Origin of the sequence: Streptomyces sp. NPDC051172 (assembly GCF_040682555.1) — a bacterium.
Classification (GTDB): domain Bacteria; phylum Actinomycetota; class Actinomycetes; order Streptomycetales; family Streptomycetaceae; genus Streptomyces.
This window is the reverse complement of record NZ_JBFBBE010000011.1, coordinates 1-57,671: the sequence shown is the minus strand read 5'-3', so window position 1 is coordinate 57,671 and position 57,671 is coordinate 1. Positions and strand designations below refer to the sequence as shown.

The 57,671-nt window shown below is 70.9% G+C and carries 44 protein-coding genes and 3 pseudogenes (1 of these 47 running past the window's edge); 28 read left to right on the top strand and 19 right to left on the bottom strand.

The features are described from left to right. On the bottom strand, positions 1 to 319 hold the 5' end (the start) of the coding sequence (locus tag AB0N07_RS09070; protein ID WP_365833573.1) for a glycosyl hydrolase. It extends 3,629 nt beyond the left edge of the window; 319 of the gene's 3,948 nt are visible here — the first part of the coding sequence; it begins with the start codon at positions 317 to 319; its stop codon lies beyond the left edge, outside the window. 248 nt (positions 320 to 567) lie between these two features. Between AB0N07_RS09070 and AB0N07_RS09065 the strand changes: the two genes are divergently transcribed. The 3 genes from AB0N07_RS09065 to AB0N07_RS09055 all read left to right on the top strand — a co-directional run bounded on the left by AB0N07_RS09065 (position 568) and on the right by AB0N07_RS09055 (position 5,706). Next, complete coding sequence (locus AB0N07_RS09065; RefSeq protein WP_365833572.1) at positions 568 to 1,866, top strand: MFS transporter; 1,299 nt, start codon at positions 568 to 570, stop codon at positions 1,864 to 1,866. Between the two features lie 58 nt (positions 1,867 to 1,924). After that, positions 1,925 to 3,373 carry an L-fucose/L-arabinose isomerase family protein gene (locus AB0N07_RS09060; RefSeq protein ID WP_365833571.1) on the top strand — a complete coding sequence of 483 codons (1,449 nt, stop codon included), beginning with the start codon at positions 1,925 to 1,927 and terminating at the stop codon, positions 3,371 to 3,373. Positions 3,374 to 3,534: 161 nt separating this feature from the next. Further along, entirely contained in the window at positions 3,535 to 5,706 is a 2,172-nt protein-coding gene (locus AB0N07_RS09055; protein WP_365833570.1) for a GH92 family glycosyl hydrolase, read from the top strand. Positions 5,707 to 5,710: 4 nt separating this feature from the next. Here AB0N07_RS09055 and AB0N07_RS09050 read toward each other — a convergent pair. Beyond that, positions 5,711 to 6,996, bottom strand: a pseudogene (locus AB0N07_RS09050) (cytochrome P450). A 16-nt stretch (positions 6,997 to 7,012) separates the two neighbouring features. Further along, positions 7,013 to 7,735 (bottom strand): annotated as a pseudogene (locus AB0N07_RS09045) (glutamine synthetase); the annotation flags it as partial. On the opposite strand from AB0N07_RS09045, the pseudogene AB0N07_RS09040 reads away from it, so the two are divergent. After that, positions 7,727 to 8,044 (top strand): annotated as a pseudogene (locus AB0N07_RS09040) (aldehyde dehydrogenase family protein); the annotation flags it as partial. The pseudogenes AB0N07_RS09045 and AB0N07_RS09040 overlap by 9 nt on opposite strands. Next, positions 8,041 to 8,742 carry a type 1 glutamine amidotransferase gene (locus tag AB0N07_RS09035; RefSeq protein WP_365833569.1) on the top strand — a complete coding sequence of 234 codons (702 nt, stop codon included), beginning with the start codon at positions 8,041 to 8,043 and terminating at the stop codon, positions 8,740 to 8,742. The pseudogene AB0N07_RS09040 and the gene AB0N07_RS09035, both read left to right, overlap by 4 nt. An 18-nt stretch (positions 8,743 to 8,760) precedes the next feature. Here AB0N07_RS09035 and AB0N07_RS09030 read toward each other — a convergent pair whose 3' ends face one another. Continuing rightward, a complete protein-coding gene (locus AB0N07_RS09030; RefSeq protein ID WP_365833568.1) occupies positions 8,761 to 10,176 on the bottom strand; it encodes an NAD(P)/FAD-dependent oxidoreductase in 1,416 nt (471 codons plus the stop codon). Between the two features lie 198 nt (positions 10,177 to 10,374). On the opposite strand from AB0N07_RS09030, the gene AB0N07_RS09025 reads away from it, so the two are divergent. From AB0N07_RS09025 to AB0N07_RS08995, 7 genes are all read left to right on the top strand, one after another. Beyond that, on the top strand, positions 10,375 to 15,588 hold the full coding sequence (locus AB0N07_RS09025; RefSeq protein WP_365833567.1) for a family 43 glycosylhydrolase: 5,214 nt from the start codon (positions 10,375 to 10,377) through the stop codon (positions 15,586 to 15,588). Between the two features lie 150 nt (positions 15,589 to 15,738). Next, a complete protein-coding gene (locus AB0N07_RS09020) occupies positions 15,739 to 17,058 on the top strand; it encodes a serine protease (RefSeq protein ID WP_365833566.1) in 1,320 nt (439 codons plus the stop codon). Positions 17,059 to 17,093: 35 nt separating this feature from the next. After that, complete coding sequence (locus tag AB0N07_RS09015) at positions 17,094 to 19,442, top strand: tetratricopeptide repeat protein (RefSeq protein ID WP_365833644.1); 2,349 nt, start codon at positions 17,094 to 17,096, stop codon at positions 19,440 to 19,442. A gap of 72 nt (positions 19,443 to 19,514) precedes the next feature. Then, positions 19,515 to 20,909, top strand: coding sequence for a VWA domain-containing protein (locus tag AB0N07_RS09010; protein WP_365833565.1), 1,395 nt, complete (start codon positions 19,515 to 19,517; stop codon positions 20,907 to 20,909). Continuing rightward, entirely contained in the window at positions 20,906 to 21,934 is a 1,029-nt protein-coding gene (locus AB0N07_RS09005) for a hypothetical protein (protein ID WP_365833564.1), read from the top strand. The genes AB0N07_RS09010 and AB0N07_RS09005 overlap by 4 nt, the downstream gene beginning before the upstream one ends. Beyond that, positions 21,931 to 23,199, top strand: coding sequence for an ABC transporter substrate-binding protein (locus AB0N07_RS09000; RefSeq protein WP_365833563.1), 1,269 nt, complete (start codon positions 21,931 to 21,933; stop codon positions 23,197 to 23,199). Before AB0N07_RS09005 ends, AB0N07_RS09000 begins: the two co-directional genes overlap by 4 nt. Before the next feature lie 167 nt (positions 23,200 to 23,366). Then, the gene (locus tag AB0N07_RS08995; RefSeq protein ID WP_365833562.1) at positions 23,367 to 24,491 is read left to right on the top strand and encodes a glycosyl hydrolase 53 family protein; all 1,125 of its coding nucleotides are present in this window, start codon (positions 23,367 to 23,369) and stop codon (positions 24,489 to 24,491) included. Positions 24,492 to 24,514: 23 nt separating this feature from the next. Here the strand turns inward: AB0N07_RS08995 and AB0N07_RS08990 are convergent, their stop codons facing one another. Together AB0N07_RS08990 and AB0N07_RS08985 are read right to left on the bottom strand one after the other, a co-directional pair. Continuing rightward, positions 24,515 to 25,597: a substrate-binding domain-containing protein gene (locus tag AB0N07_RS08990; RefSeq protein ID WP_365833561.1), complete on the bottom strand. Its 1,083-nt coding sequence runs from the start codon at positions 25,595 to 25,597 to the stop codon at positions 24,515 to 24,517. Next, positions 25,594 to 28,128: a SpoIIE family protein phosphatase gene (locus tag AB0N07_RS08985; protein WP_365833560.1), complete on the bottom strand. Its 2,535-nt coding sequence runs from the start codon at positions 28,126 to 28,128 to the stop codon at positions 25,594 to 25,596. The genes AB0N07_RS08990 and AB0N07_RS08985 overlap by 4 nt, the downstream gene beginning before the upstream one ends. A 251-nt stretch (positions 28,129 to 28,379) precedes the next feature. On the opposite strand from AB0N07_RS08985, the gene AB0N07_RS08980 reads away from it, so the two are divergent. Genes AB0N07_RS08980 through AB0N07_RS08970 form a run of 3 tightly spaced genes read left to right on the top strand, consistent with a single transcriptional unit; the run spans position 28,380 to position 31,560 of the window. Further along, positions 28,380 to 29,468, top strand: coding sequence for a substrate-binding domain-containing protein (locus AB0N07_RS08980; RefSeq protein WP_365833559.1), 1,089 nt, complete (start codon positions 28,380 to 28,382; stop codon positions 29,466 to 29,468). A gap of 38 nt (positions 29,469 to 29,506) precedes the next feature. Continuing rightward, positions 29,507 to 30,286, top strand: a complete 780-nt coding sequence (locus AB0N07_RS08975) for an ATP-binding cassette domain-containing protein (protein WP_365833558.1) — start codon at positions 29,507 to 29,509, stop codon at positions 30,284 to 30,286. A 5-nt stretch (positions 30,287 to 30,291) separates the two neighbouring features. After that, positions 30,292 to 31,560: a sugar ABC transporter permease gene (locus AB0N07_RS08970; protein WP_365833557.1), complete on the top strand. Its 1,269-nt coding sequence runs from the start codon at positions 30,292 to 30,294 to the stop codon at positions 31,558 to 31,560. A gap of 563 nt (positions 31,561 to 32,123) precedes the next feature. Here the strand turns inward: AB0N07_RS08970 and AB0N07_RS08965 are convergent. Next, a complete protein-coding gene (locus tag AB0N07_RS08965) occupies positions 32,124 to 32,906 on the bottom strand; it encodes a VOC family protein (protein WP_365833556.1) in 783 nt (260 codons plus the stop codon). A 146-nt stretch (positions 32,907 to 33,052) separates the two neighbouring features. Continuing rightward, positions 33,053 to 34,591, bottom strand: coding sequence for a CYTH and CHAD domain-containing protein (locus tag AB0N07_RS08960; RefSeq protein WP_365833554.1), 1,539 nt, complete (start codon positions 34,589 to 34,591; stop codon positions 33,053 to 33,055). Between the two features lie 166 nt (positions 34,592 to 34,757). Here AB0N07_RS08960 and AB0N07_RS08955 point away from each other — a divergent pair, with 166 nt between their 5' ends. From AB0N07_RS08955 to AB0N07_RS08935, 5 genes are all read left to right on the top strand, one after another. After that, positions 34,758 to 35,933, top strand: coding sequence for an MFS transporter (locus AB0N07_RS08955; RefSeq protein ID WP_365833553.1), 1,176 nt, complete (start codon positions 34,758 to 34,760; stop codon positions 35,931 to 35,933). 166 nt (positions 35,934 to 36,099) lie between these two features. Continuing rightward, positions 36,100 to 37,290, top strand: coding sequence for an Ig-like domain-containing protein (locus AB0N07_RS08950; RefSeq protein WP_365833552.1), 1,191 nt, complete (start codon positions 36,100 to 36,102; stop codon positions 37,288 to 37,290). 112 nt (positions 37,291 to 37,402) lie between these two features. Continuing rightward, on the top strand, positions 37,403 to 37,636 hold the full coding sequence (locus AB0N07_RS08945; RefSeq protein ID WP_365833551.1) for a hypothetical protein: 234 nt from the start codon (positions 37,403 to 37,405) through the stop codon (positions 37,634 to 37,636). 40 nt (positions 37,637 to 37,676) lie between these two features. Then, the gene (locus AB0N07_RS08940; RefSeq protein ID WP_365833550.1) at positions 37,677 to 37,931 is read left to right on the top strand and encodes an acetyl-CoA synthetase; all 255 of its coding nucleotides are present in this window, start codon (positions 37,677 to 37,679) and stop codon (positions 37,929 to 37,931) included. Between the two features lie 119 nt (positions 37,932 to 38,050). Continuing rightward, on the top strand, positions 38,051 to 39,391 hold the full coding sequence (locus tag AB0N07_RS08935) for a jacalin-like lectin (protein ID WP_365833549.1): 1,341 nt from the start codon (positions 38,051 to 38,053) through the stop codon (positions 39,389 to 39,391). 104 nt (positions 39,392 to 39,495) lie between these two features. On the opposite strand, the gene AB0N07_RS08930 is transcribed toward AB0N07_RS08935, so the two are convergent. Beyond that, positions 39,496 to 40,923: a gluconate:H+ symporter gene (locus AB0N07_RS08930; protein ID WP_365833548.1), complete on the bottom strand. Its 1,428-nt coding sequence runs from the start codon at positions 40,921 to 40,923 to the stop codon at positions 39,496 to 39,498. Positions 40,924 to 41,028: 105 nt separating this feature from the next. Then, the gene (locus tag AB0N07_RS08925; RefSeq protein ID WP_365833547.1) at positions 41,029 to 42,027 is read right to left on the bottom strand and encodes a tripartite tricarboxylate transporter substrate binding protein; all 999 of its coding nucleotides are present in this window, start codon (positions 42,025 to 42,027) and stop codon (positions 41,029 to 41,031) included. 99 nt (positions 42,028 to 42,126) lie between these two features. Here AB0N07_RS08925 and AB0N07_RS08920 point away from each other — a divergent pair, with 99 nt between their 5' ends. Genes AB0N07_RS08920 through AB0N07_RS08910 form a run of 3 tightly spaced genes read left to right on the top strand, consistent with a single transcriptional unit; the run spans position 42,127 to position 45,259 of the window. Continuing rightward, complete coding sequence (locus AB0N07_RS08920; protein WP_365833546.1) at positions 42,127 to 43,776, top strand: ATP-binding protein; 1,650 nt, start codon at positions 42,127 to 42,129, stop codon at positions 43,774 to 43,776. Next, a complete protein-coding gene (locus AB0N07_RS08915) occupies positions 43,773 to 44,471 on the top strand; it encodes a response regulator (RefSeq protein WP_365833545.1) in 699 nt (232 codons plus the stop codon). Before AB0N07_RS08920 ends, AB0N07_RS08915 begins: the two co-directional genes overlap by 4 nt. 47 nt (positions 44,472 to 44,518) lie before the next feature. Continuing rightward, positions 44,519 to 45,259, top strand: coding sequence for a maleylpyruvate isomerase family mycothiol-dependent enzyme (locus AB0N07_RS08910; RefSeq protein ID WP_365833544.1), 741 nt, complete (start codon positions 44,519 to 44,521; stop codon positions 45,257 to 45,259). Here the strand turns inward: AB0N07_RS08910 and AB0N07_RS08905 are convergent. Then, positions 45,246 to 45,638: a MarR family transcriptional regulator gene (locus AB0N07_RS08905; protein WP_365833543.1), complete on the bottom strand. Its 393-nt coding sequence runs from the start codon at positions 45,636 to 45,638 to the stop codon at positions 45,246 to 45,248. The two genes, AB0N07_RS08910 and AB0N07_RS08905, sit on opposite strands and share 14 nt — an antisense overlap. An 86-nt stretch (positions 45,639 to 45,724) precedes the next feature. On the opposite strand from AB0N07_RS08905, the gene AB0N07_RS08900 reads away from it, so the two are divergent. Then, positions 45,725 to 47,209, top strand: a complete 1,485-nt coding sequence (locus AB0N07_RS08900; RefSeq protein WP_365833542.1) for an MFS transporter — start codon at positions 45,725 to 45,727, stop codon at positions 47,207 to 47,209. Between the two features lie 73 nt (positions 47,210 to 47,282). Next, positions 47,283 to 47,567: a DUF6332 family protein gene (locus tag AB0N07_RS08895; protein WP_365833541.1), complete on the top strand. Its 285-nt coding sequence runs from the start codon at positions 47,283 to 47,285 to the stop codon at positions 47,565 to 47,567. On the opposite strand, the gene AB0N07_RS08890 is transcribed toward AB0N07_RS08895, so the two are convergent. From AB0N07_RS08890 to AB0N07_RS08880, 3 genes are all read right to left on the bottom strand, one after another. After that, entirely contained in the window at positions 47,528 to 48,193 is a 666-nt protein-coding gene (locus tag AB0N07_RS08890; RefSeq protein WP_365833540.1) for a response regulator transcription factor, read from the bottom strand. The two genes, AB0N07_RS08895 and AB0N07_RS08890, sit on opposite strands and share 40 nt — an antisense overlap. After that, the gene (locus AB0N07_RS08885) at positions 48,190 to 49,431 is read right to left on the bottom strand and encodes a sensor histidine kinase (protein ID WP_365833539.1); all 1,242 of its coding nucleotides are present in this window, start codon (positions 49,429 to 49,431) and stop codon (positions 48,190 to 48,192) included. Before AB0N07_RS08885 ends, AB0N07_RS08890 begins: the two co-directional genes overlap by 4 nt. 93 nt (positions 49,432 to 49,524) lie before the next feature. Beyond that, positions 49,525 to 50,211, bottom strand: coding sequence for a TetR/AcrR family transcriptional regulator (locus AB0N07_RS08880; protein ID WP_365833538.1), 687 nt, complete (start codon positions 50,209 to 50,211; stop codon positions 49,525 to 49,527). A 170-nt stretch (positions 50,212 to 50,381) separates the two neighbouring features. Between AB0N07_RS08880 and AB0N07_RS08875 the strand changes: the two genes are divergently transcribed. Next, a complete protein-coding gene (locus AB0N07_RS08875; protein WP_365833537.1) occupies positions 50,382 to 50,831 on the top strand; it encodes a nitroreductase family deazaflavin-dependent oxidoreductase in 450 nt (149 codons plus the stop codon). Here AB0N07_RS08875 and AB0N07_RS08870 read toward each other — a convergent pair. Continuing rightward, positions 50,821 to 52,056: a geranylgeranyl reductase family protein gene (locus AB0N07_RS08870; RefSeq protein ID WP_365833536.1), complete on the bottom strand. Its 1,236-nt coding sequence runs from the start codon at positions 52,054 to 52,056 to the stop codon at positions 50,821 to 50,823. The genes AB0N07_RS08875 and AB0N07_RS08870 overlap by 11 nt on opposite strands. A 132-nt stretch (positions 52,057 to 52,188) precedes the next feature. Between AB0N07_RS08870 and AB0N07_RS08865 the strand changes: the two genes are divergently transcribed. Next, positions 52,189 to 53,544, top strand: a complete 1,356-nt coding sequence (locus AB0N07_RS08865; RefSeq protein ID WP_365833535.1) for a dipeptidase — start codon at positions 52,189 to 52,191, stop codon at positions 53,542 to 53,544. A gap of 191 nt (positions 53,545 to 53,735) precedes the next feature. On the opposite strand, the gene AB0N07_RS08860 is transcribed toward AB0N07_RS08865, so the two are convergent. Then, positions 53,736 to 54,311: a HutD family protein gene (locus AB0N07_RS08860; RefSeq protein WP_365833534.1), complete on the bottom strand. Its 576-nt coding sequence runs from the start codon at positions 54,309 to 54,311 to the stop codon at positions 53,736 to 53,738. Further along, the gene (locus AB0N07_RS08855; RefSeq protein ID WP_365833533.1) at positions 54,308 to 54,769 is read right to left on the bottom strand and encodes a hypothetical protein; all 462 of its coding nucleotides are present in this window, start codon (positions 54,767 to 54,769) and stop codon (positions 54,308 to 54,310) included. The genes AB0N07_RS08860 and AB0N07_RS08855 overlap by 4 nt, the downstream gene beginning before the upstream one ends. A 331-nt stretch (positions 54,770 to 55,100) precedes the next feature. Here AB0N07_RS08855 and AB0N07_RS08850 point away from each other — a divergent pair, with 331 nt between their 5' ends. Beyond that, entirely contained in the window at positions 55,101 to 56,156 is a 1,056-nt protein-coding gene (locus tag AB0N07_RS08850) for a protein kinase family protein (RefSeq protein WP_365833531.1), read from the top strand. Positions 56,157 to 56,190: 34 nt separating this feature from the next. Here the strand turns inward: AB0N07_RS08850 and AB0N07_RS08845 are convergent, their stop codons facing one another. Continuing rightward, positions 56,191 to 56,421 carry a hypothetical protein gene (locus tag AB0N07_RS08845; protein ID WP_365833530.1) on the bottom strand — a complete coding sequence of 77 codons (231 nt, stop codon included), beginning with the start codon at positions 56,419 to 56,421 and terminating at the stop codon, positions 56,191 to 56,193. 114 nt (positions 56,422 to 56,535) lie between these two features. After that, positions 56,536 to 57,579 (bottom strand): NUDIX domain-containing protein, encoded by a 1,044-nt coding sequence (locus tag AB0N07_RS08840; protein WP_365833529.1) that lies wholly within the window; start codon positions 57,577 to 57,579, stop codon positions 56,536 to 56,538. Positions 57,580 to 57,671 lie beyond the last annotated feature (92 nt).

The window sequence follows — 57,671 nt, the reverse complement described above, 5'->3', positions numbered from 1 at the left end:
CATTGGCGCCCGAGAACCCGATCTGGTCGTAGAACCACAGGCGCATGCCCAGGTCCCGGGCGATCTCGCAGGCGTCGGCGAAGCGTGCCCACCACTCATCGCCGAACCACGGAGGTTCGTCGGCGCGGGCGCCGAAGCTCGGGCCGGCCGGCGCCAGGTTGATCACCACGAGGTTGTGGACGCCGCCCTCCGCGAACCTGCGCAGCTGCCAGGCGAGGCGCTCGCGGGTGACTTTCGCACCCGACCACCACCACAGCGGAGTGGGGCCGAAGTCCCTGGGCGGGTCGTCGAACAGCTGCTGCAGCGCGGAGGAGATCACGGACACGGTCCTTCCGAGAACGGCTGGGCACCCTCGCGGTTCAAAACGTTTTACATGGGTCTGGTCGCCGACAACCTGGAATGTTCGCACCGGATCCCGGACGCGGGAAGCATGCCGACGCGTCTTCCTGCAAATGGGCGCATGAGGGGTTGTTGGAACGTTTTTCCGACCCTATATTCACTGCACTCGGCCTCAGAGCCGCGCCGTCCCTCTCCGCTCGGCCCATCCCCAGACGACGGAGTCGCATCATGGTCCGAACCCCGACCGCTCCCGAACGCTCGGAACAACCCATCCCCCGGCGGTTGTGGAAGGTGGCGGCCCTGTCGGGCATGGCCTCCTACCTCGACGCCGCACTCATCGTCAGCATCGCCGTCAACCTGGCCATCTACCGCGACAGTTACGACATGGGCGTGTGGATGGCGGGCGCGATCAGCGCGATCGTCACCGGCTGCATCGCGGTCGGCTCCCTGGTCGGCGGGCGGCTGGCCGACATGTTCGGGCGCCGCCGCGTCTACAACTGGGACATCTTCTGCTTCGCGCTGGGCGCGGTCGTCATCACGCTCGCGCCGAACGACATCGTGCTCTTCGTCGGCGTGCTCGTGGCGGGGCTTGCGGCCGGTGCCGATCTGCCGACCTCGCTGGCCGTGGTCTCGGACGCCGCCCCCGCCCACGGCCGGGCACGCCTGGTGTCCTTCACGCAGGTCATGTGGGTGGCGGGCATCGTCGTCGTCATCTTCCTCGGCTATCTGCTGTCGGACACGGGCATGACCGGGGCGCGGATCATCACCGGTCATCTGGCCGTCGCCGCGCTGGTCACCTGGCAGTTGCGCTCCCGGCTCGACCTGGCCGACGAGCCGTCGGACACGGAGCTGGCCCAGGAGGCGGCCGCACTGGCCGCCCCGCGCGGCATCGAGCTGAAGAACGTGTGGAACCGTGCCGCGCTGCTGCCGATGGCCGCGACCTTCGCCTACTACGTCACCTGGGGCATCGGCGCCAACACCTTCGGCCAGTTCGGCACGTATCTGCTGGTCACGGTCAGCGGCGCCTCGCAGAGCCTGGCCACCGGGATCAACCTGGCCTTCCTCCCGATCGCGCTGGTGCTGACCTTCGTCTTCGTCCGGCTCGCCGACACTCCCTGGCGCGACAAGCTGTTCTACGTATTCACGGTCGTGCAGATCGTGGCCTTCTGCATCGCCTCCCTCACCGCGGGCGCGCTGGTCGGCATGCTCGTCTTCTTCGTGCTCTACCAGATCTCCAACCCCTTCGCGGGGGAAGCCAGCTACAAGGTGTGGTCGCAGCTCACGCTGCCGCCGGACACCCGCGGTACCACCCAGGGCCTCACCTACGCCGTGTCGCGGGGAGTGTTCGCGGGCGTCGCCTTCGTGACGCCCGCCCTGATGGAGTACAGCGCCTCCGTGCTGCTCTGGTCGATCACCGCCTGCATGGCGGCCTCAGCGGTCGCGGGCGTGTACATCGTCCGTGTCCTCATCCAACGCTCCCCCGGCGCCGCTGCCGCTCCGGCGGATCTGGGCGTGGCGCGGGCGTAGCAGTGGCCCGGGCACCCCTGAACCCGACCGTGGACCTGCGAAGGAGCTGTCCCAAGCCATGACAACCGCCGAACACTCCATGTCCCTGCAGGAGTTGCTGCCGCCGGTGCACCGACGCCGCACCCGGATCGGCCTGGTATCGGGCGGGCTCGGCACCTACTGGCCCCAGTTTCCCGGTCTGCTGCCGCAGTTGAAGGAGTCGGCCGCGTACGTGGCCGAGCGGCTCGGGCAGCTGGACGCGGAGGTCACGGACGTCGGTTTCATCTCCGACGCGCAGGAGGGAGCGGTCGCCGCCGAGGAGCTGCGCCGGGCCGACTGCGACCTCATCGTGCTGTTCCTGACGACGTATCTGACCTCGTCGATGGTGCTGCCGATCGCCCGGCGCTCGCACACCCCCGTACTGGTCGTCGACCTCCAGCCGTCCGAGCAGATGGACCACGCCACCTTCGACACGGGTGCCTGGCTGGCGTACTGCGCGCAGTGCTCGGTGCCCGAGGTCGGCAATGTCCTGCGCCGGGCCGGCATCCCCTTCCGGTCGGTGTCGGGCTGGCTGCGCCAGGAGTCCGCCTGGCGGCGCATCGAGCAGTGGATCCGCGCGGCCCGTGTCCGCGCGGCGCTGCGGCACGCCCGGCACGGTCTGATGGGGCATCTGTATCCCGGCATGCTGGACGTGTCGACCGATCTGACGCTGCTTCCTGCGACCTTCGGCTCGCACGTGGAGGTACTGGAGTTCGACGACCTGCGGCACCGGGTGGAGCGGGTGAGCGAGGCGGAGACCCGCGACCGCATGGCGCTGGCCCGCCAGGTCTTCACCCTCGACGACAGCGTGGCGGACGAGGACTTCGTGTGGGGTGCGAAGGTGTCCGTGGCCCTGGACCGGCTGGTCGAGGACTTCGGCCTGGACACGCTCGCCTACTACCACCGCGGTCTCGACGGTGAACTGCACGAGCGGCTCGGCGCGGGCATGATCCTGGGCGCCTCCCTGCTCACCGCCCGTGGCGTGCCGGCGGCCGGCGAGTACGAACTGCGCACCAGTGTCGCCCAGTTGGTGTCGCAGAGCGTCGGCGCCGGGGGCTCCTTCACCGAGATCCAGGCCCTCGACTTCGAGGACGGTGTGGTGGAGATGGGCCACGACGGGCCCGCACACCTGGCAGTCAGCGCCCGTGACCCGTTGCTGCGCGGTCTTGGCGTCTACCACGGCAAGCGCGGCTGGGGAGTCAGCGTGGAGTTCGACGTCCGGCACGGCCCGGTCACCCTCCTGGGCCTCGGCCAGGACGCCGACGGCAGTCTGTCGTTCGTCACCTCCGAGGGCACCGTCGTGCCCGGTCCCCTGCTGGAGATCGGCAACACCACCAGCCGTGTCGACTTCGGCCGGGACCCCGGCGAATGGGTCGACGCCTGGAGCGCCACCGGCGTCGGCCACCACTGGTCCCTCGCCGTCGGCAGGCACAGCGCCGATTTCCGGGCCGCGGCGAGCCTGCTGGGCATCGACCACCGGGAGGTGTGAGCTCCCCTCCCGCGCGCCCCCGTTCACTCCGGTGCATTGCGCCGTGAGCCTGATCCGCGGGCGTTCCCCGGCAAGGCGTCGCGCAACCACGCCATTAGGCCGGGAAGGTGGGTCCGTCGTCGTTCGCCACCGCGACGTTCCACCGTCTCGAGGAGAGCTTCTTGCGCCTGCACCCTGTCGCGGCTGCCCTGACCTCGGCCGTGCTGCTGGCCTCGCCGCTCCCGGCGGCGTCCGCCGCCCCCGCCACGGCCGAGCCCGCACGCGCCACGGACGATCCCGCCGGCTACGTCAACCCGTTCGTCGGCACCGCTCCGGGAGGCACCGACTTCGGACACGGCGGCGGGGCCGGGAACACCTTCCCCGGCGCCACGGCGGCGTTGGGCGGGATCCAGTGGAGCCCCGACACGGTCACCCGCCAGCACGGCGGGTACGCGTACAAGGACAACCGGATCCGGGGTTTCAGCCTCACGCATATCTCCGGCGCGGGCTGCAGCGACTACGGCAATGTGCCGTTCATGCCGCTCACCGGCCGCCCGGACCCGGATCCCGCCGCGCGCCACGCCACCTTCTCCCACACCAACGAGGAGGCGTCGCCGGGCAGTTACGGGGTCCGGTTCGACAACGGCATCCGTACGCAGATCTCCGTCACCCAGCGCTCCGGCATCGCGCGCTTCACCTATCCGGCCGGCGACGCGCGGCCCGCCGGGCTGACGGTGGACGCGGGACGGGCCTTCAACCAGGCCACCGGGAAGATCAGCATCGGGTCGCGCACCCTGTCCGGCTACACCGACAGCGGCGGCTTCTGCCACTCCTCGAACCGCTACCGGCTCTACTTCCATGTCGTCTTCGACCGTCCCTTCGCACACACCGAGCCCCTGGACGGGAAAACCTCCGGGGCGTACGTCTCCTTCGCCCCCGGCACCCGCACGGTGACTGCGCGGGTCGGTGTGTCCTTCGTGGACGTCGCCGCCGCCCGCCGCAATGTCGCGGCTGAGCAGGGCAACCGCTCCTACGACCAACTGCACCGCGCCGCCCGTGACCGATGGAACGAGTGGCTGGGCAGGATCGCCGTGCGCGGCGGCACCGAGACCCAGCGCCGGGTGTTCTACACCGCGCTGTATCACGCGCTGCTGCACCCCAGCGCCTTCAGCGACACCGACGGCCGCTACCGGGGCATGGACGGCAAAGTCCACCGCACCCGGCGCGGGCATGTGCAGTACGCGGACTTCTCCGGCTGGGACGTCTACCGTTCCCAGGGCCAGCTGCTGGCTCTGATCGCGCCGCACGAGGCGTCCGACGTCGCCCAGTCGATCCTCAACCAAGGCCACCAGGCGGGGTATTTCGACCGCTGGACGGTGGCCAACGGCGGCACCCGCGTCATGGTCGGCGACCCGCTGCCGGCCATGGCCGCCTCGATCCACGCCTTCGGCGGCACCGACTTCGACGCCCGAGGGCTGCTGCGCGCGGCCGTGGCGGGCCGGCAGGACGACCGGCAGCGGCCGGGGCACCAGCAGTACGACACCCTGGGCTACATCCCGGCCGGCACCAAGGGCGTCTGGGGCAGTGCGGCCACCACACTGGAGTACGCGATCTCCGACGCCGCGCTGGCCCACCTGGCCGGACGCCTGGGCGACACGAAGACCCAGGCGGTCCTCGCCCGGGCCGCCGGCAACTGGCGCAATCTGTTCAACCCGGTCAGCGGCTACATCCAGCCCCGCAACGCCGACGGGAGCTGGCCGTCCTTCTCCCCCACCCAGCACGGGGAGTACGTCGAGGGCAACGCCGCGCAGTACACCTGGCTGGTGCCGCACGACCTGCCCGGTCTGTTCACCGCCATGGGCGGCACCGCCGCGGCCACCGCCCGTCTCGACACCTTCTTCACCCAGCTCAACGCGGGTGCGGACAAGCCGTTCGCCTATCTCGGCAACGAGCCGTCCTTCAACATCCCCTGGGCGTACGACTACGCGGGCCGCCCCGACCGCACGGAGGACATCGTGCGGCGGGCCCTCACCACTCTCTTCACCGACCGGCCCGACGGTCTCGTCGGCAACGACGACCTGGGCGAGATGTCGTCGTGGGCGGTCTGGGCCTGTCTGGGCATGTACCCCCAGGTCCCGGGGAGCGCCCAACTCGCCCTGGCGGGGCCGCTGTTCCCGGCCGCGACGGTGCACCGCGGCAACGGGGTCGCCCTCTCCCTCCTCGCCCCGGACGCCTCGGCAACGAACACCCACGTACGGTCACTGAGGCTGAACGGGCTCCCCGTCAACGGCCCCTTCCTTCCGGAAGGGGTGCTGACCTCGGGCGGTGTGCTCCACTACGGGATGACGTCCTGATCTCTCAGGCCAGGGTCACCTCGACGGGCAGCTTCTTGATGCCGTTGACGAAGTTGGACCGTACGCGCGGCACGGCGCCGGTCAGCCGGATGTCCGCAAGTCGGGGGATCAGTTCCTCGAACATGATGCGGATCTCGGTGCGGGCGAGCAGGTTGCCCAGGCACAGATGGGGGCTGCCCTTGCCGAAGGTGACGTGGTCGTTGTGCTGCCGGGTGACGTCGAAGTCGTACGGGTTGCCGAAGACCTCCTCGTCACGGTTGCCGGAGGCGAACCACATGACGACCTTGTCGCCCTCCTTGACCTGCTTGCCGCCCAGTTCCACGTCCCTGGTCGCGGTGCGGCGGAAGTGGTAGACGGGGGACGCCCAGCGCAGGAACTCCTCGACGGCCACCGGGATCAGGGACGGGTCCTGCTGCAGGCGGGCGAGCTGCTCCGGGTGCTGCAGCAGGGCCAGCATCGAGTGGGTGATGGTGTGCCGGGTGGGTGGTCTCGTTGCCGGCCACCACCAGCAGCAGGAAGTAGTTGTCGAAGTCCTGGGCGGAGAGCGGATTCCGTCACGGGGTGTGGTGTTGACGAGTCGTGAGACCAGGTCGGTGCCGTGGCCGCCGCGCCGCCGCCGGGCCAGCTCTCGGCCGTAGTCGAAGACTTCGAGCGAGGCGGGTGAGCGGAAGGGCAGGTCGCGGTACTTCTCGCTCTCGGCGCTGTGCAGCAGCACGTCCGCGTAGTCGGGGTCGGTGTTGCCGATGATCCGGTTGCCCCAGTCGATGAGCTTCTGGTTGTCCTGCGGCGGCACGTCGAGGAGCCGGGCGAGGACGTTGATGGGAAGTCGGCGGAGACGTCGGCGACGAAGTCGAAGCTGCCCTGCGCCAGGGCCGCGTCCGGCGTGGTGGCGGTCAGGCCGCGCAGGAAGTCGGTATAACCGTTGATCACGCTCGCGCCGAACTGGCGCTGGATCACACTGCGCAGCGCGCGGTGCCGCACACCGTCCATCTCCAGGATGGAGGCCCGCTTCTTGATCTGGTCGTCGTCGACCTCCTCCAGGTTGACGAACCTGGTCGAGGTGAAGGTCTGAGCGTCGCGGTCGACGCGGGCGATGTCCGCGTGCCGGGTGACCGCCCAGAAACCGGAGTTGGGCGCCTCCTCCGGCTGCCAGTGCACCGGGTCCTGGTGGCGCAGGGTGTGGAACATCCGCCAGGGCGTCACCCCGTCGGTGAAGTTGTCGAGGTCGGCGAGGTCGACGTCCGCGAGCGGCATCGGTTCGTCGACTGCGGTGGTCAGGGTCTCGGTCATCGGTGGCTCCCGGACGTCACAGGTGGTAGGCGTATTCGGTGAACTCCCAGTCGGTGACGTGCCGCCCGAAGCGTTCGACCTCGTTGCGCTTGTAGCTGAGGTATGAGGTGGTGAAGTCCTTGCCGAGCACCTCGGCCAGGGCGGTGTCCGCCTCCAGCGCGTCGAGGGCGGCGGACAGGCTCGTCGGCAGCACGGACGCGCGTGCGGTGTCGTAGCCGTAGCCCTCCAGCGGGGCGGGCGGCTCCTCCGCCGCCCGGACGCCGAGCAGTGCGGCGGCGATCGTGCCGGCCAGCAGCAGGTACGGGTTGGCGCTCGCGTCGCCGAGCCGCAGTTCCAGGCGGGCGCCCGGGCCGCGCTCGGGCGGGATGCGGACCATGGCGCTGCGGTTGTCGAGGCCCCAGTCGATCAACCAGGGCGCAAGGGTGTCCGGGCCGAAGCGTTTGTAGGAGTTGATGGTCGGGTCGGCCAGGGCGGCGAGGGCCGGGGCGTGGGCGAGGATGCCGGCGAGGGCATGGCGGGCGGTGACCGAGAGGCCGTGGGCGCCCGCCGGGTCATCGAAGGCGTTGTGGCCCCGCTCGTCCTCGCAGGACAGGTGGAGGTGGAAGCCGGAGCCGCCGGCGTCGTTGAAGGGCTTGGCCATGAAGGTGGCGAGCCGGCCCTCCTTGCGGACGAGTTCCTTGACGGCGGCCTTGAAGCGGAAGGCGCGGTCGGCGGCCGACAGGGCCTGACCCCCGGCATGCGGCTTGCCCGCGAGGAGATCTTCGGCCCGGTCCTGTCCGTCCTCACCTTCGACGACCTGGACGAGGCGGTACGACTCGCCAACGCCACCGAGTACGGCCTCGCCGCCGGCCTGTGGACCTCCGACCTGTCCACCGCCCACAAGGTCTCCCGGGCGCCGAAGGCCGGCACGGTCTGGGTGAACTGCTACGAGGAGGGCGACCTGACCGTGCCCTTCGGCGGTATGAAGCAGTCGGGCAATGGGCGTGACAAGTCCGTGCACGCCATCGAGAAGTACACCGAGCTCAAGACGATCTGGATCCAGCTGTGACGCGCCCCTTGATAGCGAACCCGGCGCGCTTCTCCGCCACCACCTCCGCCCTGCGGTACGCCGCCGAGGTCAACGCCCGCGCGCTGGTCGAGGCGGTGTGGCGGGCGGGCGGCGAACCGGTGAGCATCCACCCCGCGGACTGTGAGGTCGCGTCCCGGCTCGCACCCTTCGACGGCGTCCTGCTGCCCGGGGGCGGCGACCTGGCCCCGCACCGCTACGGCGCCACCGACACCCGCTCCACCGTGTACGACGTCGACGACCTCCAGGACACCTTCGACCTCGAACTCGCCCGTACGACCCTGCACTTGGGCCTCCCCCTGCTGGCGATCTGCCGCGGCCTCCAGGTCGTCAACGTCGCCCTCGGCGGCACCCTGCACCAGGACATGGGCGGCCCGGAAGGCGAGCACCGGCACGTCGTGCACCCGGTGGCGGTCGTGGCCGGCACCCTCCTGGAGCAGGCCACGAGCGCGCAGAAGGTGGAGGCGTCCTGCTACCACCACCAGCGGGTGGACCGCCCCGGCAGGGGGCTCACGGTCACCGCGCGCGCCGCGGACGGCACCGTTGAGGGACTCGAACTCCCCGACACCCGCGGGTGGTTCACGGCCGCTCAGTGGCACCCGGAGGACACCGCCCACGAGGACGCCGCGCAGCAGGGCCTCTTCGACGCCCTGGTACGAGCGGCCCGGTACGGACACTGATCTCTCACAGCCCCGGCGTCACGCGCGCAGCCGCCGCAGGGCTCGGGCCGCGGCGTGGGCTCCGCACATTCCGTGGGCGCCCGCGCCGGGCGGGGTGGCCGCGGAGCACAGATAGTGGCCGGGGACTCCGGTGTCGTAGGGCTGCAGGGTGAGGTGCGTTCCGAGGAGGAGCTGGGGGATGTCCGTGGCGCCGGTCATGATGTTGCCGCCGACGTGGTTGGGGTTGTACTCGGCGAAGCCGGGCGTGGTGCGCACCGCGGTGCCGATGATGCGGTCCCTGAAGCCGGGCGCGAACCGTTCGATCTGGGCGGTGATCGCCGCGGTGGCGTCGCCGGTGTAGCCGTTCGGGACGTGGGCGTACGACCAGACGGGGTGGATGTCCCCGGCCGACCGTGACGGATCGGCCAGGTACTGCTGGCCGACCAGGACGAACGGCCGCCGCGGCATCCGCCCGGCATGGACGTCCCGCTCCGCGGCCGCGATCTCGGCGTAGGTGCCGCCGAGGTGCACCGTGCCTGCCCGCCGTGCGGCCTCGGCGCGCCAGGGGACTCCGCCCTCGACCGCGAAGTCGACCTTGAACGCGCCCGGTCCGTAGCGGTAGCGCCGGTAGGCGCGGGCGGTCCGGGGCGGCAGCAGATCGCCGAGGATGTCGGCCAGCGCGGTGGGGGCCACGTCCCACAAGGTCACGTCCGCGTCCGGGAGTTGGGCAGCCGACCGCACACGTACCCCGGTCTCGATCGTCCCGCCGAGTTCGCGCAGCAGCGCCGCCATGGCGTCGGTGATGCGGCGCGAGCCCCCTTCGGCCACGGCCCAGCCGTAGCAGTGGCCCGCGGTGACGATGCCCAGGCCGATGCTCGCGGTCAGCGGCCGCTCCAGGGGGTGGAAGGCGTGCGCGGCGACCCCGCCCCACAGGCCCCTGGCCTCCTCGGTCCTGAACGCCTTCGCCAGCAGCGAGGCGGAGGCGAGCGCGGGAACACCGAAGCGGGCGAGGCGGAGCGGGTGCCGGGGCAGGCGCAGCAGCGGGCCCATGATGTCGTCGCCGAAGGTGTCGTACGCGGCCGACGGGCCCTCGAACAGCCGCCGCCAGGTCCGGCCGTCGGCGCCGAGACCGGCGGCGGTCGCGGTCACCGAGCGGTGCAGCACCCCGGCCGTGCCGCCGTCGAGCGGATGCACGCAGTCGATCTCCGGCCACGCCCACCGCAGCCCGTAGCGGTCCAGGCCGAGCGAGTTCAGGAACGACGAGCCGACGGCCATGGGGTGGATGGCGGAGCAGAAATCGTGCAGCAGTCCCGGCACGATCGCCTCGCCCGAGCGGGTGCCACCGCCGATCGTGTCGGCCGCCTCCAGCACCGTGACCCGCAGGCCGGCCCGGGCCAGGGCGACGGCGGCGGCCAGACCGTTGGGCCCGGCACCGACGACGGTCGCCGTACTCATCCCGACTCCTCCCGTTCGACCTGTCGCACATCGTTCGATACCTCTTGACGCCCCGTAGGGCGCCGATTGAAACTCTCGCAACACGACGTCACCTCCACGTAACACCAGGCCCGCGGCGAACGCGCTGCCGGCCCGCTCCCGCTTGCCCGCATTCCGCGTTTCCCCCTCATCAGCCGTGTCTCAGCAGGGAATCCCGACATGACGCACAGCGCACGACTTCGCGACCGCGCGAGACGCCTGGCGGGCCATCTCGCCGGGCTGACCGCCGCCGCGATGCTCCTGACCCTCGCCGGTCCCGCCCTCCCCGCACAGGCGGCACAGACGGCCGAGGCCTCCGGCCTCACCGACGGTCTCGCCCTCTGGTACAAACTCGACAGCGGATCCGGGACCACCGTGAGCGACGCCTCCGGCAACGGCCGCGACGGCACGGTGAGCGGCACCGCCGACTGGTCGGCGTCCGGTCAGGGCCTCGCCTTCAACGGCTCCGACACCTACATCAAGGTGCCGGACGACGTCATGAAGGGCATGGACTCGATCACCGTCTCCCTGGACGTGCTCCTCGACTCCGCGCCGACCACGCCGTACTTCCTCTACGGCTTCGGCAACTCCAGCGGCGGCAACGGAAACGGCTACCTGTTCACGACCGGCAACTCCCTGCGCACCTCGGTGGCGACCGGAAACTGGTCGACGGAGCAGACCACGAAGCCGTCCGACTCCCACAACCTCACCCGCGCGGTCTGGAAGCACCTCGCCTACACGCAGACCGGCACCACCGGCGTTCTCTACGAGGACGGCGTCGAGGTGGGCCGCAACACGGCGGTGACCATCAGCCCCGGCACGATCGGCTCCGGCACCACCACCGCCAACTACATAGGCAAGTCCCTGTACTCCGGCGACAAGCTCTTCAAGGGCCGCATCCGCGACTTCCGCGTCTACGACCGCGCGCTGGCCGGCTCCGAGGTCGAGCAACTCGCCCTTCCCGTCGACACGCAGGGCGTCGCCGACGACAAGGCGGCCCTCGGTCTCGGTGACACCGGCGCCGTCACCGCCGACCTTGACCTGCCGAAGACCGGTACGGCGGGCGGCTCCACGATCAGCTGGGCCAGCGACAACACCGCCGTCGTCTCGGACTCCGGCAAGGTGACCCGCCCGGCCGCCGGTTCGCCTGACGGCCACGCCACGCTGACGGCGACCCTCAAGAAGGGGACGGTCACCGACACCCGGACCTTCGAGGTGACGGTCCTGCCCGACTTCGACGACGCCACAGCCACCCGGCAGGCCGCCGACGCACTGGCCGTCCACAACCTCGACGACGTACGCGGCAACCTCACCCTCCCGACGAGCGGTTCGTACGCCACGCAGGTCGCCTGGTCCTCCGCGAACCCGGACGTCGTCTCCGCCGACGGCGTGGTCCACCGCCCCGCCCACGGCGACGGCGCCACCACTGTCGAGCTGACCGCCACCGTCACCAAGGGCGCGGCGACCGCCACCCGCACCTTCACCGCGCACGTGCCCGAACTGCCCGCCGAGGCGGCCCTCAAGGGCTACATGTTCAGCTACTTCACCGGCGAGGACACGGCTGACGGCGAGCAGATCCACAACGCCCTCAGCAAGGGCAACGACCCGCTGCACTGGCGGGAGCTGAACGACGGCAAGCCGGTCCTCACCTCCACGCTCGGTGAGAAGGGCCTGCGCGACCCGTTCATCATCCGCTCCCCCGAGGGCGACAAGTTCTACCAGATCGCCACCGACCTCAGGATCTACGGCAACGGGGACTGGGACGCAGCCCAGCGCACCGGCAGCAAGTCGATCATGATCTGGGAGTCCACCGACCTGGTGCACTGGACGAACCAGCGCCTGGTGAAGATCTCCCCCGACAGCGCGGGCAACACCTGGGCGCCGGAGGCGTTCTACGACGCGAAGCGCGGCGAGTACGTGGTCTTCTGGGCGTCGAAGCTGTACGACAACGCCGAGCACAGCGGCGACACGTACAACCGCATGATGTACGCCACCACCCGCGACTTCTACACGTTCAGCGAGCCCAAGGTGTGGATCGACCGCGGCTACTCGGTCATCGACTCCACGATGATCCAGCACGACGGGACGTACTACCGCCTGTCCAAGGACGAGCGCAACAACACCTCCTCCACCCCCAACAGCAAGTTCATCTTCGAGGAGAAGAGCGACTCGATCCTGGGCTCCTGGGACCCGGTCGCCGAGGGCATCGGCAAGGGCACGATGAGCGCGGCCGAGGGTCCTCTGGTGTTCAAGTCCAACACCGAGGACAAGTGGTACGCCTTCCTCGACGAGTTCGGCGGCCGCGGCTACATCCCGTTCGAGACGACGGACCTGGCCTCCGGCAACTGGACGCCGTCCACCGGCTACGACCTGCCGGCCAAGCCGCGCCACGGCACCGTCCTGCCCGTCACCCAGGCCGAGTACGACCGTCTGCTGCGCGCCTACCAGCCCGACCAGCTGGCCGAGAGCGTCGAGGGCGTCAAGGTGAAGACGAGGACCGGCCAGGCGCCGGTCCTGCCGGCCACCGTGATCGCGAAGTACGCCGACGGCGTCGACCGGCCCGTCGCCGTCACCTGGGACCACGTCCCGGCCTCGGCCTACGCCAACCCCGGCACCTTCACCGTGACCGGCAGCCTGCCGGACGGCACCGCCGTCCCCGTCCAGGCCGAGGTCACGGTGTCGGAGGAGGGCCCGGACGTCCCGGCCGACCTGCTTCTGCACTACGACTTCGACGAGACGGGCGGCAACATCGCCCACGACTCCAGCGGACACGGCTACCACGGCACCTATGTCCACACGCCGGACTTCGGCACGGGCGTGACGGGCGGCTCGTTCAAGATGTCGGGGGACGCGTCGAGTTCGCCGTATGTGAAGATCCCGAACGGGGTGCTGAAGAACGCCGGCAGCGTGACCGTGTCGACGTACGCCAAGTGGAAGGGCGGCAGCAGCTTCCAGTGGCTGTTCGGGCTCGGGCCCGACAGCAACAAGTATCTCTTCGCCACCCCCTCCAACGGCGGCTCCAGCCTCTACTCGGCGATCACCAAGGCCAGTTGGTCGGCGGAGTCGAAGCTGACGGCCGGCTCGCAGCTCACGCCCGGCGAGTGGCGGCACGTCACCGTCACCCTCGACGGCTCGACCGGCACGATGGTCCTCTACGTCGACGGCATCGAGGCGGCCCGCACGACGACCACCATCAAGCCGTCGGAGCTGTACGACGCGAACAAGGACTACAGCGGCTACATCGGCCGCTCCCTGTACTCGGCCGACCCGTACTTCGGCGGCGAGGTCGACGACTTCCGCATCTACGACCGCGCGCTGTCGGCCGCGGAGGTCATGGAGCTCAGCGGCAACACGGCGGGCATCGCGCAGGCCACACACCCTGATCTGAAGGTCGCCGCCGTCGTCGACAACGCGGACAGCAAGGTCACGCTGCCGATGAAGGAAGGCACCGATCTCACCGCACTGGCGCCGGAGTTCACCCTGGCCCACGGCGCGGCGATCAGCCCCGCCTCCGGCAGCGTGCAGGACTTCAGCAAGCCGGTGACGTACGAGGTGACGGGCTCCGACGGCAAGAAGCGCACCTGGACCGTGGCGGCGCTCGTCATGAAGAGCCCGGTCCTGCCGGGGCTGAACGCCGACCCGAACATCGTCCGCTTCGGCGACACCTTCTACATCTACCCGACGACCGACGGCTTCGACGGCTGGAGCGGTACGCAGTTCAAGGCGTACTCCTCGACCGACCTGGTCCACTGGAAGGACCACGGCGTCATCCTCGACCTCGGCCCGGACATCTCCTGGGCGGACAGCAGGGCCTGGGCGCCGACCATCGCCGAGAAGGACGGGAAGTACTACTTCTACTTCTGCGCCGACGCGAACATCGGCGTCGCGGTCTCCGACTCGCCGACGGGCCCGTTCAAGGACGCGCTGGGCAAGCCGCTGCTGAAGGCGGGGGACTTCAGCGGCCAGATGATCGATCCCGCGGTCTTCACCGACGACGACGGCCAGTCGTATCTGTACTTCGGCAACGGCCACGCGTACGTCGTGCCGCTGGGCGCCGACATGACCTCCATCGACACCTCGAAGGTCAAGGACATCACCCCGAGCGGCTACAACGAGGGCTCCTTCGTCATCAAGCGCAAGGGCACCTACTACTTCATGTGGTCGGAGAACGACACCCGGGACGAGAACTACCGGGTCGCCTACGCCACCGGCCCCTCTCCCACCGGCCCCTGGACCGAGCGGGGCGTGATCCTCTCGAAGGACCTCTCCCAGGGCATCAAGGGAACCGGCCACCACAGCGTCGTACACGTCCCGAACACCGACGACTGGTACATCGCCTACCACCGCTTCGCCATCCCCGGCGGAGACGGCACCCACCGTGAAACCACCATCGACAAGATGGAGTTCGACTCCGACGGCCTGATCAAGAAGGTGGTCCCGACACTCACGAGCATCGACCCGGTCACCATCGTCCACGCGGGCCCGGACGCCACCGGCACCGAGGGCGACGCCATCCCGCTCGCCGGCACCATCTCCGGTGCGGGCACGCCCAAGTGGACGGTGGAGAACGGCGCACCGTGCACGGTCACGGACCCGGGCTCGGCCCGCACCACGGTCACTTGCACCGACGACGGCACCTTCAAGCTAACCCTGACCGGCGGCCGCAGCACCGACACCACGACGGTCACGGTCGCCAACGCCGCCCCGTCGATCACCTCGGCGACAGGCCCGGCGACCCCGACTCCGGTCGGGAAGCCGGTGGTTGTCACCGCTTCCTTCACCGATCCGGGCACCTCCGACAGCCACACCTGCACCATCGACTGGAAGGACGGCACCGAACCGGCATCGGGCCGGATCACCGATTCCGGTGACACCTGCCGCGCCGAGCACGTCTACGCCACGGCGGGCATCCACCGCCCGGTGATCACCGTCTCCGACGACGACGGGGGCACGGCCGGCACGACGCTCCCCGAGGTGGTCGTCTACGACCGTGCCGCCGGTCCGGCGTCCGGCGCCGGCACGATCACGTCACCGGCCGGCGCCCTCCCGGCCGAGCCGGGGCTGACCGGCAAGGCGGCGTTCGCCTTCGGTGCCCGGTACCGAAAGGGGGCCGCCACACCCACCGGGGAGGCGGTGTTCGTCTTCGGCGCCGCCAAGCTCACCTTCCGCTCCACCGGCTCCGACTGGCTGGTGATCACCGGCTCCCGAGCCGTCTACCAGGGCTCCGGCACGGTCGACGGCCACGGCGGCTACGCGTTCCGCATCACCGCCACCGACGGCCCGGACACGTACCGCATCAGGATCTGGAGGAAGTCCACCGGCGACCTCGTCTACGACAACCAGGACGGTACGAGGGTCACCGGCACCGTCAGGATCGGAGACCACCGGCACTAGGTGCACACTCCCCGCGCCCCGGAAGGGGCGCGGGGAACTGCAACCAGTTCGGGCCCCGTGCCGACCAGCGGCCGGATTCCGTTGATTGACCGATCGATCCTGGTCACGAGTCTAGGGACGCAGCATGCTCGGAGCGTAGGCTGAGACACCATGGGGGAACTGCGTGCGGACTGGAGACTCAGGCTGCGGCGCGGGGGCGCTCATGGGCCCATCTGCGGGGCCGGCGTGCTCGTCGACCAGCACACGGCACTGACCTGCGCACATGTGGTGGACGACCCGGACGCCGTCATGTGGCTGGAGTTCGCGGAGAACAACGACCTGGTACCGGTGGCCGCACGCGTCCTGCCCGGCGGCTGGCTGCCCGACCGCGGCGAGGACGTCGCCGTACTGCGCCTGGACAGCCCACGCCCGCAGGCGCGCCCCGCCCCACTGGAGCGCACCCTGCACAGTGGCATGGAGGTGTACGCGACCGGCTACGCGGTGGGCTTCGACGAGGGCATGAGCCTGTGGGGCCGGATCAGCGGGGCCAGCGGCGATCTGGTGCAGCTCGATGCCGTCACCAAGGCGGAGGTGGTCCGCCAGGGCTTCAGCGGCGCCGGCGTGTGCACCGGGCCGCGCGAAGGACCTCCGGTGCGCGTGGTCGGCCTCGTGGTCAGCTGGCGCGGCGACATGAACGAGGTGCTGCCCGAGAAGAACCGGCTCGCCTTCTCCTATCTGATCCCCATGGAGCGCATCGCCGCACTCTCGCCGCTCATCGAGGAGTTGAGCCGCCCGTCCGCATGGGACCGCGACTTCGAGAAGCGGTCGATCCGGTGGTTCGAGGACCCGCACGAGGACCCGGTGAAGATCACCGTGGTGACACCGGGCAGCGGCAAGGACCGCTCGTTGCGCCATCTGCTGCACCGCGCCGACGTCGTCCATCGCGGCGGCGCCAGCAGACCGGACCTCGCCGACCACGCCCTGGACAGGGTCACCGTCCCGACCGGCGAGTACCTGGCGTACTGGTACTGGCTGCTCGGCCGCAAGCCCCGGCCCGGACGCGCGGCCGACCGGGCGCCCGTCCGCCCGGTCACGGTCCTCGTCGACGGCTTCGACGAGGAACCCGAGCCCGGCCCGCTGATCGAACTCCTGGTCCGATTACGGGTCCTCGGCGTCCGGCTGCTGCTCGTCTTCCGTCACGAGGGCGGCACCGGCTGGAACGCCGCCCGCGACCAACTCCTGCGGCCCGCGCTGCTCGGCCATGCGGACGCACTGATCACCCGTCTGCAGGCCGAGGAGTTCGGCCGCGCGATCCGCTGGGGCGTCGTCGACAGCGCCTCCCTCAGCCGTGCGACCGAGACGGCCGACCGGCGGCGGCACGAGCTCCGCGTGCTCGAAGGACTCACGGACCCGCACGAGCAACTGTCCCGGCTGCGCGGGCTGATCAAGACCGTGCGTGCCGATCTGCGGCAGCACGGAGGCCGGGGATGAGGGGCACCGGCCCGGCCCGGGCAGCGGAGGAGGGCATGACGGCCTGCCCGCACCGGCGTTTCAGCGGAGCCCCCTGCGGCGGCACCGTGCTGCCCACCGGTTACTGCTCCGACTGCGGCCGTGCGGAGAACGCCCCCGAGCTGCCCACCCTGCCCGAGAACCCGCAGGACCTGGGGCCCGACGAGCTCCTCGCGCTGCCCGAGCGCGTACCGCGCCCCCCTGCGGAACGCCTCATCGCCCCCGAAGCACCGCTGCGCATCACCATGGCCTGCTCGTCCGCCGAATGCGGCATCACCTTCGCCCCGCCCTACACCGAGGGCCCTGTGCCGATGGAGGGGCACTGCCCGGTCTGCGGCAAGCCCTACTCGTACCGTCCCGAACTCGCCGAGGGCGAGATGCTGCGCGACCAGTACCGGATCATGGGGCCCATCGCGCACGGCGGCCAGGGCTGGGTCTACCTCGCGCGGGACACCCATCTCGGTGACGTCGTCGCCGTCAAGGGACTGCTCAACCGGTACGAGCACGACGGCGCCCGGCTCGCCGACGTCGAACGCCAGAACCTCGTCGCGATCCGCCACCCGCGCATCGTCCAGATCCGCGACTTCGTCGCCCGCAGCGACGCCGACGGCCAGGTCACCGGCGGCTACATCGTCATGGACGACGTCGGCGACGGCACCCTCGAGAAGGTCGTCGAGGAGACCCGGCGCGGTGAGACGGTCCTCGACATCGAGCATGTCGCCGCATACGGCTGCCAGATCCTGGAGGCCTTCGTCCATCTGCATGCCGGCCGCGAACGGGTCTTCGTGTACGGGGACATGAAGCCCTCGAACGTCGTGCACCACGAGGACGGCGTCAAGGTCATCGATCTCGGCGGCATGCGCGAACACGGCCAGACCCGGCCCCCGGCCCATGTCACGCACCCGTACATGGCGCCCGAGACCGCGTACCTGCCGAGCCCCACCGTCGCCCACGACCTGCACACCGTCGGCGTCACCCTGCGGGAACTCGGCGGCTGGGCCGTGGACAAGGTGCCGGGGCTCGGCACCGCCTCCTTCTGGAAGGTCGTCGAGCGCGCCGTGCGGACCGACCCGGGCAAGCGGTTCGCCGACGCCCGGGAGATGGCCGGCCAGCTGCGGGGCGCGCTGCGGGAGATCCGTGCGCTGCGCGGCAAGACCGACCCGCCCGAGCCCTCCGACTACTTCCGGCCGTCCCCGCAGCTGCTCGGTGCCCGGCTCGGCACGGTCCCGGGTATCGAGCACTGGCTGGAGCGCCCCCGTCGCTTCCGTTACGAACCGCCGGTGGCCCCCGCCCTCGACCTGGGCGCACCCACGCCCGCCGAGATCGCCCGCTGTCTGCCGGTGCCGCGGCGTTATCCGGGCGATCCGCAGACCGCCCGGTTCGAGGTGAGCAGCGGCTACGACCCGGGCCGGCTCCTCGACCAGGAGGACAAGGAGCCGCGCTCGGTGGAGATCTGCCTGCACAACGTGCGCGTCCTGCTGGACCGGAACACGGAGGACGATCTGAACCGGGCGCAACTGGAGCTCGACACCGCCGACTCCATCCCCGGGCCGTCCGCCGTGCGCCGGTGGCGGCTGGAGTGGCACCGCGCGCTGCTCGCCCTGCGCAGCGCCGGCCTGCACGACGACCCCCGGCAGGTCGCCGAGGCCAGGACCCACTTCGCTCAGGTGCACCTCGAGCTGCCCGGCGAGTACGCGCCCAAACTGGCCCTCGCCTACTGCGGGGAGCGGCTCGGCGACCACCGGGCCGGGCCGACCGCCAAGGAACTGTACGAGGCCGTGTTCGCCCGCAACCCCGCGCACGGCGGCGCCGCCCTCGGCCTGGCCCGCCTCGCGCTGCGTGCGGGTGACCGCAGGGCGGCCCTCGACGTGCTCGGCCGGGTCCGCCCCGGCACCCTGGACCACACGGTCGCCCGGATCGCCTCCCTGCGCATCCGCGCGGCCCGGCTGCCCGGGGAGGGCGATCCTCCCCCGGAGTTCGTCCGGGGGGACCCCCGTCTCGCTTCGCTCGCCGCGCCCGCAGACGTCGACGCGGCGCTGGCCGAACTGGCCCGCCTGGTGCACCAGACACCGGGCGCCGGTGAGCCGAGCCTGTCCGAGGACGAGGCGCTCCGCCTGAGCACCGAACTGCACGAGTGGAAACTGGACGCCCTGCGCAGCCTCGACGACCGGCCCGGCCCCGCGGGAGGGGACGCCGGACGGCTGTACGTCCGCAGCCTCAGACGCATGAGCGCGGCGGAACGCGAGCTGCGCAGACAGCTGGAGTCGCACTACCGGCAACTGGCCGCACGCAACCGGGAGTCGGCCGCCGCCCATGAGCACCTTGTGGACCTGCTGCACGCGATACGGCCTCAGACCGTGTTCTGACGGGTCGACGTCCGACCGCACGGCAACGACAGCCCGAACGGCGACGAAGGGGAAGGAGCGGTGACGTACGGCATGAGCAGCCACACCCTGCCACTGCAGCCGGCCATCCAGCTGCACGTCGATCTCGACGGTGACCTGCGCCCGCATCGCAGCGCGAAGATCGAGGCGCATCTGCAGGTCGACATGGCCGCCGACAGCGCTCCCGTCGATCTGCCCGCGGTGGAACTCGCCGTGATCATCGCGGTGGACGTCGCCGAAGCCAACCGGCCGGCCGTACGGCACGCTTTGCCGGCCGCACTGCGCGCGCTGCCCGACGGCATCTCCTTCACCGTGCTCGGCAGCGGCCCCGAGCCGGTGCGGTGCTATCCGCGCGGCGATGCCGAGTGGGCCGTCGCCGACCACGCCGTGAAACGCCGGGCCGTCTTCGCCGCAGGCGCTCTCCCGCTGCACCGGGACGGTCCGCGGCCCGCCGGGTACGCCGTCTGGGCGGCCGGTGCGCGCGCCCTGCTCACCGGCCGCCCGCTCTCCGTACGCCATCTGGTGCTGATCACCGACGGCAGCAGCGCCCCGGGCGAGACCCGGCTGGAGGAGGAACTGGAGTCCTGCGCCGGGCAGTTCACCTGCGATGTGTTCGCCGTTGGCGCGGACTGGAACCCCGACCCGCTGCTGTCTCTGGCCGAACGGCTGCACGGCACCGCCGAGTTCGTGGACGAGGGGCTCGGCGGAGCGATCACCGGCGCGATCGAGCGGCTGCGCCGGGTGCACACCCCGCAACTGCCGATCGAGGTGACCGTGCGGCCCTCCGTGCGCCAGGTCTCGCTCAGCGAGAAGGCGCCCCGGCCGCGCCGCCTGCGCGCACAGTCCCACCCCGACCGGCCGCACCGCTGGAGCTTCCCGACCTACCAGTGGCAGGAGCACGGCAGGCGCGACTATCTGCTCACTCTCGTCGCCGACGCGGACGCCGACCCGCTGGAGGCCGACCTGCAGTTCGCCATGGTCTCCATCGGCGATGTCCATGCGCCCGTCGTCGCCCGCTGGCACCGCCCCGGGCCGGCACCGGCGCACGCCTCGGCGGGCGCTGCCAGTGTGCGGTTCCTGACCGGCACCGCCGCCATGCGCAATGCCCTGCGGGAGGGCCTCGAGGCTCTCCAAAGAGGCCAACGGGACGTCGCCGAACGCTGCTTGGGGCAGGCCGCGAGCATGGCTGAGAAGTTCGAGGCGGACTGGGTGCTGGGCGAGATCCGCGAGGTCGCCGACATCGAGGACGCTGCCGCGGGGCGGGTCCGGCTGCCGACCGCCGTCGACTCCGGTGCCCTGCGCCCGATGATCCTGCGCGCCGGGTCCTACCCCGGCGGAACCCTGACCGACACGGTCTTCCCGCGGCCGGGCCCGCACTGCAGACACTGCACGACCCCTGCCGGGAGCGAGGCCCGTTACTGCATCGCCTGCGGGAAGGAGCTGCTGTGACGACCGGACACGCCGCCGCCCGGCGCGGCTACTCCCTTGCCGCCTTCTGGCGCGGACGCCTGAGCCGCTTTCGGACCCGTCGGCTGCTGGAGGCACACCTCCTGCTCCTGACGGTGTGCGCGATGGTGGCGGTGGGCTCCCTGCTCCTCTCCTACCACCAGACCCAGCGCGGCGCCGAAGCGCTCTCGTCCCGGGAGGCACCGGCCGTACAGGGGCTCGCCGCCGCCCGGCTCGCGGTGTTGCGCGCAGAGTGGGAGATCGAGGTCCTGTCGGAAAAGAACCTCATCCACGTCGCGGGCTCGGGCGAGACCTACCGGTCCCAGCTCTCCGCCGCCGACCAGAGCCTGTCGCGGATCGCGGACCGCACGGACCAGGACCTCGGCACCGTCAACGGTCTGCTCGCCACCTACGGCAACTCCCTCAACCTCGGCACATCCCTGTACCAGAACCAGCCGTACATGCAGGAGCAGAAACTCAAGGAGGCGAAGTCACTGCTCACCCGCCCGGGCGTGGGACTCGTGCCCCGGCTGGACCGACTGCAGCAGATCCAACTGACGCACGCCGAAGGCACCGCCGCCATGGGGTGGCTGCGGCGCGGCGGCTGGTGGGTCGCCGAAGCCGCCCTGGCAGCAATGGCGTTGACGCTGATGTCGGCGCTGTTCGTACTGCGCGACCGCTGCGGCCGCGACTGGAATCCGTACCTGCTCGCAGGCTTCGTCCTCACGGTGCTGCTCGCGGTCGTCCCGCTCATGACCACGTCCTCCACCGAGGACGACCTCGACAACGCGTTCGGCGACTTGCAGACGATCACCGAGGTATCCGGTCAGAACTGCTGCAGCCACGATCTGGTCGGCGCGCAGCAAGAGGTCACGGAGAAGTCCGAGGAGGTCCGGGGGGAACTGGCCGACGGCGCCTGGACCGACAGGGTCTACCGGGGCACTCTGATCGGCGGACTGCTGGTCGTCCTCCTGCCCGCGACAGGGCTCGTGCTCCGGCTCGACAGCGACTACTGGAGGCGACGGTGACCCGGCGGTTCAAGGTGCTGGTGTTCGTCGTGGTACTGCTGCTGACCGCGGCCACCGGCATCGTGGTGGTGTGGGAGGAGCAGGACGACCAGCAGCCGGTGACCATCCTCGGGACGTGGACCGGCACTCAGGAGAAGCAGTTCAAGGAGGTGCTGCACGGCTTCGGCATCCCCTTCCAATACCAGGGCACCGCAGCCCAGCGCGAGGTGCTGCTCTCCAAGGTGCAGTCGGGCGAGCCCCCCGACATCGTGATCATGCCGGGTATCGGTGAACTCGCCGAGTACGCGGACCAGAAACGGCTCAAGCGGCTCAACGGCCTCTACGACCCTGAGCAATACGGCTCACCGTGGAGCGCGGCGAGCGGGACCTCCCGGGACGTGTACTGGGTTCCGGTCAAGGCGGACCTGAAGAGCATCGTCTGGTACCGACAGGGCCACAGGCCCGCCGAGTCACCCGCGCCGCTGCAGAGTTGGTGCATCGGCATGGGGGACGACGGCGCCTCCGGCTGGCCCGGCACCGACTGGATCGAGGACCTGGTGCTGCAGCGCTCGGGCCCGGACATCTACGGAAAGTGGGCGCTGGGCAAGGAGAAGAAGGAAAAGTGGTGGACCAGTGCTGCGGTGCGCGACGCCTGGGAGGCATGGGCCCGCCCGTTCGAGCAGAACAAGGCTGCGGCCGCGCACGCCCTGCTCACCGATCACCGCGGCGCCCCGGGCAGCAACGGGCTGCTGTTCGGTGGTTGGCGCGGATGCACCCTGGAGCACCAGGGCTCCTTCGCCCGCTCCTTCTACGGAGAGGCCGATGCGAAGCACGTTGAGCTGATGGACTCCGCTCCACTGCTGCCCGGAGGTCCGGATCAGGTCCGGGCCCATGAGGTGACCGGAGACTTCGCCGCACTGTTCAGCGACCGCCGCCCGGCCAAGGACCTGATCGAACGGCTGGCCTCCAAGGAGGGCCAGCAGCAATGGGCGAAGGTGGCGCACGTCTTCTCGGCCAACCGTCAGGTACATCCACGGGAGGGCCGGGTCGAGGACCAGATCGCCGGGCGGCTCACCGGTGACGGCCCGCGCTGTCTGGACGCCTCCGACGTCATGGCCCCCGCCGTCCGGGATGCTTTCTACGAGGCCGTCCTGCTGACCCTGGCAAGGGCCGCCGCCCCCAACCAGGATCCCGACATCCCGCACCTCCTCAAGGACATACAGGCAGTGCAGGATGCACAGCCCGGCACCACTGCGGCACCGAGGACGGTCTGCAGCACGCACTGAGCGGCCCCGCTCCCTTCGTCCGACGAGGGGACGCCCGTGGTGTGCACGTTCCCAGTCCTTCCCGGCCGCCTTGCGCTTTGCATTGCCCATGACAACAACGTCCCTTACTGTGCACGTTCTCAGCATCTGCCTCTCGTCAACTCGACGCCGGGTCAAAGGAGATCGGGATGTCCGTGCACGGCTCCAGGCGCACCATGAAGGTCGCCGCCCTGCTCGCACTGGCCGCCTCGCTGCCGGCGGCCATGCTCACCACGCCGACGAGCGCCTCCGCGGCGGGCTCGCTCAGCATGCTCGGCGCCGACGTCTCGACGGCACAGCGGGCACTCGACCTGGGCGCCAAGTACTACGACGCGAACGGCAACGCCAAGGACCCGCTGGACATCCTCAAGGGCGCCGGCGTCAACTACGTCCGCCTGCGGATCTGGAACAACCCGGCCGGCGGCTACAACAACAAGGCCAAGGTCCTGGCGTACGCGAAGACGGTCAAGGCGAAGGGCCTCAAACTGCTGGTGGACTTCCACTACTCGGACACCTGGGCGGATCCGGGCAAGCAGTACAAGCCCGCGGCCTGGTCCGGGCACGGCATCAGCCGGCTGCAGACCGACGTCTACAACTACACGTACGACGTCTGCAACAGCCTCAAGGCCCAGGGCACGACTCCGGACAGCGTGCAGATCGGCAACGAGATCAACGTCGGCATGCTGTGGGACGACGGCAAGGTGATCAACAACGACTTCACCAACCTCAGCCTGCTTCTCAAGTCCGGCTACCACGCGACCAAGGCATGCAACAGCGACACCAGGGTGGTCATTCACACCGCGGACGCGGACAGCGACGCGCATGCCCGCTGGTTCTACGACGGCATCAAGGCCAAGGGCGTCGACTGGGACATCACCGGGCTGTCCTACTACTGCATGTGGCACGGCACGCTGTCCACCATGGGCAGCGTCGTGTCCGACATGAAGTCCCGCTACGGCAAGGATGTGATCATCGCCGAGACGGCATACCCGTTCACCACCGGGAACGCGGACGGCACAGCCAACTCGGTGACCTCCGGCTGCTCGGGCCACCCCCTCACCTGGCAGGGCCAGGCGGCCGACTTCACGGCCGTGCAGAACACGGCCCGCAGCGCGGGCGCGATCGGTGTCTTCTACTGGGAGCCGACCTGGTACGCGGTCCCCGGCAACGGATGGGATCCAGCCGACATCAACAACAGCGGGGACGGCTGGGACAACATGGCCACCTTCAACTGGACCGGCCAGGTGAACCCGAACATCAAGTGGACTCCGTGACGGCGGACAGCCCTTGACGTCGCCTACCGCGCGAGTCCGTCCTGCCGGCAGGCGGGCCGGAGCGCCCGCGTGCAGATCTCGTCGACGGTGTACACGCCGTCCTTGACGAGCGTCCGCTCGATGGTGCGGGCCGTGACAGCCCTCGGGGTGAGCAGCACGGACGGGATACGGCGGGTGGTGGGGCTGTCGGTCGTCGTGGTGGCGACCTTGCCCAGATCGTCGCCACGCCCCAGCGCAACGGCCATGGCGGCGGCCGCATCCGCCTCCGCCCGGAACGGCTTGTACACCGTCATGTACTGCTCGCCCACGACGATGCGCCGTACGGCGTCGAGGTCCGCGTCCTGACCGGTGACCGGGGGAAGTGACCTGACGCCTGCGAGTTTGAGTGCGGAGACGGCGCCGGCTGCTATGGAGTCGTTGGCCGCGAGGACCCCGCCGATCCGGTCCGGGCCGAGGGCCGCGACGGCGGCGGACATCTGGGCGTGGGCGTCGTCCGTGCTCCAGCCCTGGATGTCGTACGACCTGCCGATCCTGACCTTGCCCGCCAGGACGGACATGGCGCTCTTTCTGTACCAGGCCGCGTTGGGGCTGGTCGGATCGCCGTTCAGCATGACGACCTGGCTGCTGTTCGCCCGCCCGTCCATCGCCTTCAGGAGGGCCTCGCCCTGGAGCCTGCCGACCTGTGCTCCGTCGAAGCTGACGTAGCCCGAGACCGGGCCTTCCGCGAGCCGGTCGTAGGCGACGACCGGTATGTTCGCCCGGTGGGCCTCGACGATGGAGGAACGCAGCGCCTTCGCGTCGGCGGCGGCGAGGATCAGGACCCTGACCCCGGTGGTGATCATGGAGGTCACCTGTTGCCGTTGCCGGTCCGCGTCGTTCTCGGCATTGGCGTACTGCATGGTGCAGCGCGGACACAGCTCCTTCAGCCGCTTCTCGATCAGCGGCCGGTCGGAGTGCTCCCAGCGGGGGACCGATCGGCTCGGGAGCAGCAGACCGACGGTGAAGCTGCCCGATCCCGCCCTGCCGTCTCCTCCGCAGGCGGCCTGGGACATCGTCAGGAGTCCCGCGACGAGCGCGGCGACGACCTGCCACACACGGGTTCTCACGGCCGGCCCCCTCCTTCCGTGTCCGGGCCCGAGTCGGTGGGCGCCGGTGCTCCTCCCGGCAGCACGATCTCGCTCCACACCTGTTTGCCGCCGGCCACCGGCATCGAGCCGAAGGACTCCGACATCGCCTCGACCAGGAGCAGGCCGCGGCCGCCGGTCGACTCCCAGTCCACGATCACCGGCTTGGCGGGGGCGCGGGGCGAGGAGTCGCCCACGCAGACCCGTACCCGGTCGCCGCGGAGCATCAGATCGAGGCGGACCGGGCCCTGCGTGTGCACCAGGGCGTTGGTGACCAGCTCGGACACCACCAGCAGGACCGCGTCGGCCACGTCCTCGGCCTGCCACTTGCGCAGCGTGCGGGCGGTGAAGCGGCGGGCGTGCATGACGGCGTCGGGCAGCCGCCACACCACCCAGCCGGCCCTGATCGGCCGGGTGCCCATGCCGTCGTAGCGCAGCAGCAGCACCGCGACGTCGTCCTCGCGGCGGCCGACGTCGCCGAGCAGCTGGTCGGCCATGCACCCCAGATCCGCCGGATCGGCCGCGGCGAGCGCCCTGCGCGTCTGGCTCATGCCCTCGTCGAGGGGCAGGTCGGCAGCCTCGACCAGGCCGTCGGTGACCAGGGCGAGGACCGTGCCGGGGGCCAACTCGACCGCGGTCATGGGGAATTCCGCCTCGTCGAGGACGCCCAGCGGGAGTCCGCCCTCGACCTCGATCTCCTCGGTGCTGCCGTCGGGATGGCGCACCAGGGGGGCGAGGTGCCCGGCCCGGACGAAGAGGGTGTTGCCCTGCTCCAGGTCCAGTTCGGCGTAGCAGCAGGTGGCGAAGAGGTCGGTCTCCATTCCGACGAGCAGGCGGTTGGCGTGGGAAACGACCACGTCGGGCGGGTGGCCCTCCACCGCGTAGGCCCTGACGGCCGTACGCATCTGGCCCATGATGGTCGCGGCTCCCGCGCTGTGCCCCTGCACATCGCCGATGACCAGGGCCACCCGGTCCTCGGACAGGGCGATGACGTCGTACCAGTCGCCACCGACCTGCAGCCCCCGTCTGGCGGGCAGATACCGGGCCACGGCCGTCCCGCCGGGCAGCTCGGGCAGCCGCCGGGGCAGCAGGCTGCGCTGGAGCATCGTCGCGAGTTCCTGCTCGGCGTCGTGCTCATGGGCTCGTTTGAGAGCCTGTCCGACCAGCGCCGCGGTGGCGGTGAGCAGGGACCGTTCGTCGGGGGCGAACTCGTGCGGCTGGTCCCAGCCGACCAAGCACAGGCCGGCGACCCGACCCTTGGCGGGCAGCGGCAGGACGGCCAGGCCTCCGTCGCCGACGCCCGCGAGGTTCGGTTCGAAGGCCGTGCCGGCCGACCACAGGTCCAACCGTCCGTCCCGCAGGGCGAGTTGGAGGGTGGGCAGGGCGCTGACCGGTGCGTCGGGCCACTCGGTACGCCACTCGGCGCGCCAGGCCTGCGGCCACGCGGCGGGCTGCGGCGGATCGAGCACGGTGACCATGAGCCGGTCGCCCTGCAGCTCCGCGAGGGCCACCCGGTCGGCGCCCAGCGGCTCCCGCAGCGCGGTGACCACGACACGGCCGACGTCACGGACGGTGGTGGCATCGTCGAGTGCGGCGGTCAGCCACTGGATCCTGGAGACGTCGTCGGGGCCGCGGCGCAGCACGGAGGTCGCCGTCACCACGCCCAGCACCTGCTCGGGCTGGTCGTCGGTGGCGGCCACGACCCGGCAGCTCAGGCTCAGCCAGCGCATCTCTCCCGTCGGGCCGCGCACCCGGAACTCCAGCTCCCGCCGGCCGAACACCTGGGGAGCCGGTTCCAGGACCGACACCAGTGCGTGCATGTCCTCGGGCAGGGCGTGCGCCAGCAGGGTGTCCGCCTTGCCGTCGAAGTCGGCCGGCGTGATACCGAGGAGTTCGAGCAGGGCGTCGTCCGCGTCGATCAGGCCGGTGTCGGGCACCAGCACGAACGAGCCGACGCGCAGACTCTGCAGCGCGGGACCCAGCAGCGGCGACGGCGGGGACCGGCCGGCAGCGGCCAGCAGCAGACCGGCGACGGCATCGGCGTACCGTTCCAGGAAGCGGCGCTGCTCGTCCTCGAAGCCGTCCGCACCGGCGCCCACGACGACGAGGCAGCCGAGCCTGCTGCCGTCCGCCTCGAGCGGCAGGGCGCCGAGCGAGACCTCCGTGTGCGGCGGGGTGGGCGCGCCCTCGGAGTAGGCGGCCAGTTCCGCGGGGGTGAGCCACAGCGGCCGGTCGGTGCGGAAGGCGTGCGCGGCGGGTGAGCCCCCGGACAGGGGCAGACACTCGGGCAGCCGGTGGTCGGAAACGGCCCAGCGGACCGTCTCCGCCAGTTGCAGCTCATCCTTGTCACCGGCGGGCACATAGACGGCTGCCATGGCCGCTCCGGCGAAGGCCAGAGCGCGCTCGCCCGCTGCCGCCTCCGGCACCGCGGGCAGTCCGCCCGCGTCCGCGGCATCGGCGCCGGATGCCCGCAGCTGAGAGACTCCGGCCCGAGCACCGCCGTCTTCAGGCATGTCCGCAACCTACCTCCCGTCCGTGCCGCGGATGCGGCTGAGATCGGGCGTCCCCACAACAGAATCGCATATCCGAGCAAACCGCCACTGCATTCGCAGATCGCCGTAGCCGGTGCCACACTGACGGCATGGTCGTCTTGCCGCTCACGTGAGAGGGCCAGGTGTCGCCGCGTGCGGGCAGCGACCAGTGTTTTTCTGGATCTGCATGCCGGCGTGACCACCCGACCCGCGCTCGGAGGGAGGTCTCGCACATGAAGGCCTGCGTACGGGGCGCGGCCATGGTCATGACCGCGGTCTCGGCGGCCGTTGCAGTATCGGCCTGCGGGTCGGGCACCGGAAACAACTCCGACGCGGGGAACGCACCGAAGATCGCCCTGCTGCTGCCAGATGCCACCACGGCCCGCTGGGAGACACAGGACAGGCCCTTGCTCGAGAAGAAGATCATGGAGCTGTGCCGGCAGTGCACGATCGAGTACGCCAACGCCAAGAATGATGTGGCGTTCCAACAGGAGCAGATGGACTCGATGATCGCCAAGGGCGTCGATGCGATCCTGCTCGTGGCGGTGGACGCCAGATCGCTCGCCACGTCGGTGCAGGCAGCGGCTCGAGCGAACATCCCGGTGATCGCCTACGACCGGCTCGCGCAGGGCCCGGTCTCCGGCTACGTCTCCTTCGACGGCGAGGAGGTCGGCAGGCTCCAGGGCAGGGCACTGCTGAAGGCCATGGGCAAGCACAGCCACCTGCCCCAGATCGTCATGATGAACGGCGATCCCAGCGACCCCAACGCAGTGTCGTTCAAGAAGGGCGCGCTGTCCGTGCTCACGGGGAGAGTGAAGATCGGCAAGGCGTACGACACAACCCAGTGGCGGCCGGAGATCGCGAACACGAACATGTCCGGCGCCATCGCCGCCCTGGGCGCGGCCCATATCCAGGGGGTGTACTCCGCCAACGACGGTCTCGCCGGCGGCAGCATCTCCGCCCTCAAGGCGAACAAGGTCGCCCCGCTGCCCCCGGTCACCGGGCAGGACGCCGAACTCGGGGCCGTGCAGCGCATCGTGGCCGGCGATCAGTACATGACCGTCTACAAGCCCTTCGGCCCGGAGGCCTCGGCCGGCGCCGCCATGGCCGTGGCCGCGGCACGCCGGACCGACCTCGGGCAGGTCGCCAAGGACAAGGTCACGACCAGCGGCGGGAAGTCCGTTCCGGCGGTCCTGCTCACCCCCGTGTCCGTGACCGCCGCCAACATCAAGGAGACCTTGGTCAAGGACGGCTTCTACACGGTCCGGCAGATCTGCGTCCCCCGGCTCCAGGCCGCCTGCAGCAGGTCCGGACTGACCTGACGAACCGGCTTCGACCGAGTCCGAGCCCAGGGAAGGAGATGCTCCGAGTGCCGGATTCCCCTTTGCTGGCGCTGCACGGCGTGTGCAAGCGCTTCGGCGCCGTCGAGGTCCTCAAGGACGTCGAGCTGGAGATCCACGCCGGCCAGGTCGTCGCCCTGCTCGGCGACAACGGGGCCGGCAAGTCCACCCTCGTCAAAGTGATCTCCGGCGTCGCCCCCGCGGACAGGGGCGTCATCGAGTGGGAGGGCCGCACGGTGCACATCAGGCGCCCGCACGACGCCCGGGACCTCGGCATCGCCACCGTCTACCAGGACCTCTCGCTGTGCGGGAACCTCGACGTCGTCGGAAATCTCTTCCTCGGCCGGGAGATCCGCAGGTTCGGGTTCCTCGACGAGATGGCGATGGAGAGCCGCACCATCGAGCTGCTCGAACGTCTCACCAGGACCGTCCCCGCGCTGCGCGCCCCGGTGGTCTCCCTGTCCAGCGGCCAGCGCCAGACGGTCGCCATCGCCCGTTCGCTCCTCGGCGAGCCCCGGGTGCTCCTGCTGGACGAACCGACCGCGGCACTGGGCTTCGAGCAGACCACCGAGGTCCTGGACCTCGTCGATTCGCTGCGTGACCGCGGCATGGGAGTGCTGCTCATCAGCCACAACATGGGGGACGTCAAAGCGCTCGCGGACCGGGCCGCCGTGCTGCGGCTCGGCCGCAACAACGGCTTCTTCAACGTGAACACCGCCTCCCAGGAACAGATCATCTCCTCCATCACCGGCGCCACGGAGAACGTGCCCCGTCGGCCGGCCACGCACGAGGCGTGGTGAAAGGGATGCGCCGCATGACGGACAACACGCGGGCCGAAGAGGCCACAGCCGCCGAGCCCCGCGGACCGCACGGCCGGGCGGCCCTCGCCGTCGCCGTGAAGAACGGGGCCGACCTGCTGCGGCGCAGGTTCCGCGCCGGTGAACTGGGCTCGCTGCCCGTGGTCCTCGTCCTCGCCACGGTCTGGATCATCTTCCAGTCCCTCAACAACAACTTCCTCTCGCCCCGGAACCTGTCGAATCTCAGCGTGGACATCGTGGGCACCGGGCTGATCGCGGTCGGCATCGTCTTCGTGCTGCTGCTCGGTGAACTCGACCTGTCGGTGGGCTCGATCAGCGGCTTCGCCGCGGCGATCTTCGCCGTGCTGAACGTGAACAACGGCGTGCCCGAATGGATCGCCCTGGTCCTCGCGGTGCTCGCGGGCACCGCGGCGGGAGCCCTCCAGGGCTTCTCCTGCGCCAAGACCCGGGTACCGGCCTTCGTCGTCACGCTGGCGGGGCTGCTCACCTGGAACGGCCTGATGCTCTACGTCCTCGGCACCAGTGGCACGGTCAACCTCGACGAGAACGGGTTGGTCGCCGAGTTGACCAACTACTACTTCACCAATGCCGCCGTCGCCTACGGCCTGGCGGCGCTCTGCGCGGGCCTCGTCTTCCTGATCTCGTACCTGGACCGGCGCCGCCGCATGGCCGCCGGTATGCCGCACCGCTCACTGCGGGACATCGTGGTACGAGCGGGAGGACTCGCGGTGGTCGCCTTCACCACGGCGTATCTGCTCAACCGGTTCCAGGGGCTGCCGCTCGCCCTTCTGGTCTTCCTCGTGGTGGTCGCCGGCCTCGACATCATCCTGCGCCACACGCACTACGGCCGGCAGGTCTACGCACTGGGCGGCGGCGTCGAGGCGGCCCGTCGCGCCAGCCTCAATGTGATCGGCATCCAGACCGCGGTGCTCGCGGTCTCCGGGACGATGGCCGCGGTCGGCGGCCTGTTCCTCGCCTCGCGCATCACCTCGGTCAGCCAGAGCTCGGGATCGGGCGTCCTGCTGCTCAACGCCATCGCGGCCGCCGTCATCGGCGGCACCAGTCTGTTCGGAGGACGCGGTACGACCTGGTCCGCGGTGCTCGGCATGCTGGTCATCCAGTCGATCGCGTCCGGCATGGCGATCACGGACACCCCCACGGCCATCCAGTTCGTCATCACGGGCGGGGTGCTCTTCGCCGCGGTGGTCATCGACGCACTGTCACGACGCTCGCAGGAGGCACACGGGCGGGCCTGACACCTCGGCTTTCTTGGCGATACGTCCTGACACCGCACTCGCCGGGGCTGTCGCCCACGTCGCCACGGGACACACCGCCCATCTGGACCTGCGCCCGCATCTCCCTCCGGGCCGGCGAGCACACGCTGGTGGAGAAGCCACTCGCCCTGAACGCCGCCCAGACCGCGGAGGTCGCCCAACCGGCCTCGGGACGCGTCCTGTTCTGCGCGGAAGCTCTGTGGAGCTTCGTCGTCCCCAGGTTCGACGTCGTCCGGCAGATCCTCGACTCCGGCATCCTCGGCGCCCCGGCCGAACCAGTGGCCTCCGGCCGGCCGCACCCCGCGGGCGTCAACGGCCAGCCCCCCACCCTCTTCAGGGACACCCCCCACCACGGCCACCATCGCCGGCACGCGTGCCACCCCGAGTCCGCCCGGGCCCTTCCACCAGACCGGCGTCCTGGTCCTCACCCAGGCGGGAAGCGGCATGCAACTCACGTACACCGAGCCGCACACCGCTCACGACGCCCTGCACTTCGAGGCCGCGGAGGTGGCCCGGCAGGCCTCCGGCACGCACCTGAGGTGGTGTCACTCCTGCCGCGGGTTCGGCTTCAGCACGGCGAACACCGCCTGGGCCGGGTCGGCCAGCCAGGCGATCCGGCCGACGTCCGGCACATCCGAGGCAGGCATGAGCACCGACCCGCCGTTCTCCTGCACCTTCGTCGTGACGGCATCGGCGTCGGCCACGGCGAAGTACGGCACCCAGCGCGTCTCCTCGCCTTCGCCCTGGAGCGGGGCGACACCGCCGAAGGAGCCCTCCTGCTGGTCGCCGTCCTTGATGCTGAGCACCCGGTACGTCATCCCGGGTGCCTGCATCTCCTGGGAACGCCAGCCGAACAGACCGGCGTAGAAGCGGATCGCCGCCTCCGGGTCCCCGACGTGCAGTTCCACCCACACCAGCGTGTCGTCCTCCGAGGCCTTCTCCAGACCCTTCGTCCTGCCGGGCTGCCATACGGCGAACTGTGCGCCCTGGGGATCGGTGAACTGGCCCATCCAGCCCTCACCCATGACGTCCGTGGGTTCGACGCGCACGGCGCCACCGCCGGCCACCACCTCGCGGGCGGTGGCGTGGATGTCGTCGCTCTGGAAGTACGTCGTCCAGGCCGGCCCGGCGCCCTCCTCGCTCAGCGGGCCGAGGGCGCCGACCGTCTTCCCGTCCTTCTGGAAGAACCCGTATCCGCCGGCCTCGGGCCCTGCGGACGCGAACCGCCACCCGAAGACGGCGCCGTAGAAGGCGGCGGCCGCGTCCGTGTCGGGGCTGCCGAGGTCGATCCAGTTGGGTGATCCGGTGCGGAAGTCCGTGCCGAGCATGCGTTTCCTCCTACGAAGTCCGGTGTCGAGACTCCGCCACGATGCCGCCTCGTTCGGACCGGGCTCGGTGCACAGGCCCACAGGCCCAGGGGGTTTCACCCGGGCAGGCGTCCCGCATCCGGCCGGGCGCCTGCGCAGGGCACGCGTCAGGGGGCGAGCGCCTTGCGCAGGCCGGGCTTCGACGCGTCGGCCCATGCGGTCGGCAGTTCGCGTTCGCGGTCTGCGGCCACGGACTGCTCCTGGCCGTACAGCAGGCCCCAGGTGAAACCGGGTTCGCCCGCGGCGTGCGCCGCGACAGCCAGCTTCCGCAGGGCGTCCCGGGCCACGACGCTGTCCTGATGGTCACCGAGCACCTTCTGCACGGCCTTCACACGCTTGCCGAGCCGCTTTGCCTTCTTGCCCAGCGAGGCACGCGCCGGTTCGGTGGCGTAGCGCGTCTTCTTGGCCGACTTGCGGGCCTCGTGGAGGGCCACGTCGCGTTCCGCCCCGGGGGAGAGCTCCAGCGCATGCGCCACCCGGCCGGCCAGCCGGTCGTACTCCTTGAAGATCGCCTCGGCCGTCACCTTCTCCGGTGTGCGAGCGGCCTTGCGGCGCAGCGGCGGCTGCTCGGTGAGTTCGGCCAGGGAATTCAGCAGGCCCAGGTAGCGGGGGGTGCGCAGGGCGGCGAGGGAGCGCCGGTGCGCCTCGTCGGTGCCGGCGACGTTCCATGCCTTCAGCCGGGCCGTGACAGGTCCGAGGACCAGCTCCGCGGGCAGGGCCTCGATGCGCGAACCGAGCCGTTCGAAGAGGACCTCCTGGTCGCGCTCCGCGCCCAGCTCGCCGCCCAGCCACTTGAGGTCGTCGCGGATCGGTTCCGTGACCTCACGATCCAGCACCGAGCGGTAGGAGCGCAGGTTGCTGCGCAGCCGGCGGCAGGTGACGCGCATCCGGTGCACCGAGTCGGGTACGTCACGGCGTACCGCGGGATCGAGGTGCACCAGGGTGCGCACCTGCTCGCCCAGGTACCTGAGGACGTCGTCCCCGGCCGAGCCGGGTTCGACCATCGCAGCGCCGGTGTCCGGCAGTCGCACCCCGCCCACTCCGGTCTCCTCCAGGGCCCGGGCGAGCTTGGAGGGCCGGGCCGCACGGTCGATGCCGTTCTTGCGCAGTGCCTTGTCCACGAGGTCCAGCAGCGAGACTTCGGTGTCCTCGGCGAGCTCGACCTCCATCTCGGTCCAGGCGGCCAGTGTGGTCATGCCGCGCAGGGACTCCGCGCGGACCTGGTCGACGGTCAGCTCGGCGAGTACCGCGCCCTCGGAGTCGACGAGGTGCCGTGTGCGGCGGGTGGACCGGATGCGCACGACCGGCATCAGTTCTGCCCCGCGGGTACGGGAGAGTGTCAGCTCACACAGGGTGTCCGGAACCGTCTCGGACAGCGGGGCCTGCACCTCCTCCCGGCTGTCCTGCGACAGGGGCAGTTTCAGGTGCCAGCCGGCGTCGGGCCCGCCCGTCCTGCGTCGTAGCGCGGCCGCCGCGCGGGCCAGCCGCAGGTCCTCGGTGTCGTGGTACACGGCGTCCAGGTCGTCGGTGCCCGCTTCCACGACCGCCGCGACGTCGCCGACGCCGGTGAGCTCCGGGAGCCACGAGGTGTCCTCGGCCGACGGAGCATCGTACTTTCGCTCTGTCTCACGCTTCGACTGGGTCATACCCATCGCGTAGACACCTCAGCCCGACTCAAACCCGTGCAGGGCTCCAGGAACGCCCTCGTCGGTGGACCACCTGTCCGGGCGGAGCAAATCCCTTGCCCTGCTCCCTGCATCCCCCTAGCGTTATTTTGTGCCGCAAATAAACAAATCCCGAACGCACAACGTCGTGCCGGGCAGCAACAACACCGACCTCACCCGGCTCCGCATCGCCCTGACCGTCTTCTTCGCCCTCGACGGCTTCATCTTCGCGGGCTGGGTCGTCCGCATCCCCGCGATCAAGGAACAGACCGGCGCCTCCGCCGGCGCCCTCGGGCTCGCCCTGCTCGGCGTGTCCGCCGGCGCCGTGATCACGATGATGCTCACCGGACGGCTGTGCCGCCGCTACGGCAGCCACGCCGTCACCGTGATCTGCGGCATCCTGCTGTCCCTGAGCGTCGCCCTGCCGCCGCTGACCCATTCGGCCGTCGCGCTCGGCGCCGTTCTCCTCGTCTTCGGCGCCGCCTACGGCGGGATCAACGTCGCCTTCAACAGTGCGGCCGTCGACCTCGTCGCCGCCCTGCGCCGGCCGATCATGCCGAGCTTCCACGCCGCTTTCAGCCTGGGCGGCATGCTCGGCGCCGGGCTCGGCGGGCTGGTCGCCGGGCACCTCTCCCCGACCCGGCACCTTCTCGGCCTGACCCTCGTCGGCCTTGTCGTGACGGCCGTGGCGGGACGCTCTCTGCGGCGTCAGCAGCCACCGAAGCCGCCCGAGCCCGCAGGCGACTCCGGGCAGGACGGTCCGCGCCGCCTTGACGGCCGTCGCCGCGGGCTGGTCGCCGTCTTCGGTCTCATCGCCCTGTGCACCGCATACGGCGAGGGGGCCATGGCCGACTGGGGTGCACTGCACCTCGAACAGGACCTGGGCGCCTCGGCGGGAGCCGCGGCGCTCGGGTACTCCTGTTTCGCCCTCGCCATGACCGTCGGCCGACTGACGGGGACGACCCTGCTCGAGCGTCTCGGCCGTACCCGCACGGTCGTCGCGGGCGGCGCCACCGCCGCCCTGGGCATGCTGGCCGGCTCCCTGGCGCCCTCCCTGTGGGCGGCTCTGATCGGCTTCGCCGTCACGGGACTTGGCCTCGCCAACCTCTTCCCGGTCGCCGTCGAACGCGCCGGGATGCTCGCCGGCCCGAGCGGCGTCGCGACCGCCTCCACCCTCGGCTACGGCGGCATGCTCCTCGGCCCGCCCGCGATCGGCTTCATGGCCGACTGGTTCTCCCTGCCCACCGCCCTCACCAGCGTCGCGGCACTGGCAGCGGTGGCCGCGCTCATCGGGCCGGCGACGCGCCGCACCACCGGCGGCTGACTCGACGGCCGGCTCACGGCCACTGCACCGCACCCTCGGCTCACAGGTGCAGGCGAGAGCAGTCACCCGATGGGCCGGTCGGCCGGGTGCCTTCCCGGGGTACCAGGAAAGCGACAAAGCAACGCACCAGAAACGCAAGTAAGCCCTTGGGGAAGGGGAGAGTCCCATGCGACAGCGCCTGACGGCATCGTGGGGCCGCCGGACCGTACCACCGCTCGCGTTCGCGTCGGCCGCCGCCGTCCTTCTCGCCGCGTGCAGCTCGGGCGGCGATGCGGACGGCGGGGACAAGGGGGGACCGCCCGCGATAGTCGTGCAGCCCGACGCCGGCAGTGCGAAGGTGCCGGTCGGGCGGAAGGTGACGGTGCACGCACGGGGCGGATCCCTGATCTCCGTCCAGGTGGGCTCCCCGGGCCCGGGCCGGATCTCCGGCACCTGGTCCGAGGACAGGTCCGTGTGGACCTCGACCACGCCGCTCGCCCCGGGCGCCACCTACACGGTGACGGCGCACGGCAGGGCGGACGGCGGGTCCGCTCTCGACAAGACCGCCTCCTTCACCACCGAGACGCCGAAGAACGCCTTCGTCGGCGAGTACCACCCGGACGGGGGTATGACGGTCGGTATCGCCATGCCGGTCTCGATCACCTTCAACAAACCGATCAGCGACAAGGCGGCGGTCGAGCGGAAGCTCCATGTCACCGCCTCCCCCGCGGTCCAGGGTGCCTGGAGCTGGATGAAGGACCGCGACGGCAAGGACCGTATCGACTACCGCCCGGTGAACTACTGGCAGCCGGGCACCCGTGTCACGCTGCGCATGGACCTGGCAGGCGTGGACGCGGGCAACGGGCTCTACGGCACCCAGCAACGCGTCGTGGACTTCCGCATCGGGGACGCCGTGACGAGCACGGTGAACGTCACGACGAAAACGATGACGGTGAGGAAGAACGGAAGGACACTGCGCACCCTGAAGGTCTCCAGCGGCAAGAAGGGCTACGAGACCTGGAACGGCACCATGGTCGTCCTGGGCAAGGTGCCGACCATCCGCATGGACTCCTCGACCGTGCGGATCTTCGGCCCCGAGGCGTACAACCTGGGCGCGGTCAAGTGGGACGTCCAGCTCACCCCGTCCGGGACCTATGTGCACGCGGCACCCTGGAACACCGGCAAGTTCGGCGTGGTCAACGGCAGCCACGGCTGCATCGGCATGAGCACCGGCGACGCACAGTGGTTCTACGGCCGGGTCAACCTCGGCGACCCGGTCACGGTCGTCCACTCCGTCGAAACCGTGGCGGCCAACAACGGCTACGGCGACTGGAACGTCCCCTGGGCCACCTGGAAGAAGGGCAGCGCTCTCGACTAGCGCCCTGCCGTGAAACCTGGCGGCGAACCGCTGCCGTCGGCCGGATTCCGCGGGATGCTGTCTTCGGTACGAGCAGGTCGGGAGGTGCTGGGATGCGGTGGTGGCCCGGGGCATGGATGATCGCCGGGACGGTCGTCCTGGCGGCGTGCGGCACGTCGGCGGGCGGCGGATCCACGGGACCGGCGTCGGCGTCCGGCAGCAGCTCGGCACGGCCGTCCTCCACGGCACCGACGGGCGCGCCCGCGTCCCCTTCCGGGCCGGGCACGAGCCGGTCTGCAACGGCGCCCTCGACTCCGGCGGGCCACTGCGCCGCCGGGCATACGGAGCTCAGCGTCGCCCCCGGTGACGCGGTCGCGCAACGGCTGTGCGTGCGACCGGGGACCGTGGTGTCCCTTGTCCTGCGTCCCCGGACGGACGACAAGCGGTGGGAGGGCGTGAACACCTCCGCACCGGCCCTCGTCCTGGCTTCCGGATGGCGGTTGGACGCCGACGGAACGGCCCACGCCGCGCTGCGGTGCGCCGGCACCCGCGGCGGCGAGGCCGTGGTCACCGCCCTGGCGAAAGCACCGGACGTGGCGGGCGCGGCACGCACCGCCTTCACGCTGCACGTGAGCGTGGTGCCGTACCCGACGCAGGGATGAGTCCTCAGTGACAACTCCTGCGAAAGAGCGCCCAAACACTCGACACGCCTGTGGTAACCGGCGGTAACTTCTGTCAGGCTCACGCCGAAACCGCTTTCCCTCCACAGGAGACACACCCCATGCGCAGACTCCTCGCCTGCCTGGCGGCGGCCACCGCCGTCCTCGGCGGGCTCACGGCCGCCGCGCCTTCCGCGGCGGCGGCCGACTCGGGCAGCTTCAGCGTCCTCAGCTACAACGTTGCCGGGCTGCCGGCGGCCATCAACAGCGCGCCGACGCCGCGCGAGTCGAGCACCACCGCCATCGGTCAGCGGATCGCGCCGTACGACATCGTCCATGTCGAGGAGGACTTCAACTACCACTCCTACCTCTACGCCGCCGACACCGCGCACGCCTACCGCACCCCCACCAGCGGCGGCGCGGGCATCGGCAGCGGGCTCAACACCCTGTCGAAGATCCCCTACGACACGGACGACTTCGAGCGCGTCCACTGGAACTCCTGCCAGGTCGACTCCGGTGACTGCCTGACCCCCAAGGGCTTCACCTTCATGCGCGAGCGCCTCGCCGAGGGCGTCTACGTCGACTTCTACAACCTGCACACCAACGCCGGCACCAACGACGGCGACGAGGCCTCCCGCGCCGACAACCTCAACCAGCTCACCGCCTTCATCAACACCCACTCCGCGGGCAACGCCGTCGTGGTCATGGGTGACACCAACACCCGCTACACCCGCTCGGCCGACACCATCGCCGAGTTCGCCGCGGCCAACGGCCTCACCGACGCCTGGGTGCAGCTGATACGGGGCGGCACCCCGCCCGCCAAGGGCAGTGACGCCCTGGTCTGCGACCAGTCCGGCGCCACCGTGCCCAACACCTGCGAGGTCGTCGACAAGGTCCTCTACCGCAGCAGCAGGCTGGTCTCGCTCAACGCGACGTCGTACAGCAACGAGCACGCCAAGTTCCTCACCGACGCGGGGTTGATGCTCTCCGACCACGACCCGATCACCGTCGGCTTCAACTGGTCGCGCAACTCGGCCTACCAGCTCAGCGACCAGTTCGGCGGCCCGCACGGCGACTACTACAACGACATCAACAGCGTGCCCGCCGGCGCCCGCGCCACCACCATTGCGCTGAGCTCCGGCTCGCGGGTCGACCAGTTGAGCCTCACTCTCGCGAACGGCACCACACTCACGCACGGCGGGACGGGCGGCACCGCTTCCTCCCTCACGCTCGGCAGCAGTGAGTACGTGACCACCGCCTACCTCTGCCAGGGTGCGAAGGACGGCCACACACGGATCTTCTACGCCAAGTTCACGACCAACCTGGGCCGCACCCTCGCCGGCGGCACCACGACCTCCGACTGCGTGACCCGAACCGCCCCCTCGGGCTGGCAGCTCGCGGGCTTCCACGGACGCACGGGCGACGAGGTCGACAAGGTCGGCTTCATCTACACCCAGCGGTAAGGAAGTTGACGAACACTCAGGGGCGGCTGCACGTCGGCCGCCCCTGAGCAGGGGCGTCCCCGAGTCGGCCTCGGGTCACTGCTCGACCGGCAGAATGGGGCCCCTCAGGCGAACACCGACAACAGCAGCGCCATCGCCAGCCCCAGCACGCTGACGAGGGTCTGCACCACCGTCTGGGTCTTGGTGGCCTGGGCGAGGTCCATGCCGAAGGACTCCTTCACCAGCCAGAAACCGGCGTGGTTGACGTAGTTGAGGCCGAGGGATCCGGCACCGATGGCGACGACCAGCAGCGAGGCCTCAAGGCCTCCTCCGTCTCCGATCAGCGGGGCGACGATCCCGGTGGCGGAGACGATGCCGACAGTGGCCGAACCGGTGGTCAGGGACAGCAGCAGGGCGATCAGCCAGCCCAGCAGGATCACGTTGAGGTGTGCCCCCTTGGCGGCCGAGGCGATGGCGTCGCCGATGCCGGAGTCCTGCAGGACCTGCTTGAAGGCTCCACCGCCCCCGATGATGAGGAGGATCGTGGCGATGGACTTGAGGCTGTCCGTCAGCGAGGTGCGGGTCTCCTCGCCGGAGCGGGACGCGCCGACGAGGGTCACACCGAGTGCGAAGAGGAAGCCCGCGAGCATCGCCACCAGGGGTTCGCCGACGAAGGTGAGGCCGGCCCGCAGCCCGCTGGACTCGTCGAGCAGCGTCTCGCCCAGCGTCCGCAGCAGCATCAGCGCGACCGGGACGAGCACGGACGCGACGGCCAGGCCGACGGAGATACCGGTCCGGGCCGGGGCGTCGGTGCGGACCTGGGCTCCCGGGCCGTCGGGCCGGGCCGTCGCGGCCCGGTCGGCGCCCGTGAACTGGGCCATCAGGGCGGCGTCCGGTCGCACTTCGGGCAGCCGGGGCGCGATCCAGCGGGCGTAGACCGGTCCTGCCAGGACGACGGTCGGTATCGCGCAGACGAGACCGACGGCGAGGGTGAGGCCGAGGTCGGCGTGGAGTCCGGTCATGGCGGTCAGCGGCCCCGGGTGGGGCGGCAGCATGCCGTGCAGCGTGGACAGCGCGGCGATCGCGGGCACGCCGAGCAGCACATACGGGGATCCCTTGGTGCCGCCCTGCTGCTCCAGCCTGCGGGCCACACCGAAGATCAGCGGCAGCAGGACGATCAGGCCGACCTCGAAGAACATCGGGACGCCGATGACGAAGGCCGCGGCCGTGACCAGCCATGGCAGCCGCCGGGCGCCGGAGCGGTCGACGAGGGCGCGGGCGATGGCGTCGGTGGCTCCCGAGTCGGACAGCAGCCGTCCCAGCATGGCGCCCAGGGCGAGGGTGAGGCCGACGTCGCCGAGGATGCCGCCGGCGCCCCCCTCGATCGAATCGGTCAGTTTGGCGACGGGTTCACCGGCCGCCAGCCCGGTGCCGACGGTGACGACGATCAGCGCGACGAACGGATGGACGCGCAGCCGGGAGTTGATCAGGTAGATGAGTGCCGTGATCGCCACCGTGAGGATGAGCAGCAGCCACCAGGTGTGTGCGGTCATGCGGGTGCCTTTCGGACGAAACGCCGCCTTGTGGACAGGCGGATGGGCAGGAGGGAGCACGGGACCGGCGGTGTCGGCGGTCCGGGTGAGCGAAGTGCAGTCGGTTCAGGCGGTCACGTTCAGGCCGAGGTGGGCGACCAGGTCGGCGACGGCCTTGTCCTGTCGGGCGAGGTAGGCCTTGAAGGTGTCGCCGGTGGCGAACGCGTCGGTCCAGCCGTGCCGGGCGAGCTCGGCCTGCCACTGCCGGGATGCGTGCAGTTCGGTGAGCACGTCGATCCAGCGCTGCCGGGCGGCGGCGCCGATGCCGGGTGGGGCGACGATCCCCCGCCAGTTGTCGAAGACCAGCGGGATGCCCGACGCCTTGAGGGTGGGCACACCGTCGAGTGCCGGGACCGGCCGGTCGCTGGTGACCGCCAGCACCCGCAGCTGTCCGGCGTCGATCTGGTCGAGGAACTCGCCGAAACCGCTGGTGGCGAAGTCCACCTTGCCGTCCAGCAGGGCGGGCAGGAGATCACCGCCACCGCCGTCGTAGGCGACGTACTCGACCCTCTTGGGGTCGAGGCCGATGGTCCGCGCCAGCTCCATGGGCAACAGGTGGTCCGGTCCGCCGAGTGAGGAGCCGCCGCCGACCCGCAGCCGTGCCGGGGCCTTCCGCCACGCGCTGATCAGGTCGCCGATGGTGCGGTACGGCGAGTCCTTGCGGACCACGACCGCCTCGGGCTCGTCGATCAGACGGGCGATGGGGGTGGTCTGACCGACCGTTGCCGGGCCATGGGTGACGTGGCTCGCGCCGACGACGCCGAGGCCCATCTGCAGAGCGAGGTCCTTGTTGCCCCGCTCGTCGACGATGCGCTGCAGTCCTACGGTGCCGCCCGCACCGGGCAGGTTGAAGACCTGCACGTCGGAGGCGGTCCCGGTCTCCTCGAGGACGCGGGCCACGGTGCGGGCCGTGGTGTCGTATCCGCCGCCGGGTGTGTTGGGCACCATGATGCGCAGCCCGTCGACGGGATTGTCCCCGGCACCGAGCCATGCGCCGCAGGCACTCACGACGAGCGTCAGCAGTACGCAGAGGGTGCCGTACACGGGGCGGGATCGACCGCTCATGGCACCTCCCTTTCGTTTGCCGTGCGGCGGACGCCATGATTGTGCGACCCGGCCGAACCGGTCGCCCAGGTTGTGTCAGCAGTAGAGATTGAGTTCGTTGTGGTCACCACGTTCCGCCGCCACACCCTCGCGGGCCAGATGCTGGTGCTCCAGCTCGCCATCGTCGTGGTGGTGCTGCTGGCGGTCGCCGCGGTGTCGCTCGCGCAGTCGCAAGCCACCTTCAACCGGGTCGAGGGCCGCCGGGTGAGCGCTCTCGCCGAACAGCTGGCCGCCCATCCCCTGGTGCGCAGCCGGCTGGTGCGGCCCGCCCCCGAGGAGACCCTGGCCCCGCTGGTGCACTCCACGCTGGTGCAGTCCTCGGTCACCTCGGTCACGGTGGCCGACGCCCACGGCCGTGTCGTCAGCTCGACGAACCCGACCGTGGTCGGCGACCGGCTGCCGCTGGGCCGGGGCGTCGCCGGGGGCCGCGGCTGGTCCGGCTCGCTGACCTGGGACGGCAGCCATGAACTGGTGGCTCAGGTGCCGGTGCTCGGGACGACGGGCAGCACCCTCGGACGGAGCCTGGGCACGGTCATGATCGGCGAGGCGTCCCCGACGGTGTGGCAGCGGCTCTCGGGCGCGTCCTCGTATCTGCTCGCCTACCTGGGCATCGCCAGCGCCCTCGGCGTCGCCGGTTCCTGGCTTCTCGCCCGTCGCGTCAAACGGCAGACCCTCGGTCTGGAGCCCCGCGAGATCACCGGTCTCGCCGAACACCGCGAGGCGATGCTGTACGGCATCGCCGAGGGCGTCGTCGCCCTGGATCCGCAGCACCGCGTCACTCTCGTCAACGACGTGGGCCGGCGCCTGCTGGACCTGCCCGAGGACTGCGTCGGCCGCGACCTGGCCGAACTGGGCATCGAGGGGCGGCTGCTCGATGTCCTGACGGGCGCACGCGAGGAGGGCGCGGCGCCTCATGACGAGGTCGTCATCCGCCACGGCGTGGTGCTGGTCATGAACCGTATGACCGTCACCAAGGAAGGGCAGCTGCTCGGCTCCGTCACCACGCTGCGCGATCGCACCGAACTGGCGCGTCTGGAGCGCGAGATCGGCTCCTTCCGCAGCACCTCGGAGCTGCTGCGCGCGCAGGCGCACGAGTTCGCCAACCAGCTGCACACCATCTCCGGGCTGATCCAGATCGGCGAGCAGAAGGAAGTGGTGGGCTACATCAGGGCGTTGAACCGGCGCCGCAACTCCCTCGACATGACCGTCGGCCGCCGCGTCCAGGACTCGGCCGTCGCCGCGCTGCTGATGGCGAAGGCATCCCAGGCCGCCGAGCGGAAGGTCACCCTGCGTGTCTCGGACGGCACGTCGCTGGGCCGGCTCGCTCCCGAGGACGCCGCCGACGTGGCGACCGTGATCGGCAACCTCGTCGACAACGCCATCGACGCCGCCACCGCGGGCGGCAGCGCCGACGGCGAGGCGTGGGTGGAGGTCGGGCTGCGGCAGGACGCCGCCAGCCTGGAGATCGTCGTACGCGACTCCGGTCCCGGCGTCGCCCCCGAGCTCGCCCACGAGGTCTTCGCCCACGGTTTCACCACCAAGGCGGCGAAGGAGGGCGAGCGCGGCATCGGCCTCGCCCTCACCCGGCTCGTGTGCGAGCGCCGGGGCGGAGAGATCGCGGTGACCAACACGTCCGAGGGCGCGATGTTCACCGCCCGCATGTCCGTCAACCACCCCGCCGAAGCGGTGGCGGAAGGAGCCCCCAGATGACCCAGCCGGCCGGTACCGGCACCATCGACGTGCTGGTCGTCGACGACGACTTCATGGTCGCCCGGGTGCACCGCACGTTCGTCGAACGTATCGACCCCTTCCACGTCGTGGGCACCGCCCACTCCGGCGAGCAGGCGATCAGAGCGGTCGACGAGCTGCGGCCCGACCTGGTCCTGCTCGACCTGTATCTGCCGGACATCTTCGGGCTGGACGTCATCCCCCAGCTGCGCAGCGGCGGGCACGACTGCGACGTCATGGTCATCAGCGCCGCCCGGGAGGCCGACGCGGTGCGCGGGGCCGTACGCCACGGGGTGGTCGACTACCTGCTCAAGCCCTTCGACTACGAGGACCTCAAGCCCCGTCTCGAGCGGTACGCCGCCCAGCGCGGGCGTCTGCTCAGCACCGTCGTCCGCGGTCAGGCCGACGTCGACCGGGTGCTGGCCGGAGCGTTCACCCCCGCCCCGGGCGGCGTCCTGCCCAAGGGCCTGAGCGTGGAGACCGCCGAGCTGATCGAGCGCGCCCTGCGCGACAGCGACGGCACCCTGTCCGCGGCCGAGTGCGCGGCCGCCACCGGTATCTCGCGCGTCAGCGCCCGCCGCTATCTGGAGCACTTCCACACCACGGGCAACGCCGCTGTCAGCCTGCGTTACGGTACCGCCGGCCGCCCGGAACGCCGCTACGGCTGGCGTGCGTAGCCGCGCGCTCTTCCCTCGGACCGCACTTCATCAGGCACACTCGCCCCATGGAGACAGCCGAGTTCGTGGAGATCCTGGACCGGGAGGGCCGGTTGCTGGCCGCGGCCGCCGAGGAGGCCGGCACCGACGCCAAGGTGCCGACCTGCCCGGACTGGCAGGTGAGGGACTTGGTGCGACACACGGGGATGGTGCACCGGTGGGCGGCCGCCTTCGTCGCCGAGGGGCACACGTCCTACCGTCCCGACGGCGGGCTGCCCGACCTCGACGGCGAGGAACTGCCGGCCTGGTTCCGCGAAGGACACCGGTATCTCGTCGACACCCTGGCCTCGGCCGCGCCGGACGTGCAGTGCTGGCACTTCCTGTCTGCGCCGTCACCGCTCGCGTTCTGGGCCCGACGGCAGGCGCACGAGACCACCGTGCACCGGATCGACGCGGAGTCGGCGAGAGGCGGAGCCCAGAGCGGGATCGACCCCGGCTTCGCGGCGGACGGCATCGACGAACTGCTGCGCGGCTTCCACGCCCGGCCCAGGAGCAGGGTCCGCAGCGGCGAGCCCCGAGTGCTGCGGGTACGGGCGACGGACACGAACGACGCGGTGTGGACCGTACGGCTGTCCCAGGAGCCGCCGGTGGCCGTGCGGGACGCGGCGGGCGATGCCGACTGCGAAGCGGCCGGGCCCGCCGCGCAGTTGTACCTGGCGCTGTGGAACCGGCTGCCGTTCCCGGACGTGTCCGGGGACAGCTCGGTCGCCGCGCTGTGGCGCGAGAAGTCGGCCGTCACCTGGAGCTGAGGTCGCCCGCCAGCATCCGCGTCAGCACCGCACGCTGCACCGGCAGCACCTCGCCGTGCAGCGTGCGCCCCTTCGCGGTGAGGGCGACGCGGACGCCCCGCCGGTCCTCCGGGCACATGGCGCGCTCGACGAGGCCTTCCTTCTCCAGCCGGGCGATCAGCCGCGACAGGGCGCTCTGGCTGAGATGGACCCGCTCGGAGATCTCCTGCACGCGGTAGTTGCACGAGTCGCCGGACAGCACGTCCAGCACCTCGAAGTCGCTGGCGCACAAGCCGTGTTGATGCAGTGCGCGGTCGAGTTCGCACTGGGTTCGGGCATGCAGCGCGAGGATGTCCCGCCACTGGTCCACGAGCGCCTGTTCGGCCTTCTTCGCCACCATCCGCGCACCGTAGCAGAGAAGCAGAATTATTGCACCGGAATTAAATGCATTTGCATTCGATGCATGCGCATGTAGTGTCTGTGTTCATGACCTCTCCGCTCTCCACCCCTGCGGTCCCGTCCCCGGCGGCCCGCTGGACCCCCCGGCTGTGGGGCACCCTGCTGGTGCTCTGCGCCGCGATGTTCCTGGACGCGCTCGACGTGTCGATGGTCGGTGTCGCACTGCCGTCCATCGGCTCCGACCTCCATCTGTCCACCTCGGCGCTGCAATGGATCGTCAGCGGCTACATCCTGGGCTACGGCGGTCTGCTGCTGCTCGGCGGACGCACCGCCGACCTGCTCGGCAGGCGCCAGGTCTTCCTGATCGCCCTGGGCGTGTTCGCCCTCGCCTCACTGCTCGGCGGACTCGTCGACTCCGGTCCGCTGCTGATCGCCAGCCGCTTCATCAAGGGCCTGAGCGCGGCCTTCACCGCGCCCGCCGGCCTGTCCATCATCACCACGACCTTCGCCGAGGGCCCGCTGCGCAACCGAGCCCTGTCCATCTACACCACCTGCGCCGCCACCGGCTTCTCGATGGGTCTGGTGCTCTCCGGCCTGCTCACCGAGGCCAGCTGGCGCCTGACCATGCTGCTGCCCGCGCCCATCGCCCTGATCGCCCTGATGGCGGGCCTGAAGCTGCTGCCTCGCAGCGAACGCGAGAAGGACCACAACGGCTACGACATCCCCGGCGCCGTCATCGGCACCGCGTCCATGCTGCTGCTCGTCTTCACCGTCGTACAGGCACCGCAGGTCGGCTGGGCCTCGGCCCGTACGCTGCTGTCCTTCCTGGCCGCCGCCGCACTGCTGACCGTGTTCGTGCTCGTCGAGCGACGCTCGGCCGGTCCACTGATCCGGCTCGGTGTGCTGCGCTCCGGCAGCCAGATCCGCGCCCAGCTCGGAGCGATGGCCTTCTTCGGGTCCTACGTCGGCTTCCAGTTCCTGGTCACCCTGTACATGCAGTCACTACTCGGCTGGTCGGCGCTGCACACGGCGCTCGCCTTCCTGCCGGCCGGCGCGCTGGTGGCGGTGTCCTCGACGAAGGTCGGCTCGATCGTCGACCGGTTCGGCACCCAGCGGCTGATCGCGGCGGGCTTCGCCCTGATGGTCGTCGGATACGCGCTGTTCCTGCGCGTGAACCTCGACCCGGTGTACGCCGCCGTCATCCTGCCGTCGATGCTGCTGATCGGCGCGGCCTGCGCGCTGGTCTTCCCCTCGCTCAACATCCAGGCCACCAACGGCGTCGAGGACCACGAGCAGGGCATGGTCTCCGGGCTGCTCAACACCTCGGTCCAGGTGGGCGGCGCCATCTTCCTGGCCGTCGTGACCGCGGTGGTGACCGCCGGAGCCCCCCAACACGCCACCCCGCAGGCCGTGCTGGACAGCTACCGGCCCGGACTGGTGGTGGTGACGGGCATCGCCGTCGCCGGGCTGCTGATCACCCTCACGGGCCTGCGGACGCGCCGTACCCAGCCGTCCGTCGTGGTCGCCAAGTCCACTTCCCTGGAGGCGGAGCGCGTACCCGTACGCGACTAGGGGGACGCCTCCCCTGTGTGCGCCCGGCGGGGCCTGCTTGCCCCGCCGGGCGCATCGCCGTGAGACTGGGTGCATGGAAGAATACGGGGGCCGGCGTCACAAGGCCGAGCAGGACGCGATGATCGTCGAGATCGGTTACGCGCTGGTCAGTGCGGTGTTCGCGGCGGCAGTCGTCTTCGGCGCCGTCGCCGGACCGGCGTTGCTCTTCGACCTGCCGGACCTGCTGTCCAAGGTGCTGCTGCGGATGGGGCTGACGCTCGCACCCATCGTGTTCGTCGTCCGGGTCGTGAGCGTCGTGGTGCGCTTCAGGCGGGGCGCTCAGCCCAGCCAGCCCGGCCGCACCAGCCCCGACTCGTAGGCCAGGACGACCAGTTGGGCCCGGTCCCGGGCACCCAGCTTGACCATGGTGCGGCTGACGTGGGTCTTCGCGGTGAGGGGGCTGACGACCAGACGGCGGGCGATCTCCTCGTTGGACAGGCCGATGCCGACCAGCGCCATCACCTCCCGTTCCCGCTCGGTGAGTTCGGCGAGGGTGCCGACGGCCGCGGGTTCCTTGGAGCGGGCCGCGAACTCGGCGATCAGCCGGCGGGTCACACCGGGCGAGAGCAGTGCGTCGCCCTCGACCACCGCCCTTACGGCGCGCAGGAGTTCCTCCGGTTCGGTGTCCTTGACCAGGAAGCCGGAGGCGCCGGAGCGAATCGCCTCGAAGACGTACTCGTCGAGCTCGAAGGTGGTGAGCATGACCACCTTGACGCCCTCCAGGGCCTCCTCGTCGGTGATCCGGCGGGTCGCCGCCAGACCGTCCAGCAGCGGCATGCGGATGTCCAACAGGACGACGTCCGGGCGCAGTTCGCGCACCTTGCGCAGCGCCTCCTCGCCGTCGGCGGCCTCCCCGGCCACCTCGATGTCCGGCTGCGCGTCGAGCAGCGCCTTGAAGCCGGCCCGCACCAGCGACTGGTCGTCGGCGAGCAGTACGCGGATCACCGGTCGTCCTCCTTGGCCTTGGCCTTGACCTCGAGCGGCAGTACGGCGAGCACCCGGAAGCCGCCGTCCGGGCGCGCGCCCGCCTCGATCGTGCCACCCAGCGCCGCGGCACGCTCCCGCATTCCGGCCAGGCCGTTGCCGCTGCCGCCCGCGTCGGCGCCGGTCGCGGGCCCGTCGTCGTCGATGCGCAGCCGTAGCGTCCGCTCGTCGTGGTCGACGTGCACACGCGCGTGGCGTGAGACCGAGTGCCGTACGACGTTGGTGAGGGCCTCCTGGACGATGCGGAAGGCGGCGAGGTCGGTGCCGGGCGGGAGGAGGGGAGGTTTGCCTTGGACGTCGACCGTGAGGCCGGCGCTCGCCGCCTGTTCCACCAGCTCGGGCAGCCGGTCGAGGCCGGGTGCCGGAGCGCGCGGGGCGTCTCCCGGCGTGCGGAGTGTGTCGAGGACCTGGCGGACCTCGCCGAGCGCCTCCTTGCTGGCGGCCTTGATGGTGGTCAGCGCGGTGCGCGCCTGTTCGGGGTCGGTGTCGAGGAGGGCGAGGCCGACACCCGCCTGCACATTGATCACCGAGATGCTGTGGGCGAGGACGTCATGGAGCTCCTGGGCGATCCGCAGCCGCTCCTCGTCGGCCCGCCGCCGCGCCGCCTGCGCCCGCTCGACCCGCTCCCTGGCCCACTGCTCGCGCCGGATCCGGGCCAGCTCAGCCACCGCCACGATCGCCGCCACCCACGCCGCGATGACGGCCTCCTGCGCCCAGGGGGCCGCCGAGTCCCGCGAAGGCGGCAGCCAGCGGTAGAGCCAGTGGGCCACCAGCATGTGCCCGGCCCACAGCATCGCCACCGCGCCCCAGGCGGCCCGCCGATGCCCCGAGACGATCGCGCTGAAGCAGGCCACCACCACGGTGAAGAAGACCGGCCCGTACGCGTACCCGGCCCCGAGGTAGACCATCGCGGCGGCCGCAGTGCCGTACACGACGAGCACCGGATATCGGCGCCGCCACAGCAGCAGCCCCGAGCCCACCAGCAGCAGCACGCGGGCGAACACGTCGAGGGCGGCCCGCTTGCCCTCCTGCTGATGCGCCGCGTAGTGGGAGCCGACGAGCACGAACGCGGTGAGCAGCACGGTGGACAGCCACGGCCACCGGGCCCGCCGGCGCTCCTCGCCCCAGCGGCTCAGCCACGGCGGCCCGTGCCGCCACCACTGGGGCGGCCCGCTGCCGTGCCCACGCTGCTCGTCCATGACGGCCACGCTAGACGCGCCAGGACGCGCGGGGCGTCCGCCGGGCGTGGTGATCACTCGTACTCCCCGGGAAGTACGACGCCGCGCCCGCCCTCACCTCAGCCCGACGCTGACGGCGAGCCGGCCCGCGGCATGCCGGAAGAACGCCGCCCGGTCCTCCACGACCCGGTGGAACTGGCCGAACAGCTCGAATCCGATCAGCCCGAAGAGCTGGGCCCAGGCCGCGACGAGGGCCGGGCCGACGGCGGGCGGCAGGTCGGAGGCGAAGTCGGCCGCCATCCGCTCGGCCTCGGGATGCAGTTCGGCGGGGAGGACGGGCAGGTCCAGGCCGGGGCCCAGCCGGGCGTCGCGGACGATGCCGATCAGGACGAGGCCGACGCGGGCGGCGGCCGGGACGGTGGTGTCGGGGGCCGTGTAGCCGGGGACCGGCGAGCCGTAGATCAGCGCGTACTCGTGGGGATGCGCGAGGGCCCACTCGCGCACGGCCTCGCACACGGTGGTCCAGCGCTGCACGGGTCCGGCGTCGGCCGCGGCGGTTTGCGCCGCCTCGGCCGCCTCGCCCACGGAGTCGTAGGCGTCGATGATGAGGGCGGTCAGCAGGTCGTCGCGGCTCGGGAAGTAGCGGTAGAGCGCGGAGGAGGCCATGCCGAGCTCGCGTGCCACGGCGCGCAGCGAGAGCTTGGCGGCGCCCTCGGCCGCGAGCTGTCTGCGCGCCTCTTCCTTGATGGCGGCGGTGACCTCGATCCTGGCTCGGGCGCGGGCGCCGTGTGCGGTGCTCATGGGGAGCAGTCTCGCATGAAACGAGAGCAGTGCACACAATCGAGAGCAGCGAACAAAAAAGAGAGCACTGCTCTTGCTTTCGATCGCCGACCCGGTGCAGACTGTTCATCAAGCGAGAGCAGTGCTCACAAAAGTGAGCGGCGATCTCTCCGACACCGATGGGGGTCCTCATGTCCACTCACGTCCAGAAGCCCGGCTGGTTCACCGTCAATGTCTTCAACCGCGCCGTGGCGTGGATGACCCGCCGCGGCATCAGCGTCTGGGGCTCACGGGTCCTGGCGGTCCGTGGCCGCAAGAGCGGCGAGTGGCGCACCACCCCCGTGAACCTGCTGACGGTGGACGGGCAGCAGTATCTGCTCGCCCCGCGCGGTCACGTCCAGTGGACGCACAACATGCGGGCGGCGGGCGGCGGCGAGCTGCGCCTCGGCAAGAACGTGGACGTGTTCACCGCGACCGAGGTCGCCGACGACGACAAGGTCCCGCTGCTGCGCGCCTACCTCAAGCGCTGGAAGGCCGAGGTCGGGGTCTTCTTCAACGGCGTGGGCCCCGACTCCCCCGAGGCCGATCTGCGCCGTATCGCGCCGGACCACCCCGTCTTCCTGATCACGGTCAGGAGCTGACCTCGCCGCCGGCCACCGGGCGCCGGTCGAGCGCGGTCAGCGCGCGCTGGGCCATCGGATGGGTGCGCACGATCTCGGCGAGGGAGGTCGAGCCGCGCGTGATGTCCCGGAACGCGTTCCACGCGGGCCTGAACCCGGTCAGCGCCGCGTGGAACAGGCCGGGCCGGCGTTCGAACGCCGTCATCAGACGCTTGCCGACGCTCATCTCGACGCCGAGTCCCGCCTTGATCGCGAACGCGTAGTTCAGGGCCTGGCGCCGGGTGTCCACCGCGTCGTGCGCCTCGGCGATCCGCACCGCCCACTCCCCCGCGAGCCGCCCCGAGCGCAGCGCGAACGAGATGCCCTCGCGGGTCCACGGCTCCAGCAGCCCCGCCGCGTCCCCGCACACCAGCACCCGCCCGCGGGACAGCGGCGAGTCGTCGGCCCGGCACCGGGTCAGGTGGCCGGAGGAGACGCTCGGATCGAACCCGGCAAGGCCGAGCCGTCCGACGAACTCCTCCAAGTACCGCTTGGTGGCCGCGCCTTCACCGCGCGCCGAGATCACTCCGACGGTGAGCGTGTCCCCCTTGGGGAACACCCATCCGTAACTGCCGGGGATCGGACCCCAGTCGATGAGCACCCGTCCCTTCCAGTCCTCCGCGACGGTCTCCGGCACCGGGATCTCCGCCTCCAGACCGAGATCCACCTGGTCGAGCTTCACCCCGACGTGCGCCCCTATCCGGCTGGCGCTGCCGTCCGCGCCCACCACGGCCCGCGCGAGCAGCGTCTCGCCGCCCTGCAGGAACACGGCGACCGTACGCCGGTCCGGCACCGCCGAGCCGTGCTGTTCCACGCGCTGCACGGTGACACCGGTGCGCAGCTCGGTGCCGGCCTTCTGCGCGTGCTCGACCAGCTGCTGGTCGAACTCGGGCCGGTTGATCAGGCCGAACAGCATCTGCTTGGAGCGCCGGGTGCGGGTGAAGCGCCCGTTGTTCGAGAACGTCACCGCGTGCACCCGGTCCCGCAGCGGCAGCTCGAAGCCGGGCGGCAGAGCGTCGCGCGAGGGGCCGATGATCCCACCGCCGCACGTCTTGTAGCGCGGCAGCTCCGCCTTCTCCAGCAGCAGGACGCTGCGTCCCGCGACCGCCGCCGCGTAGGCGGCCGAGGCCCCCGCGGGTCCCGCGCCCACCACGACGACGTCCCACACCCGCTGCACGTCGTCCGCCGAAGAGTTCTCGCTGCTCACGATGGTCTACTGCTCCCGATCAAGCCGCTGCCGCACCTGTCCCCCGCATCCTACGGCGGACATCACCGCAGGCCGCTGTGGGAGGATCCCGATATCCACACGTACAACGTCGCACCCACAAGGAGCGTGCCCATGTCGTCGAATCCGGTCGCCGAGACCGTCGCCTCGCTGATACCGAGGGCGCAGGCGGAGCTCGCCGAACTGGTGGCGTTCAAGTCGGTTGCGGACTTCGAGCAGTTCCCCAGGAGCGAGAGCGAGGGCGCCGCGAACTGGGTCGCCGACGCGCTGAGGGCCGAGGGGTTCCAGGACGTCGCCCTCCTCGACACCCCCGACGGCACCCAGTCCGTGTACGGCCACCTGCCCGGCCCCGAGGGCGCCAGGACCGTTTTGCTCTACGCCCACTACGACGTCCAGCCGCCGCTGGACGAGGCCGCCTGGACCACCCCGCCCTTCGAGCTGACCGAGCGCGACGGCCGCTGGTACGGGCGTGGCGCCGCCGACTGCAAGGGCGGTGTGATCATGCACCTGCTCGCGCTGCGCGCCCTGAAGGCCAACGGCGGCGTGCCGGTGCACATCAAGGTGATCGCCGAGGGCTCGGAGGAGATGGGCACGGGCGGTCTGGAGCGGTACGCCGAGGCCCACCCCGACCTGCTGGCCGCCGACACCATCGTCATCGGCGACGCGGGCAACTTCCGGGTGGGCCTGCCGACGGTCACCTCCACGCTGCGCGGCATGACCCTGGTCCGCATCCAGATCGACACCCTCCGCGGCAACCTTCACTCCGGCCAGTTCGGCGGCGCCGCCCCGGACGCCCTGGCCGCGCTGATCCGCGTACTGGACTCGCTGCGCGCGGAGGACGGTTCGACCACCGTCGACGGGCTCGCCCCCGAAACCCGCTGGGAGGGCCTGCAGTACGACGAGGAGCAGTTCCGCCAGGACGCCAAGGTGCTGGACGGTGTGCAGCTGATCGGCTCCGGCCCGGTCGCCGACCGCATCTGGGCGCGCCCGGCGGTCACGGTCCTCGGCATCGACTGCCCGCCCGTCGTCGGCGCCACCCCGTCGGTGCAGGCGGGCGCCCGCGCCCTGGTCAGCCTGCGGGTGCCGCCGGGCGTCGACGCGGCCGAGGCCACCAAGCTGCTGCAGGCCCACCTGGAGGCGCACACCCCGTGGGGCGCCCGGGTGAGCACCGAACAGGTCGGCCAGGGCCAGCCGTTCAGCGCCGACACCACCAGCCCGGCGTACGCGGCGATGGCCGAGGCCATGGCGGTCGCCTACCCCGGCCAGGAGATGCAGTACGCCGGCCAGGGCGGCTCGATCCCCCTGTGCAACACCCTCGCCGCCCTCTACCCGCAGGCGGAGATCCTCCTGATCGGCCTGAGCGAGCCGGAGGCCCAGATCCACGCGGTGAACGAGAGCGTCTCGCCCGAGGAACTGGAGCGGCTGTCGGTGGCGGAGGCCCTGTTCCTCCAGAACTACGCCGCGAGCTGACGGCACTGCAGCGCGGAAAGGGCCCTCGCCCACGGGCGGGGGCCTTTCCGTGTCCGTTCACGACCGTGTGGCAGTCCCGCACCGCGGCAGAGAGTCGTTCTTCCTGCCGGATGAGCTCATCGACCGCGCCTGCCACGTACGCAAGCCGGAAGCCGCGGCCCCGCCGTGGCCTCCCGGTCGCACCCCCTGAACTACCCCTCTGCGGCTGCGCCGGTGAGGGTGACGAGTGCTGTGGTGCCGGTCACCTTGAGGGCCTCGTCGGGAGTGTCGGTGATCAGGGCCGCGTCGAAGCGGTCGAGGACCAGGCCGCAGGCCTCCAAAACCGCGGAGCCGTCCAGTACGACCGCGAGCAGCGTCGTCTCAGCGAGAGCGGAGAGCGCCACCCGGTCCCGTACGATCTCGACCTGCGCGGTGGCCCGTCCGCGCCGGACCATCACGTTGAAGTCGACGAGCGGACCGCCCAACAGCCGGCAGTCGGTGGCGGCCTCCCCGGGGAAGGGGAAGGGGACGTACTGCTCGGCCACGGTGTGCGAGGCGCCGTCGACGGTCAGCACCATGCCGGGGCCCTCGACCAGGGTGATGATCCGGTCGACACCTTCGAAGCGGGAGAACGGTCCCGGCTCGGCCACGTCGGCGAGACTCACCCGCCACACGAAGTCCGACATCCCTGCCCGGCTGGGGGAAGAGGCGACCTCGCGGGTCAGTCCGCCCCCGTTCCTCCATGGCACGGCCGGGCGCTCGTCCGCTCTCAGAACGCGCACCGTCATCTCACACTCCTCCTCGTCGAAGAACCGCGTCGGCGGGCACGTCTGCACCGATCACCCGGCCCGGCACCAGGATAGGCAAGCCCATGAACGCCATGGGCTACGCGATCAAGGCGTCGCCGGTCGCCTACCGGGTCACCGAGTTCTCGCGGCTTCGCCGTGCCGGCCTCAAGTTCGCGCTGTCTGGCGGCGAGTGCCCTCGCCAGCATCCTGGCCCGGTAGGGGTTCGCCGTGCTGAGGGCCTTCGCCACGGCCACGGCCTCGTCCAGCAGGGCCAGCCGTCGCTCGGGCAACTCCCGCACCAGGGGTGAGCCGCTCTCCTCCACCAGGACGTACACCAGCTTCGATCCGTACACCTCCGGCTCGACCTGCGTGGGCAGTCGGTAGATCCACAGTCCCTCGACACCCCGCACCACCCGCCGGTTGGCACTGAGCAGCCGGACTTTTGCCGGCACAACCATGTCCCGGTCCATCGATCCCCTTCGTCCCGTCCCTCCCCGACCGGTGCGTGTCACACGGCGAGACAGCACGGCGAACGCACCGGCAGCCGATGACGGTTGCCGGCACGTGGGCCGGAGAGTGGATGACGACGAGTCTGCGGGTGCGGCACCATCCGCCACAAGGCCGAACGGGCGTGCGCTACCTCCTACCGAAAGCATCTCCGACCAGGCATGATGGACCTGACACTCGCTCAGACCTCGTCCGCCGACAGGCGGTCACGATCGCACACGCCAGGACGGCACTTCAGCGATCGGCAGACACGCAGCCGCCGCCACCCTGACCATGGAGGTCATGTCCTCCGCCGCGCGCCGCGCCGTCCACACCGACCTCGCCACCACCCTTTCCCTTCTCAGCGACCACGAACTGACGGGCCTCCTGGCCTCGGGGACCCCCGCGGGCGTCGGCATCGGCGGGCGTCGTCTGCTGGTCGAGGTGGACGGCAGCCGGGTCTTCGTGAAGCGGGTGCCGCTCACGGACGTCGAGTTGCTGCCCGGGAACACGCGGTCCACGGCGAACCTGTTCGAGCTGCCGGCCTTCTGCCATTACGGAACCGGCCGCAGCCCCGGCTTCGGCGCCTGGCGCGAGCTGGCCGTGCACGCGATGACGACGAACTGGGTGCTCTCCGACCGCTTCCCCGGCTTCCCTCTGATGCACCACTGGCGGGTGCTGCCGGATGCCGTCCAGCCACTCCCTGCTGAACTGGCCGACGTGGAACGGACGGTGGGCCACTGCGGCGGCTCCGGACAGGTCCGTGAGCGCCTTGAGGCCCTGCGCACTTCGTCCGCGAGTCTGACCCTGTTCCTGGAGTACTTCCCGTACACCCTCCACGACTGGCTCGACACACAGGTGCGCACCGTCGACTCGGACCGGATCTGCACCCAGGTGGACGAGTGGCTGGGCGCGCTCACCGGCTTCCTGCGCGAAGGCCGACTCCTGCACTTCGACGCCCACTTCCAGAACGTCCTCACCGACGGCGAGGAGTTCTTCCTGGCGGACTACGGGCTCGCGTTCAGTTCCCGGTTCCGGCTGTCCCGGCCGGAGCGCGCCTTCTTCGACCGGCATCGCGACTACGACCTCGTCTACAGCCGCGCCCACCTGGTGAACTGGCTCGTCACCGCCCTGTACGGGTACGACAGACAGGAGCGGGAGGCCTTCGTACGCGCCTGCGCGGTCGGGGCGCACCCCGACGGCGTCCCCGAGGCCGCCGCCGCGATCATCAAGCGTGATGCGGCACTCACCGCCGTCGTCAACGGCTTCCTCGGCCGCCTGCGCACGGAGAGCGGGCAGACCCCCTACCCGTACGAGGAACTGCGCCTCGCCTACAACAGCTCCACGTTCTCCGCGTAGTGGCAGGCGACCGGGTTCCGGCCGCTTGTGCGGGCTACGCCGACGGCAAGGACGAGGTGCGCCAACTGCTGCGCCGGTCGGCCTCGACCCCGAAACCGAACTGACCGGACTGGGCAGACGCCGGATGCGACCGCTGCGCCGCGAACTGCAGATCGTCTCCCAGGACCCGTACGCCTCCCTCGACCCGCGCATCACCGTCCATGAGATCGTCGCCGAACCCCTGCACGGACTCGCCGACGCGGCGGCGTACGACGCCCCGGGACATGACCGGGAAGTGCTCGACGAGGACGCGGACCTGGAGGGCCGGTTCGCCGCCACCGTGGCCGGACAGCGGGGGCAGGGCCGTGGCCTGGGCGAGGGCCAGGAACCACCTCCGCCGTCAGCCGACCGGGACGCCCGCTTCCAGATACAGCGCCGCCCCGCGCTCGCGCGCCCGCAGGGCCCAGCGCAGCCGCTCGTAGCGCACCGGCGGCAGCAGGTCCGCGGCCTCCTCCTCGGTGGCGAACCGCCAGTCGCGCAGCTCGGGCCCGGGCAGCAGGAGCCGTGCGGCCTCGGTGGAGTCGAGGCGGCCGCCGTCGAAGAGGAGGCGCAGTCCGCCGTAGCCGGGCGGTGCGGGGGCCTCCCAGTCGACGACCAGAAGGCGGGGGACCTCGTCGAGGTGGATGCCGGTCTCCTCGACGACCTCGCGCATGCCGGCGCGGGCGGGCGCCTCGCCGGGCTCGACGACACCGCCGGGGAACTCCCAGCCGGCCTTGTAGGTGGGGTCCACGAGGAGGACGCGGTCCTGCTCGTCGAAGAGGAGGACGCCGGCGGCGAGCGTCTCGGCGGTGGGTTCGGGGGTTTGCACTATGTCACATACCACCACCTCCCCCGTGCTGACGGCCTCGGCGATACGGAGCGCACTCTCGTACGGAGTGAGGGTCCCGGTGTCGACGGGATAGGCATCGGCGGTGAGCCAGGAGGCGAGTGCGGCACGGTACGGCTCGATGTGGTCGTACGACCACTGCCGTACCCGCATCTCGCCGTCCGGCAGGTCGGGCGGCACCTCCCGGCCGGCTATTCGCTCCCGCAGGATCGTTTCCGCCGGGGCGAGGAGCACATGCCGGACAGAGATACGGCGCGCCGCGAGGCCGCCGAAGATCTCGTCACGGTACTCCTGGCGCAGCAGGGTCATCGGAACCACCAGGGTTCCACCCAGTTCGGCGAGCATTGCGGCCGCCGTGTCGATCACGAGACGTCGCCAGATCGGCAGGTCCTGGTAGTCGCCGACCTCGGCGAGGTGTTTGGGCGGCAGCAGGTGCGTGAGCGCTGCGCCGATCACCTCGGGGTCGAAGAGCGTGCTGTTCGGGATCAGCTCGATCAGTTCCCGTGCGGTGGTGGTCTTCCCCGCACCGAACGCGCCGTTGATCCAGACGACGGTCACAGGTCCCCCTCTTCTATTGGCCCCCTGAGGCTTGCCCGCTCCACCCTGCCACGGAAACCAGCCCCAGTTGAGGGCGCACAAAAGGGGGCGCC

Coding starts and splice junctions, on each gene's coding strand:
- AB0N07_RS08985 (WP_365833560.1), bottom strand. CDS start 28,128: ATGCCTGAAGACGGCGGTGCTCGGGCCGGAGTCTCTCAGCTGCGGGCA.
- AB0N07_RS08960 (WP_365833554.1), bottom strand. CDS start 34,591: ATGACCCAGTCGAAGCGTGAGACAGAGCGAAAGTACGATGCTCCGTCG.
- AB0N07_RS08995 (WP_365833562.1), top strand. CDS start 23,367: ATGTCCGTGCACGGCTCCAGGCGCACCATGAAGGTCGCCGCCCTGCTC.
- AB0N07_RS08845 (WP_365833530.1), bottom strand. CDS start 56,421: ATGTCCCGGGGCGTCGTACGCCGCCGCGTCGGCGAGTCCGTGCAGGGG.
- AB0N07_RS08905 (WP_365833543.1), bottom strand. CDS start 45,638: ATGGTGGCGAAGAAGGCCGAACAGGCGCTCGTGGACCAGTGGCGGGAC.
- AB0N07_RS08875 (WP_365833537.1), top strand. CDS start 50,382: ATGTCCACTCACGTCCAGAAGCCCGGCTGGTTCACCGTCAATGTCTTC.
- AB0N07_RS09030 (WP_365833568.1), bottom strand. CDS start 10,176: ATGAGTACGGCGACCGTCGTCGGTGCCGGGCCCAACGGTCTGGCCGCC.
- AB0N07_RS08970 (WP_365833557.1), top strand. CDS start 30,292: ATGCGCCGCATGACGGACAACACGCGGGCCGAAGAGGCCACAGCCGCC.
- AB0N07_RS09065 (WP_365833572.1), top strand. CDS start 568: ATGGTCCGAACCCCGACCGCTCCCGAACGCTCGGAACAACCCATCCCC.
- AB0N07_RS08895 (WP_365833541.1), top strand. CDS start 47,283: ATGGAAGAATACGGGGGCCGGCGTCACAAGGCCGAGCAGGACGCGATG.
- AB0N07_RS08925 (WP_365833547.1), bottom strand. CDS start 42,027: ATGAGCGGTCGATCCCGCCCCGTGTACGGCACCCTCTGCGTACTGCTG.
- AB0N07_RS08950 (WP_365833552.1), top strand. CDS start 36,100: ATGCGACAGCGCCTGACGGCATCGTGGGGCCGCCGGACCGTACCACCG.
- AB0N07_RS09020 (WP_365833566.1), top strand. CDS start 15,739: ATGGGGGAACTGCGTGCGGACTGGAGACTCAGGCTGCGGCGCGGGGGC.
- AB0N07_RS08965 (WP_365833556.1), bottom strand. CDS start 32,906: ATGCTCGGCACGGACTTCCGCACCGGATCACCCAACTGGATCGACCTC.
- AB0N07_RS08975 (WP_365833558.1), top strand. CDS start 29,507: ATGCTCCGAGTGCCGGATTCCCCTTTGCTGGCGCTGCACGGCGTGTGC.
- AB0N07_RS09060 (WP_365833571.1), top strand. CDS start 1,925: ATGACAACCGCCGAACACTCCATGTCCCTGCAGGAGTTGCTGCCGCCG.
- AB0N07_RS08860 (WP_365833534.1), bottom strand. CDS start 54,311: ATGACGGTGCGCGTTCTGAGAGCGGACGAGCGCCCGGCCGTGCCATGG.
- AB0N07_RS09010 (WP_365833565.1), top strand. CDS start 19,515: ATGAGCAGCCACACCCTGCCACTGCAGCCGGCCATCCAGCTGCACGTC.
- AB0N07_RS08930 (WP_365833548.1), bottom strand. CDS start 40,923: ATGACCGCACACACCTGGTGGCTGCTGCTCATCCTCACGGTGGCGATC.
- AB0N07_RS08850 (WP_365833531.1), top strand. CDS start 55,101: ATGTCCTCCGCCGCGCGCCGCGCCGTCCACACCGACCTCGCCACCACC.
- AB0N07_RS08900 (WP_365833542.1), top strand. CDS start 45,725: ATGACCTCTCCGCTCTCCACCCCTGCGGTCCCGTCCCCGGCGGCCCGC.
- AB0N07_RS08910 (WP_365833544.1), top strand. CDS start 44,519: ATGGAGACAGCCGAGTTCGTGGAGATCCTGGACCGGGAGGGCCGGTTG.
- AB0N07_RS08935 (WP_365833549.1), top strand. CDS start 38,051: ATGCGCAGACTCCTCGCCTGCCTGGCGGCGGCCACCGCCGTCCTCGGC.
- AB0N07_RS08865 (WP_365833535.1), top strand. CDS start 52,189: ATGTCGTCGAATCCGGTCGCCGAGACCGTCGCCTCGCTGATACCGAGG.
- AB0N07_RS08980 (WP_365833559.1), top strand. CDS start 28,380: ATGAAGGCCTGCGTACGGGGCGCGGCCATGGTCATGACCGCGGTCTCG.
- AB0N07_RS08885 (WP_365833539.1), bottom strand. CDS start 49,431: ATGGACGAGCAGCGTGGGCACGGCAGCGGGCCGCCCCAGTGGTGGCGG.
- AB0N07_RS09025 (WP_365833567.1), top strand. CDS start 10,375: ATGACGCACAGCGCACGACTTCGCGACCGCGCGAGACGCCTGGCGGGC.
- AB0N07_RS08880 (WP_365833538.1), bottom strand. CDS start 50,211: ATGAGCACCGCACACGGCGCCCGCGCCCGAGCCAGGATCGAGGTCACC.
- AB0N07_RS08855 (WP_365833533.1), bottom strand. CDS start 54,769: ATGGTTGTGCCGGCAAAAGTCCGGCTGCTCAGTGCCAACCGGCGGGTG.
- AB0N07_RS08915 (WP_365833545.1), top strand. CDS start 43,773: ATGACCCAGCCGGCCGGTACCGGCACCATCGACGTGCTGGTCGTCGAC.
- AB0N07_RS08945 (WP_365833551.1), top strand. CDS start 37,403: ATGGATGATCGCCGGGACGGTCGTCCTGGCGGCGTGCGGCACGTCGGC.
- AB0N07_RS09015 (WP_365833644.1), top strand. CDS start 17,094: ATGACGGCCTGCCCGCACCGGCGTTTCAGCGGAGCCCCCTGCGGCGGC.